The organism is Candidatus Nitrosopumilus sp. bin_7KS (assembly GCF_054095835.1).
Genome location: NZ_JBSWSO010000003.1, coordinates 57,672 through 106,168 on the forward strand (window position 1 = coordinate 57,672; position 48,497 = coordinate 106,168).

Genomic DNA, 48,497 nt, shown 5'->3' on the forward strand with positions numbered 1-48,497 from the left:
AACCCATACACAATCTCTTGAGCATCAACTTTTTGAATTTCACCTGCAGGTAATGTTCCATTAGCAAGTAACGCAACCACTCCAAGTAGAATAATTCCTAATGTTGCATCTACCTTAAGTGATCTAGTTAATTTTTTATGAATAGAAATTTTTCCCGATGAATAATTTTTTTCTGCATTTTTTTGTATTTTAAATTGAAAAAAGCCTCCTAAAGCTACCATGATTGCAGCAATTGCTATTTTGAGAATGATTAATTGACCATACACTGATTCAGTGATTAGTCCAACATCACTTTCTAAGAACCACAAAAGTGTTGGACCTGTAATAATTACAATTCCTACTGAAATGATAAATGCTATTGAGAATCGTGGAATGAGTACTAAACTCATCTTTTCTTTGCTTGATTCTTTGAGTTGAGAAAATGTTGGTAATAATGTAAAGACAAAATAAAATATCCCACCTATCCATACTGCTGCAACTAGATTGTGAATGTAATCCAATACAACTGCAGGTATTTCTCCACTAGCTGCACCATGTCCAATTAGACTTGTAGTGGCAATTAATGCAAGTGACATCACAAGCATTGGAATCTGATTCTTTTTTGATAGAATTTTTTTCCTATCTAATCCAAACCAAATTCCTAGTAGAATTATTGTAATTACCATTCTGATCAGCCAAATATTCCCAAAGTCAGTTTGAATTGCATTTAATGGTGATGTTTCTAGTCGTATAGTCTGGACTGCAATCATCAAAATATCAGAAACGAAAACTAATCCAAGGCCAATTCCCGTAAGTGACATGAATTTTCCATGATGAATTGATTCAATTTTTTCTAATTCTTCTTTGATAGAATGTTTGTTTTGTGTTCCCCAAATCATCAAGGATGCAATTACAACTCCTAGGACAACTGTTTGACCAACAATTCCAGGAAATCTTGCACCTGCTTCAGGTAAAAATACAAGTTCTGATGGTCTTTCAACTCCTAACATATGAGGAGGAACTACAACATCTCCTACTGCAAACAAGAAAGCACCTGGAACAAGATGCCCATCTACTTTGGAGAGGACTTTGGTTGTTGCGGTATAAACTCCATCTTCCAATGGAGGTGTTGTAACAACAAGCGATAATTCCCCTTCATAGTAATTCGTATCTTTGTTATCTATTTGATTTCCATTATTGTCAAGTACTCTGAGTTCACTAAAGTTAATGTCAACTGGTTCTGAAAAAAATACAATTACTCTAGTTGTACCAGCAGGTGCATTGGATTCTAAGCTTGGAATAGTTTCTTCTGTAAATGGATGAGCTGCTGCTAATGGGATAGAAATGAATGATAAGACCAGTAAAAATATTAGAAATTTTCTCATTTATAGATAAGATCACTTAAGACAATTTAAACAGTTTACAAATTCTAAATTTGTACCAATTTACATAAAGATAATAACCTATTATCATTCATTGATGGTCGTGAAGATAGGATTTTTTGGCCTTGTGGCAATATTACTTTCAGTTGGAATGATTACTCCATCATTTGCGCATACTACTGTTCACGTAGAACAATATGAAATTGAAGTAGGATGGGGAATTGAGCCTCCCGTAGTTGGTATTAGAAATGATCTTGTTTTCAAGTTCACTGAGGCTGGAGAAACAGAAGGTACGCATAAAGCAGTTACTAATGTTTTCAAAAATATTGATGCTACAGTAATGTTTGGAGGCGCATCCAAAAAAATTGATATTAATTCTGATCCAAAACCGGGATATTATTTTTCATCTATAATTCCGACTAAAACCGGAAGTTATTCTGTAGAATTAAAGGGAGAAATTCGTGGTGTATCTGTTGATATAAAAATACCTGTGGAGGATGTAGAACCTACCGCAGTCTTAGATTTCCCTCCATCTTCTAGTGGAGGAGATGCTGATATTGCTGCTCTAAAAAATGCAATTTCATCTTTGCAACAAGATGTTTCTAAACTAAATTCAGGTGAAACTGTAATTTCTTCAAGTGGTGGTGAATCTTATGACTTTGCAATTTTTGGTTTATCCATTGCATCAGCAGCTATTATCTTGGCAATAATATCCCTAGTAAAAAGAAAATAGAAAAAGAGGAATTCCTAAAATCTTGGAACGACTCTAGATTTTGCAGTTACTGCTACGATGCTTATGATTGCAACAGCTAGTATCATCATTGCAATTGTACCAAATTCTGGGACAATGTTTGAGAATACAACTTCTTCACCAATTGGTCCTGTTTTAGGATCATCGACACCATAACCTTGGAAGGTAATAGTGATGTCTACTGGATCTGAAGAACTAAGTGTTGCTGTTGTATGTGCACCTTTACCATCGTGATGGTGTGCACCTTCATCGTGTAAAACTTCTTCACCATTTTGTGTTACCATGATATCATGGTTAACATGTTCTGCATCGTCAAATTCAATGGAAATTTCCATCATTTCACCTGCAGTTGGTGTTGAAGTCCAAATTGAAACCATTGTACCATCAGATAACATTCCGGTTGCAGTTGCTGCACCTTCCATGTGCATCATTTCACCATCGTCGTCACCATGATCGTCACCATGATCGTCTTCTTCAATTCCTTGTACTGTGATTATTCCTGCCATCCATGGATGAACTATACAGAAGTATGGTTGATCACCTACTTCAGTTGGGGTCCATTCATATGAGTTTCCAGCCATTACTAAACTGGAATCAAATACTACTCCAACTGAATCAGAATCTGTTGCTTCCCCTGATGTGAATGTATGTGCTGCACTATCTGTGTTTGAGAAAATTACTTTTCCACCAACATCAACAGTTGCAATACTCGGAACGAAACATCCTTCTGGTGTTTCTTCACATCCTGGAGAACCAGAACCTGCTGCCGGAATAACTGTCACTTCAGCATGATCTGCATATACACCTGGTGTCATTGCGACAATGCCAGCTGCGATAGCAAATAGTACGAAGAAAGAGCTAATTGCTTTAGTCTTCATTAAACAAATTACTTGGTTGGATACATAAAAACCTCACTGGAATTTCCAGACTTGGAACTAGTTTTTTCTAAACTGGTACAACTTTAGAATTCCCAATACAGGCATTCCAACATACATTCCAATATTTAGTAGAATAATGGATACACCATACCCTAACATTTCTTGCTCTGAATCAATATCTGCATGATTTAGCAAAGATAATGATGATAGCATTGGAGTCAATCCTATTTTTACAATTTCTTTGAAAACAGGATTTTCTCTTTCAAAGTCAGCGATATTAGGTGAAAATGAATAATAGAATTGATTAAATCCACTCATGAAAGCAACTCCAGACTTTGTGGATAAAACAGTATTATCTCGGAGTTCTCTTAGTTGTTGAATTTGTGGTGCCATTTCAGAACCATATGCCGCAGTTGCAATTAGACATCCACCATTTTCTTCAACTGGTGGAACATTATTGTTTGGTGTTGGTTGTGCATGTGCTTTCCCTACTGTAATATCAAATGATACTGTTTCAGTAGGAATTGGTTGAAATAAAATTCCCTCAATTTCAAAGTCCATTGAATACATACCTTCACCAAGATTGAATTCAATTGGGATCTTAACTGATCCAACTGATGTATGAGTTAGTGGAATTGGTCCAAAAACTTTTTCCCCATCTTTGGAAACTGAAACCGTATAATCAATATGTTCTTGAATTTTTTTGGTTTGAGGATTTAAAAAATCAATATCTATTTTTGTTTGAACATTTGGTTTTATTTCATCATACGTTAATTTTACATCAAGTGTCCCTTTCTCAGTAGGTAAAGTTTGGGATTCTGCAAATGCAGGAATAATCAATAATGGGATTAGTAATATTGCAAGTAAAATTTTCATACATCCACTTTAAAACTCGGAAATAAAAGTTGTACTCTATTTTTCAAATGAAAAAAATCGTCACGCATAGGAATACTGTACCAGCTTTAAATATGGAATAGATCCATTTTTTGTATTGTATACCAAATTTGCATTATTCATTTTAATTATTGGTATTTTTTCAATTGCTATTATTCTTCCTGATGCATTTGGACATGGACTTGGTGGAGATCAAGCACCACCATTATCTTTTGGTGATATGGAAGTAACTGTTAGAACACAATTGAGTCCATCAGACATTACAGTTGGTGAAATTGATTCTGCCAATATGCAAATACGTTTTTTTGATACGTTAACTGACAAGAATCTTGACAAAGTAACATACAGAATAGAAGTTTGGCAAAGTGGTGAACTCTTAGCTAGAAACCTATTCTATGACATGGATGGAAGATTAGATGTAAAAATTAAACCAAAAACTGGATGTAATGAAAGCCTTCTTGAAAAATGCTCCATTTATGGTGGTTCTGAACATGTTAGTGCGCCAGGTGCATTATTTGTTCAAGGTGCAGCATGTACTGACGATAATTTAGAAATATGTGGAAGACCATCAATTACAGGTCCTATATTTGTAAAAGGCGGATTATACAAAATTAGAGTTGACATTGAAGCTGCTACTAGTCCAAGAACAGTATTAGCTAATTTACTAAGCTATGAAACTTTTGTCAGTGTAGCACAAGAACAAAAATTTTCTTTCCAAACAGCAAATGCTGAAGAAGTTCCAGTCGTTGTAAAAACCTACTATGACGATGTTGATAACTTTGAATTTAATACATCTGATAATTCAATTTCGTTTGATATGCCATTTGATTGGAGTCCTGATTATGTAAATTTGGTACAAGTAGTACATGAAGAAGTAAGAGTTCCTAAAACATTTGCACCTTATGCAGATGGAAAGCAATTCAAAGGATATGTTAATGGTGTTGAAATTGATCAGAGAGCCTTACTAAATGATCCATACTCATCAGAGGATACAAACATTGTTCATTTCTTAATTACCAAAAATGAACTAGAAAAAATTAACGAAACTCTAGGTCCTTCTAATTATGATAATCCACAAATGGATTTGAAACTAGTTCCATTAGCAGAAGTCTCAAAAAGTTCTACCGAATTTTATCTTGTAGATACTAAAACCTTTGAACAAGTTCCAACAACAGTTAACCTTGCATGGGAAGGAAAATATGGTGCAAATCAAGAAATTCCATTTGAATTTACATTCTTTAATGAAAATAGAGAATTAATCAGAGACATAAAATATGCTTATGTTGTTTTAGATGAATTTGATAATGAAATTGCACGAAACGATGGTACTGACCCTCTAAATCCCGGGATTGTCTCAGTTGAAGGATTAGATGTGCAGAAAATCTTCGTTCCTTCTACTGGTCAGATTCGTGTTGACATTCTAGTTTATGGAACTGGATTGGATTATAATCCAAAATATGCTGGAATTGGTTCAGCAATTATTGAAATTGGTCCAGGTTCTTCAACTCCATCAATGCCTGAGAAAACACCTATTCCTTCTTGGATTAAAAACAATGCAGAATGGTGGGCAGCAGGACAAATCGATGACAGTTCATTTGTTCAAGGCATTCAATATTTGATTAAAGAAGATATTCTAAAAATTCCTCCAACTTCACAAGGAACTGGTTCTATCTCAAATGATATTCCAGCCTGGATTAAAAACAATGCAGAATGGTGGGCAGCAGGACAAATCGATGACAGTTCATTTGTTCAAGGTATTCAATATTTGATTAAAGAAGGAATTATGAGAATTCAATCATAGGTTTTTAAATAAATTCAGTAAAGTGATAGTATAATGAAAGACATCAATGATATCATGCCAAAAGTTCCTAATATGAGATGGGGAGCTTTGATGAATAAAGCTCCTACAAATGATAAAGTTGAAGAAATGAATAAAATTTTCCCTGACAACGGTAGATGGCATACAGTTTTTGAAGAACAAGATCAGATTACAGTTGATGGAAAAGAAATTAGAAAGAAAAATCCTGACAAGTGGACTTAGATTGAAAAGTAATTCATTACTTGTAATATTAATAATTTCATCTGTTTTGGTTATTGGATTTGATAATGTTTACGGTCATGGTGTGGGAAGTGAAACTTTTCCACCTGTTGATTTAAATGGTAAGCTGGTAACTTTAGAAGTATCATCCTCTACAAGTGATCCAAATACAAGTGATGATCAACAAATATCAATTTCATTAATTGACTTTAATTCAAAAATTACTCTACGAGATGTTACATTTCTTATAAAATCTGAACGTGGAGATCAGTTTCTTTTTGAAAAAGAATTCAAAGCAGATAACGGATTCCTTGTTTTTAATTTTGTATCTGAAGAGACTGATTCAATTATTTTAGAGGAAGAAAATGGAGGTGGGCTATTTGGTTCATTATTGGGTCTTGAAAGCAAAATGGTTCATGTTAAAGGACCTAGACTGAGTGAGGGAGGATTATACAAATTAGACGTTAGTGTATTAACTGCTGATGGATATTCTCAAAAATTAGATGAACCTCTAATTTTTAATGCTGGAATATCAATCGCACAAACATCTAGACATAATTTTGTTGATCCAAACTTTGGTGAACAAAGTATTCATGTTATATCCTATTATGATGAAATTTCAAATTTTAATTATGATCCTGACTCTAAAGAAATTAGCTTTTTTATGCCGTTTGAATGGAGTCAATCTAACATTAACCAAACATCAGTAGTTCATGAAGAGTTAGTTATCCCCAAAAAATTTGGTGATTTGCTAGTATCTGGATTTACAATGTATGTCAATGGGGTGCAATTATCCCAAGACATTGTAAATATTGATGATTTTTTCTCAGATGGGCGAATTGTTCATTTCATAATATACCAAAAAGAATTACAGAAAGTTTTTGATAATAATCCAAATCAAAATGGAATGAATTTTAAAATCAAATCTGATCGTGATTATACTCATCTAAGTGCAGTTACTGATAATGGACAATTTAGAATTCTTGTATTCTCAGAGCCAGACAATTTAAAATCAAATTCAAATGCAAAAATCCTTTTTGATGTAACTGATATTTTCTTAAAGAATAAGCCAGTTGCGACAAATTATGAATTTTCAGTAACTCAAAATGAAAGAATAATTTTTGAAAAAAATGGAATTAGTACTGATTCTAGAGATGTACATAATGTTGTGGAATTTATAATTCCAGATGATGTAACTGGTATTGTAAACTTGAATTTTAAAAATTTAGATGGTAACAAACTTGCAAAGGCAACATTTCCTATTGTAATTGACAGAATATTGTCAAATGAGATTTTAATTCCTTCTTGGATTAAAAACAATGCAGAATGGTGGGCAGCAGGACAAATTGATGATAAAGCATTCATTCAAGGAATTGAATATATGATTCAAAATAAAATTATTTTAATTCCACAAACTCAACAAGAAACTTCAGAATCTCAAGTAATTCCTTCTTGGATTAGAAGCAATGCAGAATGGTGGGCAGCAGGACAAATTGATGATAAAACATTTGTTCAGGGCTTGGAATTTATGATAAAATCTGGGATTCTTCGTGTTTGATCGATTCTTATTCGATCAATGAACCAGTCACTTTAAATTTCTAAAACAGTAATTTTGATCACTTTGTTTAGACCTGAGAGTATAGTTGAGAGAAAATCTACATTATTTTCTATCGTAGTTGCTGGTGTGATTGCAATTTTAGCTATGCCAATAATTATTCCTCATCTATTGCATGGGTATCATTTAGCACACATCTTTTTGCATGTTGGTGGAATTACACTTGCAGTCTTTATTTCTGTACTTGCAACTTTTGCGTATTACAGATTAAGAACAAAGCGGCTTTTACTTAGTGCTGCAGCTTTTACTAATTTTATTGCAGCGGAAATTGTTTTACTTGTAGATGCTACATGGCCTTCAGTATTTGATCTTGAAGGATTATCCCTTTCTGAGGTAGGACATTTATTGACCTTTGTCACATTAGGATTATTGGCTTTAGGAGTGTTTAGAAATGACTGATAGAGATTCACAATTACAAAAAATTATTGAAGAAAATCCTGGAATTCAATTCCGTGAAATTATGCGTTCATCTGGATTAAAAAATGGAGTTCTAAGTCACTATTTAGGAAAATTAGAGAAAACAGGAATTATCAAAGTAATTCGTGGACCACGACAAGCAAGATTCTTTTCGCCAAAAATTACTGAAGATGAATCAATTGTAATCAAAGCTTTACGAAAACAAACTCCACGTGATTTGTTACTTGCATTAATTGAAAACGATGGATTAGAATTCTCACAATTAGTTAGTAAAGTTAAGAAATCACCATCAACTGTTTCACTATATCTATCACAAATTGTAGATGATGGATTAGTTGAGATAAGATTAGTAGAACTCAAAAAGAGATATCATATTAAAGCAAGAGATCTTATTGATAAATTAATTGAAGATTATAGACCAAGCTTACTTGAAAAACCAACATCTGGATTCGAAGATATTATCAATTCCTTCTAGTGTTTTACAACTAACCATTCCTATATTTTTAGGATTATTCATTCTTCTATTATTTTCTACAATTGCTTATGCTGATGTTTTCATACCTGATAGTGAATATGCTGGATACTATGATTATGAAGGAGTTTACACTGTTGTTGGAAATGTAAAAAATCAAAATGATTTTGCATTGATTCCAATAATTACAATATCTGTTATTGATAATGATCAGACAAAAATTACTCATACATTACATCATGTACCGATACCTGCAATGACTGACATTCCATTTAAATTAAAATTTCCAGAGATTCGTGGTGACAATCCTGTTTTATTAAATGCTGAATTAGAGTATTATAAAACCAAAAAAAATCCTATTCCTATACAAATTATCTATGATAAAACTTTGATTACTCATGAAGATGGTCATGTTACTGGTAGAATAACAAATATTGGAAATCAAACAGTATACAATCCTAAAATATTTGCAATAGTTCATGGCTATGAAAAATATATCTTAGATGTTGCTCAAAATATCAAACCGATTGAAAAAATTGAACCAAGACAAATACTAAATTTTACGATATACCCTGATCCTTCTGTATCTGAACCCGTTCGTTTCTATTCATGTTTTGCACCAGTTGATACTACTGTAATTCCTATCACTGCAAAGAAAGATGGTGGGGATTTTGATTTTAGATATGATTCAGGAGCTTGGTATTCTGCAGCAAAATTTGATGAATCAGGGACAACACTTAGCGTAAGAGGATACAATAGTTATCCACTAGAGACATATGCTAATTTTGAATTTCCTCCAATTTCAGGTGATGAAAAATTTTCTGTTACACTAAATGATGAACCTGTAGAATTTATTCAAAGTATTGATGAGATGGGATTTTGGCATGTTGCATTTACAGTAGGACCAACTTCCCAAGGTACGCTCAAAATTTCAGGTTTTGATAAAGGATTACCTCCAGAATTACCAAAAATTCCCCAGTGGATTAAGACTAATGCTGATTGGTGGAGTACAAACCAAATTTCAGACTCAGAATTTCTTGAAGGAATAGATTTTCTTTTTGAAAAACAAATTGTATCGGTACCTGAAAGAGATATGATTTCAGAATCACAATGGAGCATTCCTTCATGGGTAAAACTTTCTACTGAATGGTGGTATGAAGAAAAAATTTCCGATGATGATTTTTTAAATATGATTGAGAATCTTGTTAAAAGAAAAATTATCGTAATCTAGAAATTTTAGGCAACTATTCTATATCTACCATAAATAATGTATGCATCAATTAACAATATTCCAATTGCAGCAGCTATGAACCAATCTCTGATTGTAGAATATTCCATTTCATATTCAAGGTTAGAACTTAGAATTACAAATATTTCATTTAAGGTCTGCTCATCAAGGAATTCAATATTTAATTAGTAATGGAATATTGAAAGTCTAGTCTTTGTAATTCGTACCAGTACATTTTACTAATGTACCAATTTTGTTTTTAATGTAATCTTAAGATCATCATCAATGACTATTCTAAAACAGAACAGAATATCTATGATTGCATGTACCTCGATACTAACAGTTGCATTAGCATTTGGTGGTTTTTCATTTGCAAGTCACAGTTTTGAAGCAGGTGTTGCTGAAGGAACTATTCCTGACAACACACACATCAGATTAGATGGTATGACACTTCCACCAGGAGGAGTTTTCCCATTGTATGATGCAAGTCCAAACTATGTTTCAGGACATTTCTTGTTAACATCTCCTTGTGAACCAGTTTCAGAAGGCGATGATACGTATCAACCCCTAGTTACAGCAATTGCAGGCCACATTGATGAACACGCATCAGGTACACATATGGAACCAATTCCATTGTTTTACATAAACACTGTATCTTCACCAGCATTTGGTAATGGTGGCGCTCAATGTGTATTCCATGCACATATTCCTGATCCACTAAATGGTGGCGCTCCAAGAGTTACTGATATTGATTTAGTAAATCTTTCAGGTGCTGACATTGAGTTTAAGCCAGGACATATTGTTGATATCAATGTACAAAGAGTTCTTGGAAGTATTGCTGATGATCCATATACAGGAGGACCGGTAGTAATTTTAGAACGAAATGTAATCTATGATCTAAATGATGCAGACCATACAAACGATGGATTAGGACATTCATCCCAATAGGTGATTATGAAAATGAATACAAACAAAACACAACTTTTCTTGGTTGCAACCATTGCATCTGTAATGGTTTTAGCAGGAGTTGCATCTGAGCAAGCATTTGCTCATGGTGGACAAGTAATTTCATTTGTACTCCCTAATGGAGAACATCGATTGATAACTGTAATCATGGGACATAACAGTGAACCAACAGCAGCACAAGAAACTGGAAAGCATGATGGTAACCATCCAATGGAATTATTCATCAGTGATACTAGAACAGGATTAAATCTTGGAACAGCTGATTTGACTGTTGATAAATACTATTACGAGGATGATAAAGCATTCAACAAAGCTGTCCAAAAAGGTTTTGAACCATTAGAGACTGACGTACCAGTAACAGCTGTTCATGGAGATCCAGGTCACTACTTTGCTAGACAAATTCTAGCACAACCAGGAATCTATGGATATCATGTAACTGGAACTGTAAATTACTTTGACGTAATGGATGTCCCAATAGATGTAAAGGCAATATGCCGTGACGTTCCAGATCCTTCAGCATTTAACAATCCATCATGGTTTGGTGGATTTGGTTGTACTGGAGATATAGATGACGGCCAATTCCCAGGAAAAAAAGTTAAGCACGATAAAGACGATTAACTAACTATTCCAAACTATTTTTTTTATTTTTCATACATCCTACGAATGTAACAATTTTGTTTTTATCTATACTGATAAAATAATTTCATACTAGCCATAGTTAGGTGAGAAACGGAGGAGTCATCTTGGTATCAGTTTCTCACTTTATTTTTTTAAATTAATGAATTTTAATAATAGATCTTCCTAGCTATAGAAACTTGAAAATTCTATTAACTTCAATTATTATGTGCATATTTTTTTCAATTGGACTAGTTCCAGATGTTTTTAGTCATGGTCTAGGTGGGGAAGTTCTTCCACCCGTAGATATTAATGGAAAAGATGCAACATTGTCTATTGAAATTTCTCCATCAGTATATGATGAAAATAATTCTGAAACAAATATTTCATTAAGGTTGAATGAGGCAGATTCATCTGCAATTATTGAACATGTAACATTTGAATTTAAGTTAAAAAAAGAAGATAAAACAATTTTCAAAGATGTTTTTCATGATGAGCTTGGAAACTTAAACATCAAAGTTGTAACTAACAATTCAGATAAAATAATCATCCAAGGAAGCAAAGAGCCTCTTTCTGGTGGTTGGATGAAGAAAGACTTTGAGCCTATAGTCATTAAAGGACCTGTTTTTACATCTGGCGGATTGTATGAATATTCAGTAAAAATTCTTACAATTGATTCTGATTCTAATTTACTAGATGAAAAAATAATCCTTCAAGGAGCAATTAGTCTTGCTGAAAATAATTCTTTTGAGGTGAAAAGTAAATTAAATGAAGATTATATCATTCAACTGATTTCATATTTTGATAAAATTAATAATTTTTCTTTTGATTCAAACACAATAAAATTTTCAATGCCGTTTGACTGGAATCAAAATCTTGACCAACTTAGTGTCGTACATGAAGAAATAAGAGTTCCTAACACATTTAGTGATTTTCTTTCAACAACTTACACTGCAACAGTAAATGATATCACATTACCTACGGATGCAGTAACAATTGATGATTACTCTTTTGAAGACAGAACAATTCACATTGTCTTGAATCAAAAACTAATCAAGGAAATTCGTGATAATGCAATTATTAATTCAGATAAAGTGATGACGTTTGAATTAAAACCCAGCGCACAGGTAACATTTCCTCTAGAATTTACAACACCTGATCTGAGATACAAAGTATTTCTTTCTTGGGAGCCTGAAATTATTCGTACATCAGATGAGATAACGTTTTTTGTAAGTTTTGAAGAATTATTCTCTGATAGGTCTCAAAAATTAATTGAATATGATCTAGTAATTATGCAAAAGGAATCTGAAATCGATTCAAAACATCTGGTAGGAAATGCAAATTCTATTAATCCTAATATTCATAAAATAATTTTTAATGATGATAAATCTGGTTCAGCAAATTTTGTTTTATCAAATATTAACGGACATTCATTGTCTAAAGGAAATTTCATTATCGTGATAAATCCATCAAACCAGGCTCAATCTAGCGTTAAATCTGACATTCCATCTTGGATTAAAACCAACGCTGGTTGGTGGTCAGATGGTACAATAGATGATGCTTCATTCATTCAAGGAATACAATTCCTAATCAAAGAAGGTATAATGCAAATTCCATATACTGTTCAGAACTCTGAATTAAAATTAACTGACATTCCATCTTGGATTAAAACCAACGCTGGTTGGTGGTCAGATGGTACAATAGATGATGCTTCATTCATTCAAGGAATACAATTCCTAATCAAAGAAGGCATAATACAAATTCAAAACTGAATAATCTTATTATACAAATTTTAATCAAATAAAACATCTAATGTTTCCATTAAGAGATGAGAATCCACATCCTCCAGGATTCAAACCAAAAGTAACAATTGCACTAATCATTGTAAATGTTATAGTATTTTTTATGGAAGTAGCATATACAGGACAATTTTTTGACTTTTCAAACGAAAAAGCCTTTGTAATGTTTTACAATTGGGGTGCGGTTCCAGCTTGTGTTACAGGAACATACAGTGGAATAGAAACTGGAAATGGAATAATGCATTGTCCTGCATTTTCAGAAATTACTTTACTAACATCTACATTCATGCATGGTGGTTTACTTCATCTTGGTGGAAATATCTGGTTCTTGTGGATTTTTGGTGATAACATTGAAGAAAAGTTTGGCAAAGTAAAATATCTTGGAATTTATTTAATGTGGGGAATATCTGCTGGACTAATTCACATACTTGGTGATACTAGCAGTGCAATTCCTGCAGTTGGAGCATCAGGTGCAATTTCTGGAGTACTTGGTGCATACTTGATGATTTTCCCAAGAGCTAGAATTCAAACTTTCATGATGCTTGGTTTCTTTTGGAGAATGATGCACATTCAAGCCAGATGGTTCTTACCATTTTGGTTAGTCTTTCAAAATCTACTTCCATTTTTCATTGGAGGATTCGGTATTGCAGGTGGTGGTGTAGCATATCTTGCACATATTGGTGGATTTGCAGTTGGTTTAGGAACTGGATATATCTACAAAAAAATGCATAGTTCAGATTATACATATGGCACAAGATATGGATACCGACCAGATTATTGAAAGAATAAATTCCTCAATCCATTTAAAATTCACATGCCTCTGATTACAGTGTCAATGTATCCTGGTAGAACACAGGAACAAAAGGATGAATACGCAAAAGCAATCACAAAATCAGCAGTTGATATTCTAAAAACAAAAGAAAGTCACGTTATTGTTGTTTTTGAAGACAATCCTAAAGAAAATTGGTTTTTAGCAGGAAACCAACTTTAATTATTTTTAAAATATTTGACTGGAAAATATTCCCTTCCAGTCTAGGGTTGACATACACACTATGATCGGTTTGCATTGTATATGATGAATTTACATAAGAAGAAAATGGTACATTTCTAAATTGTACCACAAGTTTATCCTTTTATTATAATACAATCAATCAAATTCATGAAAGTTGCAGTAGTACAATTTACAGCATCAACTGACAAAGAAGTTAATCTCAAAAAAATAATTTCATTTATTTCAAAAGCTGCATCAAAAAAAGCAACATTATGTGCATTCCCAGAATTTATGATGTTTTACACAAATTCGGCGCAAACTCCAAAACAATTAGCAGATTTATCTGAAACAATTAATGGAAATTTTGTCAGTACTCTTGCAAAAGCTGCAAAAGAAAACAAAATCCAAGTTATAGGCTCATTTTATGAGAAAAGTACAACAAAAAACCGTGTTTATGATACTGCATTTGTCATTGATAAATCTGGTAAAGTGATCTCTACTTATCGCAAAATACATCTCTATGATGCATTGGGATTCAAAGAATCAGACAAGATGAAATCAGGTTCAAAAATTGCAAAGCCAGTTAAAACATCTATAGGAAAAATTGGAATGATGATATGTTATGACTTGAGATTTCCAGAGATGTCAAGATCACTAGCAGCTGCAGGATCAGAAATACTAGTTGCACCATCTGCTTGGGTTAAAGGTAACATGAAAGAAGAACACTGGATTACAATTAACAAAACACGTGCAATTGAAAATGGATGTTATGTTATTGCACCTGATCAAGTTGGAAATATTTACTGTGGACGAAGTTTAGTAGTTGATCCTTATGGTAAAATATTACTTGACATGAAAAAGAAACAAGGAATTAGTATTGTAAATATTGATTTGAACAAAGTAAAACAAACACGAAAAATTTTACCCTTGTTAAAAAATAGAAGAACTGATGTTTATCCTACTTTGAAGGCTTGATTTTTCTGCTTTCACAATTAAAATTTCCACACTGTTTAGTCCATTTCTGATTTCGTGAATAACGGAAAATTATCATTGGCCATTTACATACATCACACGGTTTTTTCATAGCCCTCATTCTTGCTTTTTGTAATAACGGTGATGATGCTTTACATCCACCATAAAAGTTAGAACAACCCATGAATCGTTTTCGTGTAGCTTTATTTTTAATCACCATCAACTCTCCAAGCTTGCATTCAGGACATGGTACTAGACCGTTTTTTGGAGAATTTGTTCCGAGAATAATGTATTTTCTCTCTTTTGAGGACCAAGATAGGAATCCATTGCTATCAAAATACTGAATAATTTCTTTTTTGAAGATACTAGTTCGTGATTTTGTTATTTTGACGACATGTCTCATTGTAGGCTTTTTGATCTGTACAGTTTTGAGACTTGATTTCCTTCTTGGCATTTTCTATGATGAATTTACTAAAACAATTTTTATAGGGAAATGGGTCAGTGACATTTGTGGAAAAGGTTTGTGTTCTTGGCGCTGGTAGCACCAAATATGGAAAATTAAATGAAAGTATTGCAGATATCACTACTCAGGCGTCAGTTGCAGCCATAGAAAGTGCAGGAATCTCCCCAAAAGACATCAAAGCATCTTACATTTCAAACGTTTTCGGAGTTGCTGACAAGCAAGTCCACCTCGGTCCAGTACTGATGAGCCGATTAGGAATTCCAGATAAACCATCATTAACAATAGAGTCCGCATGTGGAAGTGGCTCTGTATCTTTTAGAGAAGCCTATGCAAATGTTGCAGCAGGATTTTATGATTGTCTAGTTGTAACAGGTGTTGAAAAAGTAACTCACACAGGAACTGAATGGACAACAACTTACTTTGCATATTGCTCTGACTTTTTTTATGAAGGTCAAGCAGGTGCATCATTTCCAGGATTATTTGCATCAATGGCAAGAGCTTACTTGACAGAGTTTGATGCGACTGAAGAAGACTTTGCAGCGGTTGCAGTAAAGAACCACGATAACGGTTTTCTTAATCCTAAAGCTCACATGCAAAAGAAAATTACTATTGATGATGTAATGAAATCTCCAGTAGTTGCAAGTCCACTAAAACTTTATGACTGCTGCCCATTTTCTGATGGTGCAAGTTCTGTTATTCTTTGTTCTGAAAAGTTTGCAAAAGCACATGGTGGTGATTACATTGAAGTAATTGGTTCAGGCAGAGGTGGTTCACCTGCTGCATTACAAGGACGTGAACATATGACAACAATTCCAAGTACAAAGCTTGCAGCAGCAGATGCATACAAGATGGCAGGTATAACTGCAAAAGATATTGACTTTGCAGAAGTACATGATTGTTTTACAATTGCAGAAGTAGTTGATACTGAAGACTTGGGATTCTTTGATAAAGGACAAGGTGTTCAGGCTGTCCGTGAAGGTAGAACAAAATTAAATTCTGACATTTCTATTAATCCATCAGGTGGTCTTAAATCAAAAGGACATCCAATTGGTGCAACAGGTGTTGGACAAGTAGTAGAAGTATTTGATCAATTAACTGGAAACGCTGGTGCAAGAACTGTTAAGGATGCAAAAATTGGTTTAACTCATAACTTTGGTGCAACAGGTGCAAGTTGTGCTGTTCATGTATTCCAAAGTGTATAAAATGACTATTGAAGAACAACTTATTGAATATGCCAAACAAGGCAAGCTTCTAACTCACAAGTGTACTGAATGTGGATATCTTCATTTGTCTACGGCATATTATTGTCTAAAATGCGGTAGCAAGGGATTTGAGGATACTGTTTTAGACGGTGTAGGCTCAGTTGCCACCTATACTATAATCACAGTAGCGCCTGCTGGCTTTGAAAAATATACTCCATATGCCTTTGTTGTCCTTCAATTAGATGACGTGGATTTGAGAATTTCAGGATTTATGCCAAATATCGCAATTCCTGCAGATCTTCCTGTTGGTACTAGAGCAAAAATTGCTGGTTTTGATGAACGCGGAATTCTTATCGAAAAACAGTAAAATAATTTGCTTGAATTATTAAAAAAAATCAAAATCGTTTCTTAATTATTTTACATACTTGATCTATTCATGTCAGTTGAAATTACATGTGGTAAATGTGGAGAAAAGATCACAAACATGAAGATGTTAAAATCTCTAAAAGACGTACTAAATCCAACAAATGGAAAGTGTCCGTCATGTGGACAGAAACTTTCTACATCAGAATTTTCACTTGATGTACAAGAAAAATAAATTGATCTTTAAAGATCTTTTATCTTTTCACGAATATGATCAAAAATCGTAACAAATTATCTAGTCACAAGTCTTATTTACTGCATTAAATTTAGGAACAACAGTGAAACAAGCCGAAGAAGATTTGGAATTAGACCTAGATGTTGGTGCTGAACTAGATGATGATTCTGAACTGGGTATGGATCTAGATGACGATGTAGACGAGTCTGATCCAAAAAGAGGTGGAATCTTACAATCTACCTCAAAACGTGTCAGAATGATCTTTTCTGTCATGGCAAGTCCAAACAGAATTGATATCCTCAGAATCCTAAATTCTAAAGGTCCATTGACTTATTCTGAATTAAAATCTCTAGCTGGTTTCAAATCAAAAAAAGAAAGTGGAAAATTTGCATACCACTTGAGAAAATTACTTAGACAATCACTTGTTGCATTAAATAAATCTGAAAGACGTTACACCATTACAAATCTTGGAAAACTTGTTTTAAGTTTAGCAAGACAAATTGAAGAAAGATCAATTATTGAAAGTGGAAAAATGTATGTTAGAACATCATCTGAATCAATTGAAGAATTTAATTCTCATAAAATTATTCAATCACTAGTACGTGAAGGAAGTCTTCCACTAGAACTAGCACAAAAAATTACTGAAGAAGTTGAAAATAGAATTTACAAATACCAAACAACCTATCTGACAGGCGCATTAATCCGAGAAATGGTTAATTCTGTACTTCTTGAGCACGGTCATGAAGAATACAGGAACAAACTAGCACGCCTAGGACTACCTGTTTATGATGTTCAAGAGATGATTTCTAATTTAGATGATGTAGATAATGGTGCTGAAGGGTTATTGTTCAACACTGGACAAAGAGTATTTGCTGAACATCTTCTTACAAATGTTTTACCTAAAGATGTAGCAGATTCACATCTTTCTGGTGACTTGCACATTTCAAATCCTGGAGTTTGGTCTATGATTCCTGATACAATCTTTGTTAACATTAAAGAATTAATTGAAGATGGAGTTGATCTTGGAGGAAAATATCTTGATGTATCAAGAATTTCTGCATCAAAACAACTAGATGAAATTACAAGTTCACTGTCTGTAGTAATCGCTCTTCTATCCAAAGAAGCTTCTCAAGAAATTGTTCTTGATGGACTAGTTCCATTATTTGCAAAACATTCTAAATCTATTCCAGAACTTGAACAAAAACTAACTGATGCATTTGCAACCTCATCAACAACTTCAAAATATAATAAAAATAGTACCAACATTTCAATTCGTTTACAATTGGGAACTGATACAAAAATAATTACAGCAATTATCAATGCATACAAAAATTACACAAAAATTACACCAATCCCAAAAATTGGTTTAATTATTGATGCTGATAAAGGAAAGATTACAGATGTATCACAAGCAGTAGCTGAAATTCTTTCAATCGGTGGAAAAGTAATGTTTGCTAAAGGTCAAACATCTAGTTATGGTATTACAAATGGATCTACTAAAACATCTGGCCCTCTTTCAATCACCTTACAATCTGTTTCAATTAATCTTCCAAGGTTAGCATTTGAATCAAACAAAGATGAAACTTACTTTAGAGCAAGACTTGCTTTACTGATGAAACCAGCTTTGGCTTCTATGGCATTAAGAAAGAAAGAGATCTCAGACCTTACTAGAAGAGGACTTAATCCAATTTTAGCAAAGAACACACAATACATGCAGAGAAGTTCTGTGTCCCTTGTTGTGAATTTAGTAGGTCTCAAAGAAGCAGTCTTTAACATACTTGGATTCCAAGACAACAAAGAAGGACGAGATATTCTTAACAAAGTCATTGAAACTGCAGTTGATGTTGGTGCCAAAAAAGGCAAGGAATTAGGCGACACAGTGGCTATTTCTATGACTGAAACTGAAGGGTCTGTCCGTTTTGCAACCCTTGATGGTGAAAAATATGGCAAAAACTCAAGCCTAAATTCTATGGATGCTGATTACTACTCTCAAGGTATAGTAGTTGATGCTTCAGAAGTTTCTAGTCTAACTGCAAAAAGTCCGGTTATCGTTGAATGTAATAAACTCTCAAAGATACTCAATGGCGGTCTTCTTGTAACTTTACAAATTGACAAAGATGCTAAAGTCGAGGATATCAAAAAAGCAATAGAGAAAACATCTACACTTACACCTTCTTTCAAACCTGTAAGACCAACTGCAATTTGCGGTGAGTGTGGATTCAAAGATGAACCATTTGATGACAAATGTCCAAAGTGTAAGTCACCTTACGTTGTCTGAAAATCGTAAATGAAAAACTAGTTCCGATCATTTTTGAAAACTTTTTGATCAGTTTCAGACATTGCGATCATCGTTAACTGTTAACCATGTTAAGCCCATATGAAATTCATACTATTGTTGAACCGATCCAACGCAGATTGGAGCGTTGTCAATTTTATTGAATCAAAGTTTTAGGAAAACCCGACAAACAGTTTATACAGTAATTCTTTCTAACCAGTAATGAGAAGAATTTAGTTTATTTCTTAAACGTCGATCTTCATGAAGGTTTAAGAGTAAACCCGTTAGGTGTCAATCTTCTAGAAGGCCTAACGGTTACTTCTCCACTAATTAACAAGTTAACAAGTTAACTAATTAATTAATCTATCATGGATGTAGAAGATCTTAAGGAGTAGAAGACAAACTATCTTCACAAATTGATTAGTAATGATCTCTAAACTGAAAAATAGCCGATCAGATTGTTTTTTCTAGTAATATACCATTTATTGTATGATGTTATGAAGATCCTTTCAAAATACACCATTACAATAAAGATTGGAGCGTTGTCAATTTTATTCCACTGAAGTTTTAGGAAAATCCGGCAAACAGTTTTTATCATCATTCTTTCTAACCTCTGCGGGGAGATTATAATGGACAATTCACAAATAGAAAATACGATCAATGAGATCCGCAAGCGCAGTGGCGCAGTCACGGCTTTCAATAAAGATAAAATTTCAAATGCCATATATCGGGCATTGGCAGCCACCTCTAAAGCCGATCGTGGCGTTGCCGACAAACTAGCAGAAGTTGTAGTTAACAAGTTAGTAGAGCAGGGATTTACAAGCTCTAGGGCACCTACAGTTGAAGATATTCAAGATATTGTAGAGTCAACTTTAATCGATAGCGGTAATAGCGATATTGCAAAAGCATACATCGTTTACAGACATGAAAGAAGAAAATTAAGAGACGAAAAAATGAAGGTCTTAAATCTTAAAGCCCTCGATCCAGTCTCAAAAAAATTCGACTTGAACTGTCTGAGAGTATTAGCATCAAGATATCTATTTAGAAATTCAAAAAGTGAGATTATTGAATCACCAACTCAAATGTTTGAGCGAGTCGCAATTCTAGTCGGAATTGGCGATATGTTATATGATTCACAAATCTTTGACAAATCCGGAAATAACAAGCAGGATATAGATGAAGCAAAATCTTATCTTGAAAAACTAGATGCCTTTGATTATAAATTCAAAGTTGGAGATTATTTCTTCAATAAATGGCATTTTAGATCTTTAATCACTCACTATGTGACACTTGCAAACAAAGGTCAGATGAAAATAAGTTTCAAAGATCTATTGACATTACTAGCAGGCAAAAAACTAGAAAGTTATGCAGATAAAATCACTGAATACTTTACAATGATGACTGGACAAGATTTCCTACCAAACTCACCAACCATGATGAATGCTGGTGGAAGACTAGGACAACTCTCAGCATGCTTTGTACTTGGTATGGAAGATGGCATGGAAGAAATCATGAAATCTACTTCTGATGCAGCATTAATCTTCAAATCTGGTGGTGGAGTTGGAATTAACTACTCAAATCTTCGTGAAGAAGGTGACATTGTAGCATCAACATCTGGTGTTGCATCTGGTCCAGTATCTTTCATGAATATCATCAATACAGTCACTGAAGTTGTAAAACAAGGTGGAAAAAGACGTGGAGCAAACATGGGAATCATTGAAGCATGGCATCCTGATGTTGAAAAATTCATCACGAACAAAACTGAAGCCGGAGTTTTAGAAAATTTCAATGTAAGTGTTGGAATCTGGGAAGACTTTTGGCATGCACTTGTAAATACAACTGATGGTAACTATGTCTTACGTAGTCCACGTGACAGAAAACCTGTAAAAGAAATCAATGCACATCAACTAATTGATCTAATTGCATTATCTGCATGGAAGAGCGCAGAACCTGGTTTGATCTTCTTTGATCAAATTAACAAATACAATGTATTTGCTAAAGCACGACAAGCACCACTTAGAGCTACAAATCCATGTGGCGAACAAAGTCTCTATCCATACGAATCGTGTAACTTGGGTTCTATCAATTTGGTAAATCTTGCAAAAAGACAAGCTGATGGTTCCTATGAATTTGATTGGCAAGGATATGAAGAGATTATCAGAAAGACAACAAGATTCTTGGATAACATCATTGATGTAAATAATTATCCAGTTCCAGAAATTAGTATAGCCTCAAAAGAGTCTAGAAGAATTGGACTTGGTGTAATGGGAGTAGCAGATTTGTTATACAGATTGAAAATTCCTTACAATTCCCAAGAAGGATATGAACTACAATCAAAACTATCTGAAGCTCTAACATACTATTCAATGGAAGAAAGTGTTGCACTAGCAAGATCTCGCGGTGAGTTCCCACTTTGTGCAAAGACAGAATATCCTGAAGGAAAGATTCCAATATCTGGATACTATGAGAAATCAAAAGAATCTCATTCATACGAATGGGAACCACTCATTGAAGAAATCAAAAAACATGGTATTAGAAATGTCTTAACTACCACTGTAGCTCCAACTGGAACACTATCTATGATTGCAGACTGTTCAAACGGAATGGAACCTGCATTTGCTTTAGTGTTTGAAAAGAGAGTTACTGTTGGAAGATTCTTCTATACAAACAAGATTCTTGAAGATGCCCTCAAAGAAGAAGGTCTCTACTCTGATGAAATCCTTGAAAAGATTGCAGATAACTATGGTTCATTGAAAGGATTAGATGAAATCCCACAATGGATGCAAGATGTCTTTGTTACAGCAATGGATATCCATTGGGCTGATCATTTGATGGCTCAAGGTGTATGGCAAGATTGGATTGGAAATGCAATTGCAAAAACAATCAACATGCCATATGATGTAACAGTTGAAGATGTAAAATCTGCATATCTACTTGCACACGAAATTGGTCTAAAAGGAATGACTGTTTATCGTGATGGTTCAAGACACAAACAAGTTCTTCACATGACAAGTGAAAATGCCACAAAGATCTTTGAGGTCTCACCAAGTGAATTCATGACCGCATACGTTACAAAAAATATCACAAACCCGTACATCAAATCACAAGTCAATGCTTCATTGGCATTAAAGGTACATGATGAAGAAATCAAACTAGAGGCTCCAAAAGTAGAAGCCGTTTCTGAAGACAAATTGTGTCCTACATGTAAAAACAACTTGGTATTCGTAGAGGGTTGTAGTATCTGCATTGAATGTGGATACAGTGGTTGTACTTCTGGATAGGAACAGAATAACAACTTTTTTACTTTCTTTTATTTTTGAATCTATATGGATAAAAAATCCCTAGGCATAATTGTAGGCATAGGCCTTGTTATTGCTGTAATAGCAGTGGGATTGAGTATTTCAAATACTGATATTTTTTCTCCTCAACAAACCAATGAAAAAATCGGTCTTGTAATTAATTCTCCAAATCAATCAACAACATTACATGAACTAAATGATGCTTATTCAGAAGCGGCTGATTCTGGAATTGGAAGAAGTAATGTTTATCTTTTTTGGAATCTAGTTGAACCAGTACGTGGAGAATATGATTGGGGACAATCTGATGCATTAATGAGCTTTAACAAAAATAATAATCTCAAAGTTACTCTATACTTTTCAATAATTAATGGCGAAACACTTGGGCCATTCCCAAATTGGATTGGGAAACCATCTTTGAATTCTATAGGTGAAGATAGAGTTGTTAGTGTTCTTGATGAAATATTATCTAGATATGATCTTGTAGATACTGTAATTCTTGCTGGACAAACAGAATCTCAATTCAGATTTTCTGAGCAAAATATTCCCGTGTATAAAGAACTATTCAATGGAGTATATGAAAAAATTAAAGAAAAGCATCCTGATGTAAAAATAGGCAATGCATTTGCATTAGATCAAGTATTAAACAAAAATCTACGATACATAGTGACTGAATTAGCTATTGGTGATTTTGTTGCTTTTTCATATTCTCCAGTTGATTCTCTAAATGAAATTGTTAAAACTCCAGATCAGGCAAAAGAAGAACTTCAACAGGTATTTGATTTGGCAGGTGACAAAAAAGTGGGAATTTTTGAAATTAGTTGGAGTACATCTGATTTTGTTCTAGGAAGTGAAATTGGACAAACAGAATTTCTAGAAAAATCCTTTGAATTTTACACTGAAAATGAATCTGAAATAGAATTTTTCACTTGGTATAGGCAATATGATAGACCAGAGGGCACCTGTAATGTCGAAGCTCCAACAATTGGAGAGGATACTTTAACTGTTGAAGGCTCTGGTTTTGGAACTAGTGAACACGTGGTTGAAAGATTAAGCCATTACATCTGTAGCGCAGGTATGATTAGTAACAACGGGGATCCAAAACCAAGTTGGAATGAATTTAAGAAGCAAATTAAAATGATAAACTAGAATGATTTCTTTAGTTTTAGCTGAATCATCCTTAGAACTTATTCCATCTGAATTAAAACATCATCCATCAGTTGTTTCTCATGCAAGAAAACTTGATAAACATCCATCTAAAATTTTACTAGATAATTCATGGCATTTTGCAGCTATGAAAGGAATTGAAAATGAAATGAAGCGAGGTAGACCTGATCTTGTACATTTTTCTATACTTGAAGCTACAACTATCCCACTATATCTTCAAAATAAAATGAAATTTTATGTTCACACTCTAGATGACAAAGTAATTTCTTTTGGAAAAAATGTACACATTCCAAAATCATATCATAGATTTGCAGGAGTTATAGAAAAATTGTATCAAGAAAAAGAAATTACAATAAATGATGATGTTTTGTTAGAAATTGAAGAAAAAACTTTTTCTGAATTGCTTGATGAGATTAATCCTTCAAAAGTACTTGGTTTCTCTACAGCCGGTAAGAACAGTACTTATGAAAAAATTGCAAAAGACATTCCAGATGGTGCTTGTATTGTGATTGGAGGATTTCAAAAAGGACATTTCTCTGATTTAATTGAAAATAAAATAACAGATCTATATTCTGTTGGAGATGAATCATTTGAAGGACATGTGGTAGTTGCTAGAATGCTCTATGAGTACGAAAAAACCATTTTTATGTAGGAAATTAAATTTGCATTTTATTGCAGTCATAGTATAGCCTGGTTAGTATTCGGGGTTTCCAACCCTGTGACGCGGGTTCGAATCCCGCTGACTGCATTTTTCAATACTTATGAGAACCAATTTTTAGGTGCATTATTAGATAATATTGTGAAGTCTGGCGCAAAAAAAATTGCAATGGAAAGAATGCAAATTCTTATTGAAAATGCAATTACTAATGCAAAACAAGATCCTAAACTTTCTCAGAGACAAGCTTCTCTTGCCCGAAGAATTAGTACTCGGCATAAAATTAGAATGCCATACTATCTTAGAATGGTATTTTGTAAAAAATGCAAATCCTTTATTGCGCCTGGGGTAAATTCTAGATTTCGATTAGGTAGAGCATCTGTAAAGTCGATCAGAATTTCTTGTAACTTGTGTGGGCATACTTATCGCAAAATTATATCTCAATGATTTATAAGACGATTATCGAGTTTTTGACTTTATGGCAAAGGTATACGACGTACCAGCAGATTTGTTGATAGAAAGACTATCTACAGCACTAAAGAGTGAAGATATTCCTGCACCTTCTTGGATACCATTTGTCAAAACTGGAGCTCATGCAGATAAACCTCCTCAAGATAGAGAATGGTGGCATACAAGATGTGCTTCAATTATGAGAAAAATTTACCTTAATGGACCAATCGGAATTAATGCTTTAAGAAATGATTATGGCGGCGGTAAACCATCCGGATATGGCGCAGCACATCACAAAGATGCTGGTGGTGCAATTATTCGTAATGCAATTCAAGGATTAGAAAAACTTGGATATGTAGAAAAAGTTGAGAAGAAAGGAAGAATAATTTCTAAACAAGGAATGCAAAAGCTTGATAGATTATCTACTGAAATTCTTAAAGAACTAATTGTTGAAACCCCGCAATTGAAGATATACTCTTAGATTCAAAATGAGTTTTCCAGAATCTAATGAACCTCCTGTTGATAACACAAATCATGAATTAGCTGCACAAAAAGAGCAAATTCTGAAACAAGTCTTATCTCCTGAAGCTAGAATGAGACTAAACAATATCAAAATGGTAAAACCAGAGCTCTCTGAGATGGTTGAACAGTATCTTGTTGGTATGGCTTCTCAAGGAAAAATCCCAGGCCAGATCTCTGATGAACAATTAAAGCAGATTTTACTATCTACACAGCAACCAAAACGAGATTTTAAGATAAATCGTCTCTAATACAGAAAAAATTTAAATTTAGAAAGAAATTTCATTCATTCATGAAAGCCGTTGTATACAATGAATATGCACCAGATGATAATTATGCTAAAATCCTCAAAGTCCAGGATATAGATGACCCAAAACCAAAATCAGACGAAGTAGTATTTTCAGTAAAAGCTGCTGCTTTGAATTATAATGATATTTGGGGAATGCGTGGAGTTCCAGTTGCAGTTCCATTACCACACGTATCAGGATCTGATGCTGCAGGTGATGTTATCGCAGTTGGAGAGGATGTTAAAAATATCAAAGTTGGAGATAGAGTAGTTTCTCACTCTAACATGTCATGTAGAGTTTGTAAAGCATGTACTGACGGTAGAGAATTTGATTGTATTAAGAGAACCATTTGGGGATTCCAAACTGGTCCTACTTGGGGAGCATTCCAAGAAGTAACTCATCTTCCTGAAGTGAATGTTTCAAAAATTCCTGAAGGACTATCATATGATGACGCAGCTGCTGCATCAATGACTATTCTAACTTCATGGCACATGCTAGTTGGCAGAGCCAAGATTACACCTGGACAAACCGTCTTGATAATGGGTGGTGGTTCTGGAGTTGGAAGCTTTGGAATTCAAATAGCAAAACTATACAATTGTGATGTAATTGCAACTGCAAGTCCGGACAAACTAGACAAATGTTTAGAACTTGGCGCAGATTATGCAGTAGATCACAGAAAAGAAGATTGGAGCAAAGAAGTCTACAAGATTTCAAAAGAAATTGCAAAGACAAAAGGTGAAGCACCAGGAATTGATTTATCATTTGATCACATTGGTGAAACACATTGGAATCAGCAACTACAATTACTGAAGTACGGTGCAACCCTTGTTTCATGTGGTGCAACCACTGGTTACAACGCTAAGACTGATCTTAGACATGTGTTCTTTAAAGGAACAAACATCTTGGGTTCAACACAAGGAACCAAAGCCGAACTTGATCAAGCCCTTTACTGGATGGGTCAAGGAAAAATAAAAGCAGCAATTGACTCAACTTATACATTTGAGCAAGCAGCTGAGGCTCATACAAAGATGTTAACCGGAAAAGGAATGTTCGGAAAAATCTTAATGAAGCCAGAGGGCGTTTAGTCATTTAATGACCCAGCTTTTTCGAAGTCTTATTTTTGTACCTGGAAATAATTCCAGATTCTTAGAAAAAGCAAAAACACTCCAAGCTGATATTGTTTGTTTTGATTTAGAAGACTCTGTTCCAGATAATGAAAAAACAAATGCACGAAAATTAATCAAATCTGCATTAAATGCACGAAAATTATACAAATCTTCAATTTTTGTTAGAACAAATTCTCCAAGTTCAGGTAAAATCCCATCTGATCTTAAAGAAATTGTTCAAAAAGGAATTGATGGAATTGTAATACCTAAAGTAAATAATGTAAAAGAGATGAAAAAAATTGAAAAATTATTATCAGATTTAGAAAAAACTAAAAATCTAAAGCCTATTCAAATTATCCCTTCTATTGAATCTGCAGAAGGAGTTGTGAATACTTTTGATATTGCATCTTTTGGAAAAAGAGTGTCTGCTGTAGTTTTTGGTGTATTTGATTTACTAAATGATTTAGGGGTAGAATACACAAAAGATTCTGAAGGGGAAAAATATTCTAGAAGAAAAATACCTGTAGATGCTCATGCTGCAGGTGTTGCAGTAATTGATGCCATCTGGCAAGATCTTAAAGATGCTAAAGGATTAGAAAAGGATTGTAAATTAGGAAAAAGTCTAGGATATACAGGAAAAAGTATCATTCATCCAGATCAAATCCCAGTGGTTCATAAATTATTTCATCCAAACAAAAGCGAAATATCTTGGGCTCAGAAAGTATGTAAAATTTATCTTGAATCTACTAAAAAAGGCAAAGGGGCAACCACTGTAGATGGAAAAATGATAGATGAGGTTCATTTCAAGCAGGCAAAGGCACTTCTTGAACTTGTGAAATAATGATTTTAAAAATTAATCTTATTCGAGTAATTCAATAATTGATTTCATACTAGTGCTTTTTTCAAACATTTTTTTATTTACAATTCCAATAATTTCCATTTTATCTTTTTTAATATCTAATTTTATTTCTTGAAATACACATTGTAGTTTAGATATTTTCTTACTTTCACTTAGAACTTTACCTGACTCTATAATGAAACCATGTAAAATCAAATTTTCGATTTTTCTATATCCTGATGTTTTAGGAACTTTGGATTCTTTAAGAATTTTCGGAATTGTATATTCATTTTCTAATAATGTGGAGATGATCTTTCTAGTTTCAATGTCTCCAAATAACTCTAAAATTAAATCCCTCAAATCTGAATTAACAATAGTTACTAAAAATTTATCATCTCTTTTTTTTACTTTGATAATTTTATCTATACATTCATTTTCAAATTTCTTAACATCTATTGTAGACTTTTTTCGAAGTACACTGGTAAATTTCTGAAAATGTTCTATTGATAATTTTATTGACATACCATGTTCTAAAAATAATTCCCTCTCTGTATCCTTTAGAATTTCTAAATCTAGATTATTTTTAATTTCACGTGATATTGAAGTTGCTATCAATCTATCAATACCGCCCATACTACAGTTGTAAATGATGGAAAATATTAAAGCGCTGCTCTTTCTAGTATGACTAGATATGTCAAAATCCGTTATAGTTATTGATGATGATGAGGACACTGTTAGACTATTTAGCGAATTTCTAGAAGAGAATGACATCAATGTTGTTGGAAATGGATTTGATGGTATTACGGCTGTAAAATTGTTCAAAGAAACTAATCCCGATGTTGTCTTAATTGATCTCAATATGCCAAATGGAAGTGGATTTTATGCAATTAAAAAAATTCAAGAAATTAATCAAAAAGCACGAATAATCGCTGTAACTGCAGATGGAAGTTATACAACCGAAGAAAAATTAGAAAAATTAAACATCCCTCTTATTCAAAAACCATTCAAAATGGATCAAATCATTTCAATAATCAAAAACTAAATATTCCCATTTTTGGAACTTTTCATATAGTCTTATATTGAAAACTTCATACAATATTTTTGATATAGATGAGTAAACGTGTTACAATAATGATTGATGAGGATCTTGATAAAAAACTTAGAATGCGTCAAGCAAAATTGATTCAACAAGAACAATCCTCGTATAGTTATTCCAAAGTTTTGAATGAAACACTTCGTAAAGTTTTAAAATAATTCATTTTTTTCGAATTTCTATTTAATTAGAATAGATTAAAGATAATGAAATTCTCTAAATAAGAGAATGGTAGATCTTCTTGATCCTTCAAGTGTGATAACTAGGATGTTTAATGCTGAAAAATATGAAGAGTTGTACACATATTGCAAGGGATTACTGGAAAAAGCCCCAAATGATATGCTTGCTTTACAAAATATTTCATTAGCTTTGATTTACCTAAAAAAATACGAAGAATGTATTGATTACTGCAACAAAGTTTTAGAAATAAAAAATTCTGATACATATGCCTTAAAAAATAAGATTTTTGCTCTTGAAAATTTGAAACAATATGAACAAGTTATAGAATTATGCCAACAAATCCTTTCAACTAATTCCAAAGATACGTGGGCTCTAAACAGCATGGGATTATCTTTAAATGAATTAAATCGTCATAAAAAAGCTCTTGAATGCTATGATACATCACTTCTCATAGATCCAAATGATATAACAGCCTTGATGAATAAAGCAATTTCATTAAGTCATTTGGGAAATTATCGCGATTCCATAGATTACTATGATAAAGCTCAAATAATTGATCCAAAATTAAAAGAACTCCCTCTTGCTAAATCACGATTATTTGAAAAATTGAATCTAAGTGATGATGCATTTTTAGCAGCTCAAGGAGTTCTCAATAAAGATATGGAAAAAATCAAAAATGATGCTAAGAAAAATAAATGTTCTGTATTTCATCAATTTTGTAATGATGAATTTAAGACATCAAATTCTGAATAATTTTATAGATAATTCAAATTATTTGTAACTACGTGAAGAATTTTATAGATATGATTCATAGATGTTCTGATGTTTACTGGAATTATTGAAGGAATTGGTAAAGTAGAAAAAATTTCTAAAAATACAAAAAATAGAAGTGATATTCAAATGACTGTTAATTTAGGAAAACATGCAAAGGGATTAAAAATTGGACAGAGTGTTGCTCTAAATGGAGTTTGTCTTACTGCAACAAAACTTTCTAAATCTAGTTGTATTTTTGAAATGATAGAAGAAACTACAAAAAAAACTGATCTTGGAAATTTAAAAATTGGAGGCATTGTAAATATTGAACGTAGCTTAAAAGCAGGTGATAGACTAGAGGGGCACTTTGTTTTGGGTCATGTGGATGGTGTTGCAATAATTAAAAAAATTCTAAAAAAACCAAAGGAAGTGCAAGTTTGGTTTGAAGTTCCAAAAAAATTATCTAAATTTGTAGTGAAAAAAGGTTCTATTGCTATAGATGGAATTAGTTTAACTGTTGTTGATATAAAAAATTCACTAGCTTCAGTTTCATTGATACCTCATACAATCGAGATTACAAATTTTCATACAAAAAAGGTAGGCGATAAAGTTAATATTGAAACTGATATTCTTGGAAAATATATCCTAAAGTAAAGCCAATTATCTACAACTTTAGTGGTAATTACCAATTTTTTAGTAAACTTTATAATTAGATTAAGAAGTTTTTTCATATGTCACTTGATTCTGCATTGCAATCTTTGAAACGTGGAGAATTTGTTCTATTGTTTGACTCTGCAGGAAGAGAAAATGAAATTGACATGGTTGTGGCTGCAGAATTTGTAACTCCTGAACATGTTGCAAGGATGCGTCAACATGCTGGTGGACTATTATGTATTGCAATTGAAAATAATTTTGCAGCATCACTTGATTTACAATATATGCATGAAATTCTTGCCGACTCTTCAATTTCAAACAAAGAAATGATTATGGGATTAGCTCCTTATGGAGATCACCCCACTTTCTCATTATCTGTAAATCATTATCAAACATACACTGGAATTACTGATAAAGATAGGGCATTGACAATTAATGAAATGGCTAAAATCTATAATGTTGAAAACAAGCAGAAAAAATTTGCATCATCTTTTAAGACTCCTGGACATGTTCCTTTATTGATAGCATCCAAAGGTTTGTTAGCTGCACGTCAAGGACATACAGAGATGTCTGTTTATTTAGCACAAATTGCAGGTTTAACTCCAGTAACTGCAATATGTGAAATGATGGATGCTGAAACTTATACTGCATTATCTGTGGATAAAGCTGAAAAATATGCAAAACAAAATGGAATTCCATTAATTGATGGAAAAGAGCTATTAGAATACGCTAAGGTGAATTAGTTTTGAATATAGCAATAGTAGTTTCGGAATTCAATGAGGAAGTGACGTCTAGGATGCTCTCTATTGCCAAAGAAAAAGCAGAACTAATGAAATTGAAAATATCTTTCACTTGTATGGCTCCAGGAGCCTATGATATGCCCATCATAGTTGATACATTATTGCAGAAAAAAGATGTTGATGCTGTAGTCACTCTAGGTGCTATCATTAAGGGACAAACAAAACATGATGAAGTCATTTCACATGCAGCTGCTCAAGCACTTACAGCTTTATCATTAAAATACCAAAAACCTGTTTCTTTAGGAATTTCAGGACCAGGTATGCAGGAAAGACATGCTTATGCTAGAATTAGACCAGTTGCAGAACGAGCAGTAGAAGCTGTTGTAAAAATTTCTGATGAGCTAAAAAGGATTCAAAAATGATTCAACTAAGTATCTTGAAAATCACAGAATATGGTCCCTGGACATTAACTCTTGGTAGTGATAGAGAACATGAACTTCAAATGCTACAGGCTTCTATCTACAAGGAAATACAGAGATTATTTTCTGATAAAAACTGCATAGTTTTTCTAAATAGAGCAGATGAATTTTTTGTAATTTCAAATGGATTGAATTTGGATGAACATATTCAAATCCAAAAAATCCTTGAAAAATTATTTGAAGTTGGAATGACGATTTCTATTGGATATGGTAATTCACCTTTTGAAGCAAATCTCAAAGCATATGAGGGAAAACAAAACAAAATTCTCTTAAATTCTGAACACAATATTTTTGGTTTCATTTATGAAAAATCTGATTCAAAAGTTTCAATAATGCATCTAGATGTTGATGATCTTACATCTAGACGAAAAACTAATTCTCCCTATGAAATTTCATCAATAATATTTGGATTGTATTCAAAAATGTCTAAATTCTTTTTAGAAAAAAATTCTCTTACATTCTTTATGGGTGGTGATAACTTTATGGTTGTATCAACTGATGAAGGAAAAGAATCAGTTCAAGATTTCATCAATCTTATAAAAAATGAAGATGAAATTTTATTAAATTGTGGAATTGGTAATGCAAAAACTGGCAGAGAGGCAGTAAAGTTAGCCACAAAATCTCTTGATACAATACGCGAAATTCGAGATTCAGGGAAAGAAAAACCTGAAGTTTATGAATTATCATGTTAATAAAAAATATCAGTGTTTTAACTGGTCAAGAATTAGATTATGTTTCAAACACTGATGTTAGAATTCAAAATAATAAATTTAAAAAAATTAATTCAAAAATTAAACCAGTTTTAAAAGAAGAATCTGTAGATTGTGAGGGACTCTTGATGATACCTGGATTCATTAATGCTCATACCCATATTGGAGATTCTGTAGGAAAAGATATTTCTTTAAACAATACAGTTAATGAAAAAATTCATCCTGTCTTTGGTGCAAAATCAAAAATTTTAAAAAAAACATCAAACGAAATTTTAGGAAATTTTATGAAAAATACATGTCATTCAATGCTTCGAAAGGGAATTACTACATTTGTTGATTTTAGAGAGGGGAGTTTAGATGGTGTAATTTTATTAAAAAAAGTCCTAGAAAATGTTCCTTTACGTTCAATTATCTTGGGTAGAATAGAATTCTATCAAGATGCCAAAGAAATTAAAAAAAATTTATCGTTTCCAAGTGTAAAATCTTCTGAATTATCTGAATTACTCAAAAAATGTGATGGTATTGGTATCAGCGGTGCTAATGAAAACAGTAATTCAGTATTAAATTATTATTCAAAAATACCAAAAATTAGAGCAATTCATTCTGCTGAAACTATACAAAGTATTTCTCAATCAAAAAAAATAACTGGAAAATCAGAAACAATTAGGGCTCTAACTCTGAAACCTGATTTTTTAGTTCATATGACATATGCTTCAAAATCTGATCTTAAAATTGCCTCTAAAAAAACAAGAGGTATTGTAATTTGCCCTAGAGCTAATTCATCACTTGCTGAGGGAATTCCTGATATTGATTTAATGCAAAAGTCAGGTTGTATTTTAGCACTGGGCACAGATAATGTCATGATAAATTCTCCTGATATGTTTAGAGAAATGGATTTTATTTGGAAAGTGACTATGGGGTTACACAAAAAAAGAATTGATGCTAAAGAAATTCTTAAAATGGCAACAGTAAATGGTGGAAAAATTTTGAATAAAAATATTGGAAGTATTGAATCTGGAAAATTTGCTGATTGTATATTTTTAGATAAACATGCATTAGATTTAGAACCCATGCATGATCCACATGCATCAATTGTACATAGGGCATCTGAATCTGCAATTAAAGCCGTTATGATTGGAGGGAAAATAGTACATGGAAAAATTTAAGCCATATATTATTTTGAGTGCAGCAATATCTGTTGATGGAAAAATTGCTACTAGAACAGGAGATTCAAAACTTTCTTCTGATAAAGATCTTCATAGATTACATAAACTAAGAACAAAAGTAGATGCAATAATCATTGGAAAAAATACACTAATGCGTGATGATCCTTTGTTAACTGTACGTTATAGTAAAGGAAAAAATCCTATTAGAATAATTTTAGATTCTAAAGGTGAAATCTCTAATAAATCAAAAATTTTACAAACATCTACAAAAGTACCAACAATTATAGCTGTATCCAAAAAAATTACAAAATCTAATTTACAAAAATTAAATAATTTTCCAGTTCAAGTAATTATTGCTGGAGATAAATCAGTTAATATCAAATTCCTATTGAAAAAACTTTCAGAGAAAAAAATCAAAAAAATACTAGTTGAAGGTGGTGGAACAGTAAATTGGGAATTTATTAAACAAAATATTTTTGATGAATTGATCATTACCGTTTCTCCATTTGTAATTGGGGGAAATGATTCAATATCATTTGTTCAAGGTAGTGGATTTGATAAAATTTCCAAATCCCCCAATCTACATCTCAAATCTGTAAAGAGGCTCAAAAACCATCTCGTTTTGAATTATCAAAAAGTGTAAGTTATTATACTTTCTTTGAAATAAAATTACAAGAAATTGGCAATAAAAAAGAAAACTACAACAAAAAGAAAAGCAGCTCCAAAAAGAAAAGCAGCTCCAAAAAGAAAAGCAGCTCCAAAAAGAAAAGCAGCTCCAAAAAGAAAAGCAGCTCCAAAAAGAAAAGCAGCTCCAAAAAGAAAAGCAGCTCCAAAAAGAAAAGCATCCAAATCAGCATCTAAAAAACCAGCATTTGGCGGATATGCAATTAGTTTTGCAGGACGTTCTGAAACAGTAGAACAAGTCTTTGGTAAGAAACCAATTGCACCAAGTGAAATGACTAAAAAGATTTGGATATTTGTTAAATCAAACAGCCTTTCTAATCGTTAAACCCACATGTTAACGAATTATCGTTAACTAATTTCTATCTTTTAATTATTTTTTTAAAATGAATAAGATATAGATATTGGATTTTATTTTAATTAATCATGTCTACTACATCATTAAGACGCGATCATGAATTAATAGAAAAAGTCATCAAAGCAATGGAATCTACGGTTCAATTACTAAATGATGGTAAACAGATTCCTGAATCAATATTATTACCAGTAATTGATTTCTCAAAAAACTTTACAGATGTTTGTCATCATAGTAAAGAAGAAAAATCATTATTTCCAGCATTAGAGCAAGCTGGTTTACCTACTAACATGGGACCGATTGCTATGATGCTAATTGATCATCAACGTTCACGAGAGATTGGTGCAGAAATGGAAATTTCAGCTAAAGAATATCTTTCTTCAGGTGATTCAACAAAATTAGTAAGTGATATGCAACAATATGTTGAACATATCACTGAGCATTTATGGAAAGAGAATAATAAATTATTCATGATGGCAGAGGCAAGATTACAGTATGTTTCAGAAAAGGTTGACAAAGAATTAACTGAAATTGAAAATTCAAAACTTGATGAGATTGGAAAAACTAGGGAACACTATGAACAATTAGCAGAAACTCTTACAAAAGATGTTTCTCAACAAGGTAATTAGATTTGGCTCACAGTATATTTGGTCAAGTAACAACAGTGAGAAAATTTGCGCACGGAGATATTGAATTTGATTTTTATCATGAAGATGAAATTACTTCCTATAGATTCTCATCAGATCCTAGTAGATTAGGAAATTTTCCTAAAGAACTTGCAGAAATTTTAGTATCCACTTTGGCTACTGATATTTGTGTTGAGATTTTTTTTGGTGATGATGGAAATCCAACCCATGTTGAATTGGAAGAATGTGATGATGAAGAAGACGAAGAATTAGATGATAATTCTGATTCAGACGATTGATATTTTAGAGTTAAAAAAATAATTTATTCTACGTAATGATGATGTGTTAAATTATCATAAAATCTGACTGATTTCAAATTTACAAATTCTAACATTCCATATCTTGATAATTCTCTTCCAAATCCACTATGTTTAATTCCTCCAAATGGAATTCGTGGATCTGAAATTACTACATTATTGACACTTACAATACCTGATTCAATTCGTCTAGACATTTTATCTGCTTTAGCAAGATCTTGTGTCCATATACTTGCACCCAGTCCAAATTCACTCTCATTAGCTAATTTCACTGCCTCACTTTCATTTTCAACAATTGTAATTGGAGCTACTGGGCCAAAAGTTTCTTCTTGTGCTATTCTCATATTTGATTTAACATTTCTTAGTATAGTTGGTTTGTAAAAGAATCCTTTTCCATCTATTTGAGAACCTCCAAGAAGAATTTCTGCGCCCTTCTCTTTTGCATCTTCAACTATTCCAGAAATTGTTTCAAATCCGCTTTTACTTGATAATGGACCAATGTCGGTTTCCATTGACATTGGATCACCTATTTTGAGCTGAGATGCTTTTTTAATAAATAACTCAATAAATTCATCTGCGATATTCTTTCCAACAAAAAATCTTTTTGATGCAACACAACTTTGACCACAGTTGATGAATCTACCTTTGACTGCACCCTCTGCTGCTTTTTCAATAATTGCATCATCTAATACTATGAAAGGATCACTTCCTCCTAATTCTAAAACACATTTTTTCAAATTCTTTGCAGCTCTTTCACCTACTTTTGCACCTGCATTAGTACTACCAGTAAATGTAACTGCATTAACATCTGAATCAATTAGATGATTTGCAGATTCTACACTTCCAACTACAGTTTGAAAAATTCCATCAGGCATTCCAGATTCGGTAAATGCTTTTTCAATTTCAATACCTGATTGCATTGTAACTCTAGATGGTTTCATTACAATCACATTTCCTGCCATTAGACAAGGAGCTGCAAATCTTAATGCTTGCCAATAAGGAAAATTCCATGGCATAATTGAGCCTATTACACCCAGTGGTTCAAAAGTTAGAAAACTCTTTCTTGCATCTGTGTTTAATACTTCATCAGCAAGAAAACTATCCCCATGATCTGCATAAAATTCTAGAGCCCATGCACATTTTTCAACTTCTCCGATTGATTCTTTGAGTGGTTTACCCATTTCAGCTGTAGCTACTTTTGCTAGTTCTGTTTTGTTTTTCTTTAGATATTCAACTAAATTGTAAATGTAACTTTTTCGTTTCTCATAATCTTTCTTCCATTCTGGATATGCTCTTTTTGCTTTTCCTACTAAATTAAATACTTGATTCTTATCCATTGCAGAATAGTTTGCAATATCTTCACCCGTTGTTGGATTAACTGTAGTGATTTGACTCAAGGATCTTTCACAGGGTTTCTCCTATTTATTCTAGTAACCTACTTTTCAAATTTTTAGTCTAATCAAAATGTCTGTTGCATATCTTGTTTGATTTCATCAATTTTCTTTTGATATGCTTTTCTAGATTTATCATTCTTTTTTAGATTCAAAACATTTTGACATGATGGACATTTGAACATTCCATCAAGAGCACTTTCAAATGTCACTCTAGGACAATCTTCATTCCCACAGTGATAGAAATCTGAAGCATTCTCATAATCTAATCTCTGTTGTAATCTCTCATCGATTTTCTTTTTTTGATTTTCAATAAAATGTTCTACTTCTTCTCTTCTAGTTCTCCATCTGTAGACAAACCATCCTTTTCTTTCATCTTTAACTCTAATACCAGTAATGAGGGACTTTCCAAATAGATCATACAATACTTTTCTTACCATATTGATTCTAAGACCTGTTGAACTGGCAATTTCTTCATCAGTAGCATCTTCTGCTTTTAGAAGAGATCTTGCTACTTTGAGATATTCATCTCCTCCAATCATTGAGGCGATTCTAACAAAAGGATCTTCGTATTTGTCTACCAACTCTAATGAGTTCTGATTTTCTACTATTAATCCCTTGTTTCTTTTACTTGTACATTTTTGCCCTTTTTAGTAGGAATGATCTTTCTTTTTGCATTAGGAAACTCTTTCTCAAATTGTTTACCTTTTTGTATTCGATCTAACAGAATTGCTAAAGCACTAATCTCTGAATGTGGTTGGCTACCAACTCCAACATTATAGTCTGCTAATTCATAAATCTCTCTTGGAACTTTTTCAGCACCTACAACTATCAACAGGTTTTCTTCATCTCCAATTTTTTCTTCAGCATCATTGATATTTTCACCATACATTGAAAGATGAACAATTTTGAAACCTTCATCTTTTTTCTTTTTTACAATAGTTTTCCATTTTTCAATAAATTCAATTTGAAAATTACCTCCCCAAGTACTGTTAATTTTTTCAATAGTATCTTTAATTTCTGGATTTACCTCCGTCATGTAAATTCGCTCAGCACCAAATCCTCTTGAAACAAGTGCTACATGAGTAGTTACTCTGTCATCTCTTACAACACGTTGTCCTATCCTGACTACTTCAATTACCAAATGTTTTATTCGCTCCTTCCCATGCATTCTTTTTTGGTTTATGATAGTTCTGACTTTCTGTAATTTCTTTGATCAATTTTTTTAATTGTGGTATGTTTTTTCCAGTTTTTGCAGATACTGAAATCAATTTTTTATTTTCAGTTAAATTGAGATATTCAACCTTCCTTTCAATTTCTTCATTTTTTAATAAATCTGATTTGTTTAGAGCATAAATTATCTTGTTTTGTTCTACTCCTAATTCATTTAAAGTTCTCATGCAACTAGAAAATTTCTTTTTTAATTCAGATATTGAATCATTAATATCAATTACCAGAATAATTACATCTGTATGTATCAATTCTTCTAGTGTTGATTTGAATGCATCAATCATGTATGCTGGTAGTTTGCTGATAAAACCAACTGTATCTGCAATTAAAAATGGTTCTTGATCTATCATTACTCTTCGTGTGGTTGTAGTAAGAGTTGTAAACAGTTCTTTACTTTGAGTTTTTGTTTCACCTGTAGTTTTGTTAAACAATGTAGTTTTTCCTGCAGAAGTATAACCTGCAAGTGATATAGTCTTGAATCCCATTCTTTTTCTTCCCTGTCTGTGAAGTTCTCTTTGTTTTCCAGCTTTTTCGAGCTTTGATCTTATTGTCTGCATTCTATGTTTAATGTCATTATAATACACGTCAACCTCGAATTTTCCTATTCCCATAAATCCAGGCTGTTCACCCATGTTTGCAAGTCTAACTTTTTCTTTAGCTCTTGCCATTTCATATCTTAACTGTGCCAATTTTACTTGTAATTTTGATTCTGCACCTGAAGCTCTGCTTTCAAAAATCTCCAGAATTAATGCTTCTCTATCTAAAACTTCTCTATGTAATTCTGTAGCAAGATTATAGTTCTGACTTGGTTTTAAAATCTCATCAAATACTATGATGTCTGGTCTTAACTTATCTGCAATTTCTTGTAATTGTTCCAGTACTCCACCACTGATGCCATACTTTGGTTTTTGAAGATAATCCTGTGTTATAACGTGGACTACCTCATACCCTGCTGCATCACACAACCCCTTTGCCTCATTTATCGAGTCCTCTTGATCATATGTGATTAAAATTGCAGAATTCATTCTATTTCATTTTATTAATTGAATCTAAGATAATTGTATTGGACATGTTTTTGATAAATTAATCCGATTTTTTTAGCGTTTTTTCAATATTCATATTCAAAACTATTTCAGCTATATCACTAGCATATTCCGCAACTCTTCGAATATTTTCAGTCATTCTTCTTACCCTGTAAACCTCCTCATCATCTTTTAATGATTTAGAAGCATCTCTTACTTTCTTCTCAAATTTTGTAATTTCTTCAATTTTTGTAATTGTCTTTTCAGCCTGATAGTAATCTTCTTTGAACAATGCAAGGCATGAATCATCTAAAACAGATAAACAAAACTCATTCATATCCTGTAGTTTTTGCAAAATCTCTTTTTTTACAGGTTTTTTAAATTCAATTAGATCTTTTGCTATGAATGCAGCATGATCTCCAGTTCTCTCTATGTTTTTTACAACCAGTCTATATCCTAAGCAATTCCTAGCATTTCTAAAGCCCATCTCTTTTAACATGTGTTCATTTTGAATTGCAATTTTTAATTGTCTGATAATGTAAAATCCAAATCTATCTACTTCATCGTCTGTATTGATGACTTCTTGGGCTAATTCTAAATTATTTTCTTTTACAGCCAAAATTGCATCACTTGACATTGATTTTGCTAGGTGAATCATCCGCTTGAAGGCGCCATCTACTGACAATTCTAACAAATTAACAAGAACTTGAACTGTTATTCCACTTGTAGAATCGGCAATTATTTCAGAACCCATTAGCATTCGTTTTACAGCTTTTTTTACTGTGTTTCTTTGATGTGCACTCAATATGCCGTTTTTTGGTTTTACATTAATCGTTTTGAATCCTAAAAAGTACAACGAAATTAATTTTCTAACAATAGATGCTGCTTCTTCTCCTCCATCAATCTCTATTACTGCTTCTTCTTTTTTCTGAATTCTGGATTCAAATTTTGGTGGATATAGCTCTAATGTTGATGAACCTTTTCGAACCATTCTGATTTGGTCTCCTTGTTTGAGACCTAGTTCCATTATCCATTGTTTTGGTAATGAAACAATGTATGATGATTTACCGGTAAACTGTATTTTTCTAGTTTCTCCCCCATCTTCCATAATCTAAACGGAAAATTCTATTCTATATAGTTTGATCCTTCCAATATAGACTATCACTGAACTAATATTTAGAAAAAATTCTACTATGAGTATTGGATCATATCATTAAACTTCAGCATTCTCTTGATGCATTATTTGGAAATGGCACATCAAAACTATTACCAAAAGATATTGAAATGACTTTTTCTAGAAAAACTGGTAGAATTAGAACTGTTTCTCATAAGGGGAAATTTCTATGTACTTTGAGAATTGATGGAAGTCTTGCAATTAGTATTCATTTTGCTCAAATGTTACTAAAAAATAAAAAATTTAAAGAAAATTGTATTGAGATAAATTCTGATGCTGCCCCTTTTGTTGAGCAGGGTAGATCCGTATTTTGTAAGCATGTTGTATCATGTGGGAAAAATGTCCAAATATCTGCAGACACTCCTGTATTATTCAAAAATAAGGTAATAGCCGTAGGAAGGGCACTTTTGGCATCTGATATGATTTCTGATTTTGATAGAGGAGTGGCCATAAAGATCAGAGATAGTTTAAAAAGTCGTAATGAGGAAATAACATCATGATGCGAGGAGGAGGAAACCGTGAAATGCGAAGAATGATGGATAAGATGGGTTTGGATATGAACGAATTATCTAACGTTCAAGAAGTTATAATTAAAACTGATAAAAAAGAAATCATTATTTCAAAGCCTGCTGTTACTGAAATGAAAGCAAAAGACAATTCAATTTTTACAGTAACTGCTGATAGTTATGAAGAAAGGGAATTAGAAGTTCCAATTTACTCAGAAGAAGATATTCAGCTTGTAAGTCAACAAGCAGGTGTTGATGAAGAAAAAGCCAAAAATGCTTTAGAAGAGGCTGAAGGCGATCTTGCTCGAGCTATCTTGCTTTTAACAACAGGATAATTTCAGAATACTATATTCTTGTGCCTAAAAATGAATGATTTAAGTAATGGATTATCAGATTTAGTACATAATGAGTAGTATGGCTGAATCCAAAGTCACAGGAATTATCAAATCATTAAATGCTTTAGAAGATGATCTAGATTCTCTAAATAGTAAGGTAGGCGATATGAAAAAACAACTATCTGTAAAGGCTCTATCTGAAATTGATAATTTATTAGAAAAAACTCGGGAAATGGCCACTAAAGAGGCTGAAGTCATTATCAATACTTCTAAAGATAAAGCAACTGCTGAATCTGCAAAAATTTCTCAAGAGGGTGATGCAAAATTATCTGAAATGCAGTCAAAAATTGATGCAAATTTTGATGAAGCAGTCAAACATGTAGTGTCAACAGTTTTGAAAGCATAAACCTAAATCTAATATTTCATTTCATCAATCATCGATCCCTTACAGAATTCACGTATTGGAATTGCTACTACCTATGGTAAACCATACTATAGATTTTCAACTTATCTGAAAAGTCTCAATCTATCCTTTGATTCTATACTTCCTGAAGAAATAGAGTATTATTCTGGAAATTTAATTCTTACAACTCAAAGGGAATCTCCTAAAAAATGTGAGAAGATTTTACTTCATGAAGATGTTCTTGAACATCATCCTACTGTACTTAGAGGTGTAATGATGCAAAAACTTAATCTTAGTTTTGAAGAAGAAAATCTAATTTTAGGAGTTGATCCTGGTCAGCGAATTGGTTTATCTGTATTTTACTATGGCATAGAAATTGAGAGCTCAGTTCATAATTCTATTGAGGAATTGGTTTATCATATTATTGGAATTTTAAGTGGTCTTCGAGCAAAAAGAAAAATTCTAAAAATTGGTGATGGAAGTATGCTTGTTGCAAAACAAATTGTAAAAATGCTTAATCTAAAATATTGTTCATCATTTGAATTGGAATTTGTAGATGAAAGAAAAACAAGTATGAAAATTAAAAATTTTAATCAGCGTGGAAAACGAGATATGCTTTCAGCAAAATATATTTCTCAGCGAGAAGGATATCGACATTCAATTCTTCCATTGTCTATTACAGGTTAGTAATTTTGATATTTTTTGAGAAAAATCTGATTTTATATGACATTTCCAATTTTTCATGATTTAATTGACGATGAAAGTATGATAATATTATAAATTTTCATTATTTTTTTATAAAAAAATGAATTTTTTTGTCAAACACCTATATTGACACATATTATTATTTCAAAAAACATGATATCAAAATCAGCTATACATATTTATTGTTGATTTTGCGTTTTTATTTGAAAATAATAATTTTGATCGACTATTAATCTAAAATATTTACAAGAAATTTTAAAATTTTATATGAAATTTATCGATCCATCCTTATATAGTTATGAATTCTATACAATATTACCAAGATGACTTGTAAAGGAATTTGTGTTAGATATAAGGCTCAAAAGCCTGTTGGCACTGGAAGATATGCTTCTGGACAACGTCGATGCCAGATTTGTGAAATTTTCATCAAATGGGAAGGACTTTGGTGTCCATGTTGTGGATATAGATTAAGAACAAAACCACGTAATTTGAAATACAAAGCAAAATTACGAGCAAGAGTTGAGGCTGATTCTATGGAAGCTGCAGCAGCTACTGAAATTGAATCAGAAGTTGTAGAAGTAACTGTTAAAGCAAAATCTAAAGCTAAAACAGCTAAAGCAAAAACAACAAAATCCAAAGCTAAAGCAAAAAGTAAGGAAAAAACTCCATGTACACACTGTGAAAAACTCTTTGTTTATCCAGACAAACATGAGAAGAATTGCAAAAAAAACCCTGAAGTTGTTGCTTCCCAGAAAAGTGAAACAATAGCAATAAAAGCATAAGATTTGTTCATAGCTCGTTGACCTCTCCAAATGGATTTTTCCATAAAATGGTAAATTTGGGGAGTCGTAGTTTTTCTTTACAAATTCAAAAATTCGAAAATGGTTATTTTATTTCAGTTACTGAAGGATCAAACAAATTGGGATCCATGGTAGTTTCATTAGCGACAGGACCAACACCAATTACAACCACTATTATTCCATCCAGGTCGGAATCTCTTTTTCTAAAACTTGTTTCTGAAAGAATTAGTACTAGGATGAGGGGAATTGCTCTAGTTTCTGCTTTTATTCAAAAACCTTTGGAATCAGATACGGCAAAAGCCTTAATGTCTGAGATTATGGAGATGATTGAGAATGAGTGATTTAAGAAGCTACATTTCACAAATTAAAAAAATCAATGAACTCAAAACTGTAAAATCTACTGTGTCAACAAAATATGAAATTGCTGGAATCACTGCTAAGGTTGATGGATCTAATGCAGTATTGTTTGAAAAAATAAAAGAAAGTAATTTTAGATTAATAGCAAATTTAGTTGGAACTAGAAAACGATTTGCAATTGCTGTTAATGGCACAGAAAATAATATTCATGAAAAAGTAATTTCTGCAATTAAAAAAGCAAAAAAACCTAAAATTGTTTCATCAGGAAAATTTATGGAAAACAAGTCAAAAAACATACTTTCTATGCCTATAGTTACTCATTTTGAAAAGGAATCTGGTCCATTTATTACATCCTCTGTGGCATATGCTAAAAATCCTGAAACTGGCAAACAGAATTCTTCATTTCACAGAATGATGCCAATTGATAAAACTCATTTTTCTATTAGGATGGTTGAAGGCCGTCATCTCCATAGATGTTTTATTGATGCTAAAGAACATGGTGAAGATCTTAAAATTGCCATAACTGTGGGTGTTCATCCTGCAATTTCTATTGCTGGTGCATATCAAGCTGATTGGGGAAAGGATGAAATCGATATTGCTAATTCTCTTTTAGGTGGAAAATTAACTTTAGCAAAACTTCCTTTTACTGGATTGAATATTCCTTCTGGTTCTGAATTTGTTATGGAAGGAAAAATTCTTCGTGATAAAACACATCCAGAATGGATGGTTGAAATGCTTCAGACATATGATCATAAAAGATCTCAACCTGTTTTTGAACTTAAAAATCTCTATTTTAGAAATAATCCAATTTTCCATGATGTTTTATCTGGATATTCAGAACATAGATTGTTGATGGGAATGCCAATTGAATCAAAATTAAATGGTGAATTGAAAAAATCATTTTCTCAAACAAAACAAGTTTCTATGACTAATGGTGGATGTAACTGGCTACATGCAGTAGTACAAATTAAAAAGAAAAATGATTCAGATCCTAAAAAAATTATTAAAAAAACATTTGAATCACATCGTTCATTGAAACAAGTCACCGTAGTTGATGAAGATATTGATCCCAATAATGCTGAATCTGTAGAATATGCTATGGCTACAAGATTTCAAGCTGACAAAGATCTAGTTATCCTCAAAAATGTTCGTGGCTCCAGTCTGGATCCATCAAGCAATCAACAAAAATTACAAACTGCCAAAATGGGTATTGATGCAACTAGGTCCCTATCTAAGCGTCCAGAGGGATTTGAGTTAGCAAAAATCCCAAAAATTGATAAAATTAAACTCGAAAAATATTTCAAATAACTAAAATCAACTGATTAAATTAAATTGAGAATAATAATAAGATAAAAAATGTCATCAGAAAGCTCCAATATGCGAGAAAAAAGCCCTTCAGAGTCTCATGCTGAAGTAATTGTTCGAATGTTTCCTTCAGATGCAAATCCGGCTGGAAATGTCTTTGGAGGTGAAATTCTAAAACATATTGATATGGTGGCAGGAATTGTTGCTCAACGTCATTGTCAATCAAATGCAGTTACTGTATCTATGGATAGTGTAAATTTTTTGAAACCTGTTTTTGTTGGAAATGTTCTAACATTAAATGCTAGGATAAATTATGTTCATAATTCATCAATGGAAATAGAAGTTAGAGCTGAAGCTGAAGATATTGTAACTGGAATTCGAACTGTTACTGGAACCGCTTTTGTAACATTTGTAGCACTTGATAAAAATGGAAAACCCACACATGTTCCTAAATTATCACTAAAAACAGATGATGATAGGATAAAATTTGAAGAAGGTAAAATTCGAATGGATACTAGAATAAAAAATCGTCAAAAATAACCTATATCCTCATAGATCCACTTAAGAATAATGAAAATTATCTTTAGTTAATGTCAGATCAACCAAAAAATAATGAATGGGATTCATTATGGCAAGAATATACAAAATCACTTGAAAATTGGAAATCTCTATTTGAGCAAATTCAAACTGCAAGTAAAGATATGCAAACCAAATTCAATGGTGTTTGGGATAAAGCAAATGTTGAATCAAGTGCTGAAACCATGAAATTATTTGGAGAAAATTGGCAAAAAGCTCTCAATGATGTTGGAATGAATTCTTTCAAAGAATTTAGTGAAAATTGGCAAAAGGCTCTTAATGACACTAATGCATCCACTTTCAAACAATTTGCTGAAAATTGGCAAAAGACTCTTAGCTCATCTGGTTTAGAACAGATGAATGTTTACGGCGAAATGATGAAAAAATTTGCTGAAACTTGGAGTTCAATGTGGCCAAAATACCAATAAATTGTTGAATTGAGAGAAAAATTTCTCTTTTTTTGTACTTGTACTGGATTAGAAATCATGACTGCAATAGGCGTTACTGGATATTTGTTTCATTTAGAAGAATATGTTCTATCTTTAATTTCCATGATTGTTTTTGGCAAGCTTATTCTTTTTCATTTTATTATGGAATTTTTTGATAGAAAAAAATTACAAACAAAAAATTCTCATAATGTGGAAAGAATAAAACCTTGATTGATTCATAATTTTTTGATGTCAGTTACTCAGAATGAATACTATGTAGAATTATCTAGCTTTGATGATTTGGCCAGATTTGTATGTGCATTGCAAGAATATCCTAAACGGGTATATTCTCAAGAACTAGATGGCACTAGAATTATTTCGAGTAGTTTGACTCTTGCAAATACATTGTTGATTTTTTATACACCAATTTCAAAATCAGGAAGATATGTTTCATACCAAGTTGATTCTGGAAAAGAAATTTGTGATATTGTTGAATCTACAAAAACTAATTCTAACTATGCTCCTATTGTCCATATGGAATCCAAGATTTCATCTTTGCCTGTAAAATCAAAGAAAATATCTGATCAATTTCACCCAATACAAGTTAAAGATTTAGGAAGTTTAGCCCGATTAACCTATGATCCAGAATTTCCAGATGAACAAAATCTTACACTTTTTGCATTACCTCACAACAAATCTTGGGTAATGGGATACATCACTTCTCTTGAAATGGATGAAGTATACTATAATTTCAATTACGTTGAATTAGATTCAGAACCTACCAAGCATTTTGTCAAATACCAGGGTAATCAGGGTCAGGATCCAGAATTTTCTGATAATTTTGATCATGGTTATTCATATCTCCCAATAGTCAAAATAAAATCTGAACATTCAATTTTTGGTTTATCTGAATAAATTTTCAATTATCCCTGATCAAATTTTTAATTTTTACCCTTGCTTCTTCAACTAGCCGTTTTATCACTGGTACGTAAATTTCAGATGCATAAACAATTTCAATATTTTTATGATCTTCAATATCTAAAAATGTAGATGCAATTATTTGATTATTGTCAACTTTAGGCTCGTTTTTTTCACGTCTTTTATGATTAATAATTTCTAAAAACACTGGTAATTGTCTTTTTATTTCAATATCTAATTCTTCCTTGGAACGTAATTTTTCATTACTTAAAGGAACTTTAATTTCTTGATTAATATCATCTTTGTATCTATCTGATGCTCTAATCATAATTTTTACATTTGGTAATTTTTCAAATTTTTTTCTAAAGTTACATATTTTACTCATAAAATTTGGATATGGATTTTTATGTTCTTCAACATATTTTGTTCTAAACCATTCTGAAAATTTAATTGCATTTTCATCATTTTTTAATTTTGCCTTTTGATGAAAACTTTCTTCAGTAATTAATCCCATTAAAAATAATCCAAAATCTCTGTTAGCTTCTTCAAAAATCCCCACTATTATTTTCTCTCTTAAACTAATGTACTGATCAAAGAAATAATTTACATAAAATGGATCAGGATCATATTGTTTAATTTGTTTTAAAGAAATCTCAAATTTTTCTATTGTTTCTTCAATATTCATTGGACCGAATTAGGTTCTGAATTGGCATATTTTGATTGTGATTTTAAACTAGTAGCCAATTCTTTAAAAATTTCATTTACACTAACATCTACTAAATTTATTGTGGCATTTTCTTTAACAATTTGCTTTTCAAATTTCTCTTTAATTGCAAATGATACTGATGACCAATGTAGCGTCCCTTTCAATTGTTCATCTACTGTGGAATTGGTTGTTGGAAAATTTGCTGGAGAAAAAACAACTCCATTTGTCCATTGCATTGTGGGAATTCCACCCCCTGATGATCGTGTACTAAATGCTATCTGTTTTACCCAATCTTCAAACTTGTATTCTATTACTTCATGAATAATCAATTTTTTCCATGGTTCGATAGAAATTTCCATTAATTTCAGTTATATCTTGCTGATTATAACCCTATTTTTTATGCCTATTTCCATACATTTTTCTGCTTTTATTCAAATTTTGAAAATTTGATTTTTTTATGTTCCAAAAATCATTGCTTAATTAGTAGAAACTAATCACTATTTTTTGTAATGAAGAAATGGGCTGATTACTTAATTTCCGAAGTAAGCTATGACTCTGAGCATTTAATTTTGATAGCTACACAACATCAAGATTCAGATGGTGGCATAACTAGAGGTAAACCTGTAGATCGATTAACAATTGCTTCTGACATAAAAAATGGATTTGTATACATCACAATTTACAGTGGAAAAAATTCTTGGAAACCTGGTAACAAACTTCGAACTTTTTCAATTGGTGGTAGTCCTTATCTGAGAATAGATGAAAATAAAGTGAAATTAGATAATCTAGGTGATTTACCAGAGTCTTCATTTGCAGAAGAACTTCCTCAAGAATTAGAATTACAACCAGAACCAATAACTGAACCAGAACCACCTTCTAGTCCTAGAGGTTCATTACCAAAAGAATCTGCAGAAGAACTTCCTCAAGAATTAGAATTACAACCAGAACCAATAACTGAACCAGAACCACCTTCTAGTCCTAGAGGTTCATTACCAAAAGAATCTGCAGAAGAACTTCCTCAAGAATTAGAATTA

General features: G+C 32.4%; 61 protein-coding genes and 1 tRNA gene (1 of these 62 only partly in view). 50 read left to right on the plus strand and 12 right to left on the minus strand.

What is annotated here, in order from left to right; all coding sequences use genetic code 11:
* A protein-coding gene (locus ACW9W4_RS02945; RefSeq protein WP_457761034.1) for a copper resistance CopC/CopD family protein crosses the window boundary here: on the minus strand, positions 1–1,364 show its beginning. It extends 1,414 nt beyond the left edge of the window; 1,364 of the gene's 2,778 nt are visible here — the first part of the coding sequence; it begins with the start codon at positions 1,362–1,364; the stop codon falls past the left edge of the window.
* Between the two features lie 100 nt (positions 1,365–1,464).
* Here ACW9W4_RS02945 and ACW9W4_RS02950 point away from each other — a divergent pair, with 100 nt between their 5' ends.
* On the plus strand, positions 1,465–2,094 hold the full coding sequence (locus ACW9W4_RS02950; RefSeq protein WP_457761035.1) for a hypothetical protein: 630 nt from the start codon (positions 1,465–1,467) through the stop codon (positions 2,092–2,094).
* 14 nt (positions 2,095–2,108) lie between these two features.
* On the opposite strand, the gene ACW9W4_RS02955 is transcribed toward ACW9W4_RS02950, so the two are convergent.
* Together ACW9W4_RS02955 and ACW9W4_RS02960 are read right to left on the minus strand one after the other, a co-directional pair.
* The gene (locus tag ACW9W4_RS02955) at positions 2,109–2,990 is read right to left on the minus strand and encodes a PEFG-CTERM sorting domain-containing protein (protein WP_457761036.1); all 882 of its coding nucleotides are present in this window, start codon (positions 2,988–2,990) and stop codon (positions 2,109–2,111) included.
* A 57-nt stretch (positions 2,991–3,047) separates the two neighbouring features.
* Positions 3,048–3,866 carry a CFI-box-CTERM domain-containing protein gene (locus ACW9W4_RS02960; protein ID WP_457761037.1) on the minus strand — a complete coding sequence of 273 codons (819 nt, stop codon included), beginning with the start codon at positions 3,864–3,866 and terminating at the stop codon, positions 3,048–3,050.
* Positions 3,867–3,981: 115 nt separating this feature from the next.
* Here ACW9W4_RS02960 and ACW9W4_RS02965 point away from each other — a divergent pair, with 115 nt between their 5' ends.
* The 12 genes from ACW9W4_RS02965 (at position 3,982) to ACW9W4_RS03020 (ending at position 15,000) form a co-directional block, all read left to right on the plus strand.
* The gene (locus ACW9W4_RS02965; protein WP_457761038.1) at positions 3,982–5,685 is read left to right on the plus strand and encodes a peptidase; all 1,704 of its coding nucleotides are present in this window, start codon (positions 3,982–3,984) and stop codon (positions 5,683–5,685) included.
* Between the two features lie 33 nt (positions 5,686–5,718).
* On the plus strand, positions 5,719–5,925 hold the full coding sequence (locus ACW9W4_RS02970; protein WP_457761039.1) for a hypothetical protein: 207 nt from the start codon (positions 5,719–5,721) through the stop codon (positions 5,923–5,925).
* Positions 5,882–7,480 (plus strand): peptidase, encoded by a 1,599-nt coding sequence (locus ACW9W4_RS02975; RefSeq protein WP_457761040.1) that lies wholly within the window; start codon positions 5,882–5,884, stop codon positions 7,478–7,480. The genes ACW9W4_RS02970 and ACW9W4_RS02975 overlap by 44 nt, the downstream gene beginning before the upstream one ends.
* Before the next feature lie 63 nt (positions 7,481–7,543).
* Complete coding sequence (locus ACW9W4_RS02980) at positions 7,544–7,936, plus strand: hypothetical protein (protein ID WP_457761041.1); 393 nt, start codon at positions 7,544–7,546, stop codon at positions 7,934–7,936.
* Complete coding sequence (locus ACW9W4_RS02985; RefSeq protein WP_457761042.1) at positions 7,929–8,429, plus strand: winged helix-turn-helix transcriptional regulator; 501 nt, start codon at positions 7,929–7,931, stop codon at positions 8,427–8,429. Before ACW9W4_RS02980 ends, ACW9W4_RS02985 begins: the two co-directional genes overlap by 8 nt.
* Positions 8,383–9,657 carry a peptidase gene (locus ACW9W4_RS02990; RefSeq protein WP_457761043.1) on the plus strand — a complete coding sequence of 425 codons (1,275 nt, stop codon included), beginning with the start codon at positions 8,383–8,385 and terminating at the stop codon, positions 9,655–9,657. Before ACW9W4_RS02985 ends, ACW9W4_RS02990 begins: the two co-directional genes overlap by 47 nt.
* 282 nt (positions 9,658–9,939) lie before the next feature.
* Complete coding sequence (locus ACW9W4_RS02995; RefSeq protein WP_457761044.1) at positions 9,940–10,602, plus strand: hypothetical protein; 663 nt, start codon at positions 9,940–9,942, stop codon at positions 10,600–10,602.
* Positions 10,603–10,614: 12 nt separating this feature from the next.
* Entirely contained in the window at positions 10,615–11,238 is a 624-nt protein-coding gene (locus tag ACW9W4_RS03000; protein WP_457761045.1) for a hypothetical protein, read from the plus strand.
* A gap of 197 nt (positions 11,239–11,435) precedes the next feature.
* Positions 11,436–13,007, plus strand: coding sequence for a peptidase (locus ACW9W4_RS03005; protein WP_457761046.1), 1,572 nt, complete (start codon positions 11,436–11,438; stop codon positions 13,005–13,007).
* 40 nt (positions 13,008–13,047) lie between these two features.
* Entirely contained in the window at positions 13,048–13,815 is a 768-nt protein-coding gene (locus tag ACW9W4_RS03010) for a rhomboid family intramembrane serine protease (RefSeq protein ID WP_457761047.1), read from the plus strand.
* Between the two features lie 33 nt (positions 13,816–13,848).
* Entirely contained in the window at positions 13,849–14,025 is a 177-nt protein-coding gene (locus tag ACW9W4_RS03015) for a tautomerase family protein (protein WP_179362595.1), read from the plus strand.
* A 168-nt stretch (positions 14,026–14,193) separates the two neighbouring features.
* Positions 14,194–15,000: a carbon-nitrogen hydrolase family protein gene (locus ACW9W4_RS03020; RefSeq protein ID WP_457761048.1), complete on the plus strand. Its 807-nt coding sequence runs from the start codon at positions 14,194–14,196 to the stop codon at positions 14,998–15,000.
* Here ACW9W4_RS03020 and ACW9W4_RS03025 read toward each other — a convergent pair.
* A complete protein-coding gene (locus ACW9W4_RS03025; protein WP_457761049.1) occupies positions 14,984–15,451 on the minus strand; it encodes a DNA topoisomerase in 468 nt (155 codons plus the stop codon). The two genes, ACW9W4_RS03020 and ACW9W4_RS03025, sit on opposite strands and share 17 nt — an antisense overlap.
* A 47-nt stretch (positions 15,452–15,498) precedes the next feature.
* Between ACW9W4_RS03025 and ACW9W4_RS03030 the strand changes: the two genes are divergently transcribed.
* The 13 genes from ACW9W4_RS03030 to ACW9W4_RS03090 all read left to right on the plus strand — a co-directional run bounded on the left by ACW9W4_RS03030 (position 15,499) and on the right by ACW9W4_RS03090 (position 27,856).
* Positions 15,499–16,662 (plus strand): thiolase domain-containing protein, encoded by a 1,164-nt coding sequence (locus tag ACW9W4_RS03030; protein WP_457761050.1) that lies wholly within the window; start codon positions 15,499–15,501, stop codon positions 16,660–16,662.
* A gap of 1 nt (position 16,663) precedes the next feature.
* Entirely contained in the window at positions 16,664–17,029 is a 366-nt protein-coding gene (locus ACW9W4_RS03035) for a Zn-ribbon domain-containing OB-fold protein (RefSeq protein WP_457761051.1), read from the plus strand.
* Between the two features lie 69 nt (positions 17,030–17,098).
* Positions 17,099–17,260 (plus strand): hypothetical protein, encoded by a 162-nt coding sequence (locus tag ACW9W4_RS03040; protein WP_179360698.1) that lies wholly within the window; start codon positions 17,099–17,101, stop codon positions 17,258–17,260.
* A 178-nt stretch (positions 17,261–17,438) separates the two neighbouring features.
* The gene (nrdD, locus tag ACW9W4_RS03045) at positions 17,439–19,538 is read left to right on the plus strand and encodes an anaerobic ribonucleoside-triphosphate reductase (protein ID WP_457761087.1); all 2,100 of its coding nucleotides are present in this window, start codon (positions 17,439–17,441) and stop codon (positions 19,536–19,538) included.
* Positions 19,539–20,164: 626 nt separating this feature from the next.
* Positions 20,165–22,816, plus strand: a complete 2,652-nt coding sequence (locus ACW9W4_RS03050; RefSeq protein ID WP_457761052.1) for an adenosylcobalamin-dependent ribonucleoside-diphosphate reductase — start codon at positions 20,165–20,167, stop codon at positions 22,814–22,816.
* A gap of 45 nt (positions 22,817–22,861) precedes the next feature.
* Positions 22,862–23,980, plus strand: a complete 1,119-nt coding sequence (locus ACW9W4_RS03055) for a hypothetical protein (protein ID WP_457761053.1) — start codon at positions 22,862–22,864, stop codon at positions 23,978–23,980.
* A gap of 1 nt (position 23,981) precedes the next feature.
* Positions 23,982–24,650 carry a ribosome biogenesis protein gene (locus ACW9W4_RS03060; protein WP_457761054.1) on the plus strand — a complete coding sequence of 223 codons (669 nt, stop codon included), beginning with the start codon at positions 23,982–23,984 and terminating at the stop codon, positions 24,648–24,650.
* 22 nt (positions 24,651–24,672) lie between these two features.
* Positions 24,673–24,746: transfer RNA gene (locus ACW9W4_RS03065), tRNA-Gly, on the plus strand.
* Positions 24,747–24,833: 87 nt separating this feature from the next.
* Entirely contained in the window at positions 24,834–25,100 is a 267-nt protein-coding gene (locus ACW9W4_RS03070; protein ID WP_457761088.1) for a ribonuclease P protein component 4, read from the plus strand.
* A gap of 31 nt (positions 25,101–25,131) precedes the next feature.
* A complete protein-coding gene (locus ACW9W4_RS03075) occupies positions 25,132–25,584 on the plus strand; it encodes a 30S ribosomal protein S19e (protein WP_457761055.1) in 453 nt (150 codons plus the stop codon).
* Between the two features lie 7 nt (positions 25,585–25,591).
* Positions 25,592–25,873, plus strand: coding sequence for a DNA-binding protein (locus ACW9W4_RS03080; protein WP_457761056.1), 282 nt, complete (start codon positions 25,592–25,594; stop codon positions 25,871–25,873).
* A gap of 41 nt (positions 25,874–25,914) precedes the next feature.
* Complete coding sequence (locus ACW9W4_RS03085; protein ID WP_179362584.1) at positions 25,915–26,994, plus strand: zinc-binding dehydrogenase; 1,080 nt, start codon at positions 25,915–25,917, stop codon at positions 26,992–26,994.
* 7 nt (positions 26,995–27,001) lie between these two features.
* A complete protein-coding gene (locus ACW9W4_RS03090) occupies positions 27,002–27,856 on the plus strand; it encodes an HpcH/HpaI aldolase/citrate lyase family protein (protein ID WP_457761057.1) in 855 nt (284 codons plus the stop codon).
* Positions 27,857–27,874: 18 nt separating this feature from the next.
* On the opposite strand, the gene ACW9W4_RS03095 is transcribed toward ACW9W4_RS03090, so the two are convergent.
* On the minus strand, positions 27,875–28,486 hold the full coding sequence (locus tag ACW9W4_RS03095; protein ID WP_457761058.1) for a transcriptional regulator: 612 nt from the start codon (positions 28,484–28,486) through the stop codon (positions 27,875–27,877).
* A 58-nt stretch (positions 28,487–28,544) separates the two neighbouring features.
* Here ACW9W4_RS03095 and ACW9W4_RS03100 point away from each other — a divergent pair, with 58 nt between their 5' ends.
* From ACW9W4_RS03100 to ACW9W4_RS03155, 12 genes are all read left to right on the plus strand, one after another.
* Positions 28,545–28,895, plus strand: a complete 351-nt coding sequence (locus ACW9W4_RS03100) for a response regulator (RefSeq protein ID WP_457761059.1) — start codon at positions 28,545–28,547, stop codon at positions 28,893–28,895.
* A gap of 68 nt (positions 28,896–28,963) precedes the next feature.
* Positions 28,964–29,107 (plus strand): hypothetical protein, encoded by a 144-nt coding sequence (locus tag ACW9W4_RS03105; RefSeq protein ID WP_179362580.1) that lies wholly within the window; start codon positions 28,964–28,966, stop codon positions 29,105–29,107.
* A 67-nt stretch (positions 29,108–29,174) separates the two neighbouring features.
* The gene (locus ACW9W4_RS03110) at positions 29,175–29,879 is read left to right on the plus strand and encodes a tetratricopeptide repeat protein (RefSeq protein WP_457761060.1); all 705 of its coding nucleotides are present in this window, start codon (positions 29,175–29,177) and stop codon (positions 29,877–29,879) included.
* A gap of 69 nt (positions 29,880–29,948) precedes the next feature.
* Complete coding sequence (locus tag ACW9W4_RS03115; protein WP_457761061.1) at positions 29,949–30,533, plus strand: riboflavin synthase; 585 nt, start codon at positions 29,949–29,951, stop codon at positions 30,531–30,533.
* Between the two features lie 77 nt (positions 30,534–30,610).
* A complete protein-coding gene (ribB, locus tag ACW9W4_RS03120) occupies positions 30,611–31,276 on the plus strand; it encodes a 3,4-dihydroxy-2-butanone-4-phosphate synthase (RefSeq protein ID WP_457761062.1) in 666 nt (221 codons plus the stop codon).
* Between the two features lie 2 nt (positions 31,277–31,278).
* Positions 31,279–31,695: a 6,7-dimethyl-8-ribityllumazine synthase gene (gene ribH, locus ACW9W4_RS03125; RefSeq protein WP_457761063.1), complete on the plus strand. Its 417-nt coding sequence runs from the start codon at positions 31,279–31,281 to the stop codon at positions 31,693–31,695.
* Positions 31,692–32,444 carry a GTP cyclohydrolase IIa gene (locus ACW9W4_RS03130; RefSeq protein WP_457761064.1) on the plus strand — a complete coding sequence of 251 codons (753 nt, stop codon included), beginning with the start codon at positions 31,692–31,694 and terminating at the stop codon, positions 32,442–32,444. Before ribH ends, ACW9W4_RS03130 begins: the two co-directional genes overlap by 4 nt.
* Positions 32,438–33,628: an amidohydrolase family protein gene (locus ACW9W4_RS03135; RefSeq protein ID WP_457761065.1), complete on the plus strand. Its 1,191-nt coding sequence runs from the start codon at positions 32,438–32,440 to the stop codon at positions 33,626–33,628. The genes ACW9W4_RS03130 and ACW9W4_RS03135 overlap by 7 nt, the downstream gene beginning before the upstream one ends.
* Positions 33,615–34,271 carry a 2,5-diamino-6-(ribosylamino)-4(3H)-pyrimidinone 5'-phosphate reductase gene (locus ACW9W4_RS03140; protein WP_457761066.1) on the plus strand — a complete coding sequence of 219 codons (657 nt, stop codon included), beginning with the start codon at positions 33,615–33,617 and terminating at the stop codon, positions 34,269–34,271. Before ACW9W4_RS03135 ends, ACW9W4_RS03140 begins: the two co-directional genes overlap by 14 nt.
* Before the next feature lie 36 nt (positions 34,272–34,307).
* The gene (locus tag ACW9W4_RS03145) at positions 34,308–34,637 is read left to right on the plus strand and encodes a hypothetical protein (protein ID WP_457761067.1); all 330 of its coding nucleotides are present in this window, start codon (positions 34,308–34,310) and stop codon (positions 34,635–34,637) included.
* Between the two features lie 98 nt (positions 34,638–34,735).
* Positions 34,736–35,293, plus strand: a complete 558-nt coding sequence (locus ACW9W4_RS03150) for a hemerythrin domain-containing protein (RefSeq protein ID WP_457761068.1) — start codon at positions 34,736–34,738, stop codon at positions 35,291–35,293.
* A 2-nt stretch (positions 35,294–35,295) separates the two neighbouring features.
* Positions 35,296–35,589 (plus strand): hypothetical protein, encoded by a 294-nt coding sequence (locus tag ACW9W4_RS03155; protein ID WP_457761069.1) that lies wholly within the window; start codon positions 35,296–35,298, stop codon positions 35,587–35,589.
* A gap of 23 nt (positions 35,590–35,612) precedes the next feature.
* Here ACW9W4_RS03155 and ACW9W4_RS03160 read toward each other — a convergent pair whose 3' ends face one another.
* From ACW9W4_RS03160 to ACW9W4_RS03180, 5 genes are all read right to left on the minus strand, one after another.
* The gene (locus ACW9W4_RS03160; RefSeq protein WP_457761070.1) at positions 35,613–37,004 is read right to left on the minus strand and encodes an NAD-dependent succinate-semialdehyde dehydrogenase; all 1,392 of its coding nucleotides are present in this window, start codon (positions 37,002–37,004) and stop codon (positions 35,613–35,615) included.
* A gap of 62 nt (positions 37,005–37,066) precedes the next feature.
* Complete coding sequence (locus ACW9W4_RS03165; RefSeq protein ID WP_179362568.1) at positions 37,067–37,582, minus strand: transcription factor; 516 nt, start codon at positions 37,580–37,582, stop codon at positions 37,067–37,069.
* A 26-nt stretch (positions 37,583–37,608) separates the two neighbouring features.
* Complete coding sequence (locus tag ACW9W4_RS03170; RefSeq protein ID WP_457761071.1) at positions 37,609–38,142, minus strand: tRNA (cytidine(56)-2'-O)-methyltransferase; 534 nt, start codon at positions 38,140–38,142, stop codon at positions 37,609–37,611.
* The gene (gene hflX, locus ACW9W4_RS03175) at positions 38,132–39,253 is read right to left on the minus strand and encodes a GTPase HflX (RefSeq protein WP_457761072.1); all 1,122 of its coding nucleotides are present in this window, start codon (positions 39,251–39,253) and stop codon (positions 38,132–38,134) included. Before hflX ends, ACW9W4_RS03170 begins: the two co-directional genes overlap by 11 nt.
* Before the next feature lie 58 nt (positions 39,254–39,311).
* Positions 39,312–40,358: a PhoU domain-containing protein gene (locus ACW9W4_RS03180; RefSeq protein ID WP_457761073.1), complete on the minus strand. Its 1,047-nt coding sequence runs from the start codon at positions 40,356–40,358 to the stop codon at positions 39,312–39,314.
* A 92-nt stretch (positions 40,359–40,450) separates the two neighbouring features.
* Between ACW9W4_RS03180 and ACW9W4_RS03185 the strand changes: the two genes are divergently transcribed.
* The 11 genes from ACW9W4_RS03185 (at position 40,451) to ACW9W4_RS03235 (ending at position 46,754) form a co-directional block, all read left to right on the plus strand.
* Positions 40,451–40,924, plus strand: a complete 474-nt coding sequence (locus ACW9W4_RS03185) for a PUA domain-containing protein (protein ID WP_457761074.1) — start codon at positions 40,451–40,453, stop codon at positions 40,922–40,924.
* Entirely contained in the window at positions 40,924–41,265 is a 342-nt protein-coding gene (locus tag ACW9W4_RS03190; RefSeq protein WP_425489653.1) for a nascent polypeptide-associated complex protein, read from the plus strand. The genes ACW9W4_RS03185 and ACW9W4_RS03190 overlap by 1 nt, the downstream gene beginning before the upstream one ends.
* 79 nt (positions 41,266–41,344) lie before the next feature.
* On the plus strand, positions 41,345–41,671 hold the full coding sequence (locus ACW9W4_RS03195) for a hypothetical protein (RefSeq protein WP_457761075.1): 327 nt from the start codon (positions 41,345–41,347) through the stop codon (positions 41,669–41,671).
* Positions 41,672–41,941: 270 nt separating this feature from the next.
* Positions 41,942–42,355 (plus strand): hypothetical protein, encoded by a 414-nt coding sequence (locus tag ACW9W4_RS03200; RefSeq protein ID WP_457761076.1) that lies wholly within the window; start codon positions 41,942–41,944, stop codon positions 42,353–42,355.
* A gap of 341 nt (positions 42,356–42,696) precedes the next feature.
* Positions 42,697–43,155 carry a hypothetical protein gene (locus ACW9W4_RS03205; protein ID WP_179362561.1) on the plus strand — a complete coding sequence of 153 codons (459 nt, stop codon included), beginning with the start codon at positions 42,697–42,699 and terminating at the stop codon, positions 43,153–43,155.
* A 17-nt stretch (positions 43,156–43,172) separates the two neighbouring features.
* On the plus strand, positions 43,173–43,514 hold the full coding sequence (locus ACW9W4_RS03210; protein ID WP_457761077.1) for a proteasome assembly chaperone 4: 342 nt from the start codon (positions 43,173–43,175) through the stop codon (positions 43,512–43,514).
* Entirely contained in the window at positions 43,507–44,838 is a 1,332-nt protein-coding gene (locus ACW9W4_RS03215; protein WP_457761078.1) for a UbiD family decarboxylase, read from the plus strand. The genes ACW9W4_RS03210 and ACW9W4_RS03215 overlap by 8 nt, the downstream gene beginning before the upstream one ends.
* Before the next feature lie 48 nt (positions 44,839–44,886).
* The gene (locus tag ACW9W4_RS03220; protein WP_457761079.1) at positions 44,887–45,375 is read left to right on the plus strand and encodes an acyl-CoA thioesterase; all 489 of its coding nucleotides are present in this window, start codon (positions 44,887–44,889) and stop codon (positions 45,373–45,375) included.
* Positions 45,376–45,425: 50 nt separating this feature from the next.
* The gene (locus ACW9W4_RS03225) at positions 45,426–45,839 is read left to right on the plus strand and encodes a hypothetical protein (protein WP_457761080.1); all 414 of its coding nucleotides are present in this window, start codon (positions 45,426–45,428) and stop codon (positions 45,837–45,839) included.
* A gap of 57 nt (positions 45,840–45,896) precedes the next feature.
* Complete coding sequence (locus tag ACW9W4_RS03230) at positions 45,897–46,070, plus strand: hypothetical protein (RefSeq protein WP_246275330.1); 174 nt, start codon at positions 45,897–45,899, stop codon at positions 46,068–46,070.
* 18 nt (positions 46,071–46,088) lie between these two features.
* On the plus strand, positions 46,089–46,754 hold the full coding sequence (locus tag ACW9W4_RS03235; protein WP_457761081.1) for a hypothetical protein: 666 nt from the start codon (positions 46,089–46,091) through the stop codon (positions 46,752–46,754).
* A 4-nt stretch (positions 46,755–46,758) separates the two neighbouring features.
* Here the strand turns inward: ACW9W4_RS03235 and ACW9W4_RS03240 are convergent, their stop codons facing one another.
* Positions 46,759–47,442 carry a hypothetical protein gene (locus tag ACW9W4_RS03240; RefSeq protein ID WP_457761082.1) on the minus strand — a complete coding sequence of 228 codons (684 nt, stop codon included), beginning with the start codon at positions 47,440–47,442 and terminating at the stop codon, positions 46,759–46,761.
* Entirely contained in the window at positions 47,439–47,822 is a 384-nt protein-coding gene (locus ACW9W4_RS03245; protein ID WP_457761083.1) for a hypothetical protein, read from the minus strand. Before ACW9W4_RS03245 ends, ACW9W4_RS03240 begins: the two co-directional genes overlap by 4 nt.
* A gap of 150 nt (positions 47,823–47,972) precedes the next feature.
* On the opposite strand from ACW9W4_RS03245, the gene ACW9W4_RS03250 reads away from it, so the two are divergent.
* The coding region (locus ACW9W4_RS03250) for a DUF3892 domain-containing protein (protein ID WP_457761084.1) at positions 47,973–48,497 on the plus strand (525 nt) is incomplete at its 3' end.

What these genes read in the sequence shown, in the direction of transcription:
- ACW9W4_RS02955 (WP_457761036.1), bottom strand. Translation starts at nt 2,990, where the DNA reads ATGAAGACTAAAGCAATTAGCTCTTTCTTCGTACTATTTGCTATCGCA.
- ACW9W4_RS02960 (WP_457761037.1), bottom strand. Translation starts at nt 3,866, where the DNA reads ATGAAAATTTTACTTGCAATATTACTAATCCCATTATTGATTATTCCT.
- ACW9W4_RS02970 (WP_457761039.1), top strand. Translation starts at nt 5,719, where the DNA reads ATGAAAGACATCAATGATATCATGCCAAAAGTTCCTAATATGAGATGG.
- ACW9W4_RS02975 (WP_457761040.1), top strand. Translation starts at nt 5,882, where the DNA reads ATGGAAAAGAAATTAGAAAGAAAAATCCTGACAAGTGGACTTAGATTG.
- ACW9W4_RS02985 (WP_457761042.1), top strand. Translation starts at nt 7,929, where the DNA reads ATGACTGATAGAGATTCACAATTACAAAAAATTATTGAAGAAAATCCT.
- ACW9W4_RS02995 (WP_457761044.1), top strand. Translation starts at nt 9,940, where the DNA reads ATGACTATTCTAAAACAGAACAGAATATCTATGATTGCATGTACCTCG.
- ACW9W4_RS03000 (WP_457761045.1), top strand. Translation starts at nt 10,615, where the DNA reads ATGAATACAAACAAAACACAACTTTTCTTGGTTGCAACCATTGCATCT.
- ACW9W4_RS03010 (WP_457761047.1), top strand. Translation starts at nt 13,048, where the DNA reads ATGTTTCCATTAAGAGATGAGAATCCACATCCTCCAGGATTCAAACCA.
- ACW9W4_RS03015 (WP_179362595.1), top strand. Translation starts at nt 13,849, where the DNA reads ATGCCTCTGATTACAGTGTCAATGTATCCTGGTAGAACACAGGAACAA.
- ACW9W4_RS03020 (WP_457761048.1), top strand. Translation starts at nt 14,194, where the DNA reads ATGAAAGTTGCAGTAGTACAATTTACAGCATCAACTGACAAAGAAGTT.
- ACW9W4_RS03025 (WP_457761049.1), bottom strand. Translation starts at nt 15,451, where the DNA reads ATGCCAAGAAGGAAATCAAGTCTCAAAACTGTACAGATCAAAAAGCCT.
- ACW9W4_RS03035 (WP_457761051.1), top strand. Translation starts at nt 16,664, where the DNA reads ATGACTATTGAAGAACAACTTATTGAATATGCCAAACAAGGCAAGCTT.
- ACW9W4_RS03040 (WP_179360698.1), top strand. Translation starts at nt 17,099, where the DNA reads ATGTCAGTTGAAATTACATGTGGTAAATGTGGAGAAAAGATCACAAAC.
- nrdD (WP_457761087.1), top strand. Translation starts at nt 17,439, where the DNA reads ATGGATCTAGATGACGATGTAGACGAGTCTGATCCAAAAAGAGGTGGA.
- ACW9W4_RS03050 (WP_457761052.1), top strand. Translation starts at nt 20,165, where the DNA reads ATGGACAATTCACAAATAGAAAATACGATCAATGAGATCCGCAAGCGC.
- ACW9W4_RS03055 (WP_457761053.1), top strand. Translation starts at nt 22,862, where the DNA reads ATGGATAAAAAATCCCTAGGCATAATTGTAGGCATAGGCCTTGTTATT.
- ACW9W4_RS03060 (WP_457761054.1), top strand. Translation starts at nt 23,982, where the DNA reads ATGATTTCTTTAGTTTTAGCTGAATCATCCTTAGAACTTATTCCATCT.
- ACW9W4_RS03070 (WP_457761088.1), top strand. Translation starts at nt 24,834, where the DNA reads ATGCAAATTCTTATTGAAAATGCAATTACTAATGCAAAACAAGATCCT.
- ACW9W4_RS03075 (WP_457761055.1), top strand. Translation starts at nt 25,132, where the DNA reads ATGGCAAAGGTATACGACGTACCAGCAGATTTGTTGATAGAAAGACTA.
- ACW9W4_RS03080 (WP_457761056.1), top strand. Translation starts at nt 25,592, where the DNA reads ATGAGTTTTCCAGAATCTAATGAACCTCCTGTTGATAACACAAATCAT.
- ACW9W4_RS03085 (WP_179362584.1), top strand. Translation starts at nt 25,915, where the DNA reads ATGAAAGCCGTTGTATACAATGAATATGCACCAGATGATAATTATGCT.
- ACW9W4_RS03090 (WP_457761057.1), top strand. Translation starts at nt 27,002, where the DNA reads ATGACCCAGCTTTTTCGAAGTCTTATTTTTGTACCTGGAAATAATTCC.
- ACW9W4_RS03095 (WP_457761058.1), bottom strand. Translation starts at nt 28,486, where the DNA reads ATGGGCGGTATTGATAGATTGATAGCAACTTCAATATCACGTGAAATT.
- ACW9W4_RS03100 (WP_457761059.1), top strand. Translation starts at nt 28,545, where the DNA reads ATGTCAAAATCCGTTATAGTTATTGATGATGATGAGGACACTGTTAGA.
- ACW9W4_RS03105 (WP_179362580.1), top strand. Translation starts at nt 28,964, where the DNA reads ATGAGTAAACGTGTTACAATAATGATTGATGAGGATCTTGATAAAAAA.
- ACW9W4_RS03110 (WP_457761060.1), top strand. Translation starts at nt 29,175, where the DNA reads ATGGTAGATCTTCTTGATCCTTCAAGTGTGATAACTAGGATGTTTAAT.
- ACW9W4_RS03115 (WP_457761061.1), top strand. Translation starts at nt 29,949, where the DNA reads ATGTTTACTGGAATTATTGAAGGAATTGGTAAAGTAGAAAAAATTTCT.
- ribB (WP_457761062.1), top strand. Translation starts at nt 30,611, where the DNA reads ATGTCACTTGATTCTGCATTGCAATCTTTGAAACGTGGAGAATTTGTT.
- ACW9W4_RS03130 (WP_457761064.1), top strand. Translation starts at nt 31,692, where the DNA reads ATGATTCAACTAAGTATCTTGAAAATCACAGAATATGGTCCCTGGACA.
- ACW9W4_RS03135 (WP_457761065.1), top strand. Translation starts at nt 32,438, where the DNA reads ATGTTAATAAAAAATATCAGTGTTTTAACTGGTCAAGAATTAGATTAT.
- ACW9W4_RS03140 (WP_457761066.1), top strand. Translation starts at nt 33,615, where the DNA reads ATGGAAAAATTTAAGCCATATATTATTTTGAGTGCAGCAATATCTGTT.
- ACW9W4_RS03150 (WP_457761068.1), top strand. Translation starts at nt 34,736, where the DNA reads ATGTCTACTACATCATTAAGACGCGATCATGAATTAATAGAAAAAGTC.
- hflX (WP_457761072.1), bottom strand. Translation starts at nt 39,253, where the DNA reads ATGAATTCTGCAATTTTAATCACATATGATCAAGAGGACTCGATAAAT.
- ACW9W4_RS03180 (WP_457761073.1), bottom strand. Translation starts at nt 40,358, where the DNA reads ATGGAAGATGGGGGAGAAACTAGAAAAATACAGTTTACCGGTAAATCA.
- ACW9W4_RS03190 (WP_425489653.1), top strand. Translation starts at nt 40,924, where the DNA reads ATGCGAGGAGGAGGAAACCGTGAAATGCGAAGAATGATGGATAAGATG.
- ACW9W4_RS03195 (WP_457761075.1), top strand. Translation starts at nt 41,345, where the DNA reads ATGGCTGAATCCAAAGTCACAGGAATTATCAAATCATTAAATGCTTTA.
- ACW9W4_RS03200 (WP_457761076.1), top strand. Translation starts at nt 41,942, where the DNA reads ATGATGCAAAAACTTAATCTTAGTTTTGAAGAAGAAAATCTAATTTTA.
- ACW9W4_RS03205 (WP_179362561.1), top strand. Translation starts at nt 42,697, where the DNA reads ATGACTTGTAAAGGAATTTGTGTTAGATATAAGGCTCAAAAGCCTGTT.
- ACW9W4_RS03215 (WP_457761078.1), top strand. Translation starts at nt 43,507, where the DNA reads ATGAGTGATTTAAGAAGCTACATTTCACAAATTAAAAAAATCAATGAA.
- ACW9W4_RS03220 (WP_457761079.1), top strand. Translation starts at nt 44,887, where the DNA reads ATGTCATCAGAAAGCTCCAATATGCGAGAAAAAAGCCCTTCAGAGTCT.
- ACW9W4_RS03225 (WP_457761080.1), top strand. Translation starts at nt 45,426, where the DNA reads ATGTCAGATCAACCAAAAAATAATGAATGGGATTCATTATGGCAAGAA.
- ACW9W4_RS03230 (WP_246275330.1), top strand. Translation starts at nt 45,897, where the DNA reads ATGACTGCAATAGGCGTTACTGGATATTTGTTTCATTTAGAAGAATAT.
- ACW9W4_RS03235 (WP_457761081.1), top strand. Translation starts at nt 46,089, where the DNA reads ATGTCAGTTACTCAGAATGAATACTATGTAGAATTATCTAGCTTTGAT.
- ACW9W4_RS03240 (WP_457761082.1), bottom strand. Translation starts at nt 47,442, where the DNA reads ATGAATATTGAAGAAACAATAGAAAAATTTGAGATTTCTTTAAAACAA.
- ACW9W4_RS03245 (WP_457761083.1), bottom strand. Translation starts at nt 47,822, where the DNA reads ATGGAAATTTCTATCGAACCATGGAAAAAATTGATTATTCATGAAGTA.